A 49,511-nucleotide genomic window follows, 5' to 3' on the forward strand; every position below is an offset into this window, starting at 1 on the left:
AGAATGCTCGTGGTGCATCAGAATCACGAATCTTTCGGTTTTCGGAATATACAGCTTTCATAGAAAATGTGATGTCATTCAGGCTTAGCCCAAGATCTAAAGTTGCTTTCCGAAGGGCATCAGGATGAATACCACGATGTTCTAAGGATTGGAGGCTCCAAGTCCGGGGATCCCTCCAACCAGTATACTCACCGCTCAGTATTTTTCGTCTGGCTCTACTTTTGCTCAATGTGGCATCTTTGAATTTTAGGCGGCCATAGTAGATCAATTCCGGTTCGGCCCACCCATAAATCCGCCAGATGTGTTGCTCGATTTTTCCTTCTTTCACCAAGTCCTTCCCACGGATAATGTGGGAGATGCCAAGCTCATGGTCATCTATGCCCCACGAGTACTCCAGCATCGGCCATACCCGATAACGATCTCCAACTCGGGGGTGTTCAGCTTCGGAGATTCGCAAAATAACGTGGTCTCTCATTGCAGGATCCGGATCATCCATGCCTGTCTTGATACGGACGGCTGCTCCCTTCTCAGGGTAAGTTCCATCTAGCATTTTTTCCCATCGCGCTAGATTCTCATGAACCGACAAGTCTCGGCATGGACAAGGCCTGGACAATACCTTGTATTCATTCCTCCACAGCTCGGGGTCACAATCACAGACATAGGCTTCTTCCTTCTTGATTAAATCAACTGCGTATTCATAGAAAATCTCCAGCCTGTCAGATTTGTAGACCGTTTCATCCCAATCAACACCCAGATATTCCAGCCCCTCGGGGATTAAATCATATGCTTCAGGCTCGACTTTCTTCTCTTCGGAGCCAATAGTATCATCAAACACTAGGATGAGTTTGCCGCCATATCGTTTGACGTAGTAATCATTGAGAATGACCATTCGTGCATTTCCAACATGAAGTGTTCCCGACGGAAACGGTGCGAGCCGCATGACAATATCATCCCATTTGTCAGCATTTGGCAGCTCAGGAGGTTCTTCTTCCTCGGGCTCTTCTTCTTCCTCCTCAATAAGCTCTGGAGCTAGTTCCATCAACTCACTCCGCTGAGCTTCAAGAGATTCCTTCTCGATTTCATGTACTAGGCGCTCAGTAATTTCTTTTACTTCTCCTGCACGGGAACGAAGATCTGCTCTGGACCCAAGCAATGCAGACATCACAGACTTTACGCTTGGTTGACCATCGTATTTCACAGCGTTCTGCAGAACCAACTTGCGAATCTCAAGTTCAAGACCGTCCATATCACCAGCACCATACTTTCTTTCTTTGGACCTGCATATATGTTTCCGGTTACTGTTGGATTAGACTATGGCGAAAATACTGGCAAGTTGAAGAAGTACAGGGCAAGAAGAACTCCTGCAACCAGAACAAGTAAGAAACCGTTACCCACAAGCCAATGTTTCGCCTTGGATTTGCTAACCTTTAGAGGACCCACCGCTTTCAAACCAACAGGAGCCTCATCATAAGGGCTAACTACCCTCCAGATGATTTCGAATGGACTAGCATTACTTGGATAGATGTCTAGAAAAAGATGACTTGCATATCCGAGCAAGAAGAGTGCAGTAATATAATACTCAACTTCAGCTCCAATTCTGAATGTCTCAGCTGAAGCAATTTTCAATGCGACATTCGTGATGGTCGTCACGGTGATTAGGAGTGGGAGAATGGCAGAGTGAAAAACAACATTTCGGTGACGAGAAATGCCAAGCAGTGGTATGTCAAAATCGGGCATTTCTGCACCCACAACCATGATTAGAGCTCCAATGAGGATAGAGATATTGCCCACGATTGGGATAGCAGTTCGCCATTGATACACCAGAGAACCACCTAATGAGCCTATACCGAATGTAACAAATGATAGGGCAGAAATGGCACCAAGATTCCCGAATGAACGGCTGCTACTACCTCGATGCGGCGCTTTGTAGTAAAGAACTGGCACCGAAATAACGGTGAGGATTAGGCCGCCAGCAGCATAATAGATAAGCAAATCTCTAAGAACACCAAAGCTGGATTGCCAGACACTGAATGCGTGTATCAACGAGTAAAGTGAAACAAATAGGAAGAAAGCAAAGAGAATATGGGAAAATCGATTCATAGTTTATTCACCTTAGCAATGGAACATACTGTTTCAGAGTATCACAGGGTGTCTCATTGACTATGGGCAGATACTAGCTTGAGGGTATTAAATCCTAACGAGAGAGTAACAAAAGAAGAGCTATATGTCATAAATAGCCTGATCTCTGTGATTCAATGAAAACCTTTGTTCGGGGTCAAAAACAAGCTACTTGATTCTGTTCAGAATCTGGAGGACATTTCCGAAATTGTGTTGGATGTACCTACTTTTTTCGTTATAGGCTGTAACTTCTTTGAACATAGCATCTTTTCTGGCTTTCTCAAGGAACCTGCTTGATGTTATCTCTTTTCTCCCGAACATGGCGAACTATAGATGTCTGCGTTCAGATTCTGAAAAATGCCGACTAAATGTCATTCTAATCATATGCTACAACCAAATATGGAAATATGAAAAAATAAACGAGTCATCATCACAGCAGGGTTAAACATTTATGTCAAAAGCACAATCGCGTCTTGGAGCTTCAAATGCCTGAAGGAGTCTTTGTTGTCCGCTTGGATGATATGCGTGGTTTCCTTGTTGAGGAGAAACACCCCACCACGCTGAGATTGAGTGAAAAGCTTCTGAATGTAATCTTCTATGAACATGAGACAGGCAAGAAGGAGCAGATAAAATTCTTTGAATCAGAAGGAAAAAGAATTGGCTCCTTTACTCAAATAACCCATCCAGCGTGGTTTGTCTGTTTTATCCTCAGTCCTGATGAAGAACCGGAGATAATACGTGATCAGCTTATAGGTATGGGGAGACTGATTACCGAACTAGCCATCGAAACACCGGATAAGCTCGATTTGGGACAGATTCTCAAGGAAGGCAGTACACTTCCCAAACGATCACAGGAACAGCTTTTCACGGAGATATTTACCACACCATCCACTGCACTACTACTTGAAAGACTAGAAGATGAAAATGAAGGCGGATTGGAGAAGGCTGCTTCGCTTTCCATTTGGTTGAAAAACCAGGTCAAGAGTGAAGATATGGATTTGCGCGAAATCGTTAAACCCCTGATGAAATCTGGAGCAGTAGAAGTGAAAATGGTTGGCAAGGCTTCAGAAATGGTATTTCTCATCAAAGATGTATTTGCCTACAGAGCACCCCCAGTTCAAGCACTACTGAATGTTGAGAATCAGCAGATGAATTTCGCCGAAGAATACAGACAACAAGTCAAGGAATTCTTCTCCCCCGAGGGGGAGGGAGGCTATAATCCATCATTGCCAGTAACAGACCCGAATTCTCCCATTTTGGAAGATAGACAAAAAATTGCAGAGATTATGGATAACATCTTTCATTACAGGATTATTGAAGCACTTCGGGAGAAGCCATGTAATGTGGAAGAGATTGTCAGTGAAACTGCTTTGCCGAAGAGAATCGTCAGGGATTCCTTGAGAGTATTACGTAACAATCATATAGCAATTAATATTGGAAAAGAAGGTACATGGGCACTGCTCTCAAATCCTAGGATTGATTGTTTTATGCCGGAATTTGTCCTTCCAGCTGTAGCAAAAAAAGTTAGAAGCAAGAAAGTAAAAAGACAAGCTGCACAGGAGTACTTGGAGTTACTTATACAACAATGGGAGGGTGAAAACAGTTGATACGCGGAGTATACCTTCTTGGGCCCCATAACAGCTTGCTTCATTCTAAGGAATATGTGGAGCCGGCATCAAGAGAGGCTCTCATCGACTTCTTGCTGAATCTTACGGAGTTTCTTTCAACACAGGATTTGGGAGACCAAATCGAATTCATGAATCTAGCCACTTCACGACTCTATTACTCAGTAAATGGAGACTACACCTTTCTTCTTGTCGCAGACAAGGCAGACGATATGGAGCAAATAACCGAGAAGATTCAGCAACTGGAAACCGTCTTCATGGAGAAATTCGTGCCGGTATATGAAGCCGGAAAAGCAATTGAAGGACTTGACAATTTCATAGATAGTCTGGCTGTAACGATGGTAAAGGTAGCGATTCTTGGTTTTGCAGGGGTAGGGAAAACCACGACTTTGCATCTGCTACGCGGGGAAACATTACCGCTGAAACATGATCCCACAATTGGTGTTACCATCAAGAAGCTGCCATCAGAAGTTGAAAATGCCAACATAGTGTTGTGGGATCTTGCAGGTCAATCACGGTTCAAAATCCTATGGGGTAAGATGATTGCGAATGCTCAGGTTGTTGTTATTGTCACTGACAGCACCCTCGAAAATGTACTTAAAAGCAAGAAACTGGTTGGCCTTGTTAAAGAGAAAGTACCGAATGCGAAAATCATAGGTATCGCCAATAAGCAGGACCTTCCAACAGCATTAACGCCTGATAGAGTTGGTAAAATACTCGGTGTTAAAACCTATGAGCTAGTAGCAATCGACGTATCCTATCGGGATAGGCTTATTCAAATCATCCGGAGGGCCATTTTGGAAGGAAAAGCTGAAGATTCTGGTGACGGAAAGAAGGCTGACAATTAGATAAGACAAGATTAGCAAGACACTAGCAAAAATAATAAGAACAGTAAGACACGAGAAAACAGTAGAGACACTATCAACTGAAGGTGGATTATCCTATGGCGTTTGACATTGATGAAATTATGCAGAAACTAAAGGCAATTGAGGGGTTTGCCAAGAATGTATCTGAGACAAAAAAGCTTGCAGATGATTTAGCAAAGAATTTTGCCAGCATGAAAACAGCACTGACCAATACTATGAACGAGAGCTTCACAGAGATAGCTCAACAAATAGAGGAACTGCGCAAGAACATGGAGCGCATGGAGGAAATGGGAAGTGTTGAAGCTGCTACCTCATCGGCGGAACCCACACCTTCACCGACCCCGGAGCCAACTCCAAAACCACCTGAACCAGAACCAAAGGTTGAACCAGAGCCTGAACCAGAACCAAAGGTTGAACCCGAACCAACCCCTCAAGAGGTTGAAGAGGTATCTGAAGTCAAAAAAGAAGAGCCAGAGGCTCCTCCCAAAGAACCGACCACTGAACCAGCTCCAAAACCACCTCAACCAGAACCAGAAGTTGAACCAGAATCAGAGGAAGAAAGCGGCGAACTCGATCTGCTCCTTCAAGAACAAGATCAAGTCAAAGCAAAGCTCACAGATCTTCGATTTGATTATATGCGTGGATACATTCCAGAAGACGAATACAAGGAAAAGGAGAGCGAACTGGATAACAAGCTAGAGGAATTGGATAAGAAAATAGCAGATCTGAAGTAGATATTCCCAAGAAAAACAAGCAATGGAGAGCAGTTAGGGTGCTGCTCTCCCTATTCTCAGTTACTTCCTATCAACTTCTTTCGAGGCACTATGCTCATTTAAGAAGATCCTTTGCTTCCTTTATGATTCGCTTGGCACCATCAACGGTTATGCCTTCAACTTTCTGCGCCACTTCTTCTGATTCGGCATCAGCAAGCGCCTTCACTGAATCATAATGGGCAAGAATCAAGCGTTTTTCCAAGGTTGGGCCAATTCCCTTGATATCAGAAATCTCAGGTACTTCTTCTCCTTCGAGTTCCTGTATCATCTTCTTTGCTTCATAAACCATATCAGCCGCACCCTTTGAACCAACCCCATCTACTTTGTCGGCCAATTCATCAGGATCAGCTTCGGATATCGCTCTTACATTATCAAAGCCAGCATTTGTCAGACTATCAGCGGTCTTGGGACCAATACCAGATATTTCAGTTACTTTCAGATCAGGTCTCTCGGGAGCCTTCTTCTCTTTCTTCTTTGGTTTGGCCTTCTTTTCTGGTTTCTTCTTGGGTTCTTCTTCAACTTCTTCAACAGCTTCGGGTTTAGGTTTAGGCTTCTTCTTTGCTTTCTTCTCGCGTTCTTCACGCTTCTTTCGAGCAGCCCTACCCGGTTTCACTGGTACATCTTCTGTTGCAACATCAATGGCTGATTCCATTTCGTCGTTCATCAATGGTACATTCTTGATAGTGCTTGCCACGACCTCAATTTGCGGACTCGGTTCTTGACCCTGCTTTTCCATCTCTTCAGGCGTAGTATAGACACTAACACCTCCTTCATGAATAAAGGGTACAATTTCTCCATCATCCGCATACTCCTTGAGCATTTTCTTTGCAACACTCATGCGTATATTGAACTTAGATGCTAGATCGTACGGCGTCACGGATTTGGCATTGAGTACGTAACTCTTGATATCTGAAGCGGTGTCATCTTTGGGGATAGCATCTCTGACTACCCGCTCTTTCTTCGCAGTTGATCGGCCCCATTTCTTCTTACTAATTGTGAGCACTCTCCTAAGATATTTCTAGAGGCCCCAGTAGAATACTAGGTCCTCTCGTTGAGGTCATCGCGAACCGTCGTTTTCATTCTTAAAAACATGCGCATAAGGAAGAGACAATCTAACAGGGTTCCTCCTCACGCTCTGAAACTATGAGCTTCTGTTTCACGGAAACATTCTTGCGTGGAGGGATGTTTCTATCTATGACACATCCAGGCGAAATCATGCTCTCTTCCCCAATCTTCACAGCTGGGTAAAGAGAGGCGTTAACACCAATTACCACGTTATCTCCAATGATGCCACCAATCTTGCTCAAAGGCACCTCAATTTTCTCATCACCGTTTTCAAAGAAGAAAGGTTCTGAGCCAGGCCTCCAATTCCACAATTGAGCTCCCGCCTCTATGCAACTGTTGGTACCTACCATAGAGTCGGCCACATATGTCATTCTGCCAACATTGACCTTCTCGAAAATCATGGAGTTTCGAATTTCAACAGAATATCCGATGTGAACGTCATCACACAGACAAGAGTAGTCTCGTATCAAGGAATTGTTCCCAATGTGAACTCTCTTGCCAATATAGAGTGGACCTCTGAGTGTGGTACCAGGGCGGATAATTGCATTCTCATCTATGTATACTGGGCCTTCAATGACCACGTTCTTTCCGACCTCGACAGATTCGGCGATGAAACTGCCTCGTCCCTTTAATTTTCGATCCATTACGATTCTGTTTGCTTTCAGGATGTCCCATGGCCAAGTGAATTCAGCCCATTCTTTCTCCCAGACAGTACTAACGATTCGTCTTTCGCTCTTAATCATCTCTCCAATGGCCTTCTCCATCGTTTCATGTTCTCTTAGCATATCGAAGATTTCACTTGTGAACACAGAAACACCCGCAACGGCATAGTTGCTAACGTATCGCTCAGGACCACCTTTTTCGACCAGTTTTTCAACACGTCCATTCCGTCCCATTTTGACCGTGCCAAATTGTGCGGGATTCGATACCAGTGTCACTAACATCGTCACATCCGCATTCATGTTTTCGTGATTGTTGAGCGTTCGTGACACCATTTCATCTTCTACGAGAACATCTCCATTCACCAGCAGGAACTCGTCTTCATCCTCCAATTCAGGAGCAGCCGTTAGCATTGCATGTTCTACACCTTTCTGTTCGTGTTGCAAAACATATCCAATCTGGACTTCTTGATCCCCGCCGTGTTGAAAATGATCAACAATTTGTTCCCTGCCATGCCCAAGGACAATGATGATGTCCTTGATTCCATTAGCCTTGAGGCTATCAATGATATATTGCAACACAGGACGACCAGCAATCATCAGCATTGACTTAGATCTATTGGCGGTCAACGGCCTGAGTCTTTTTCCTCTCCCTGCTGTCAAGACAAGAGCCTTCATCACCGACACGCATTCCCAGCTGTCCGCATAACCAATATAACCTTTCGCAACACCCGCGAAGAAGAACAAGTGATTTCAGCTAGTATGTGTTGCATGCCAAAGCACGCATTAATCATCAAGATGGAAATAGATTCGCTGTTTCTCTGAGCCCATGTTCTTGTTTTTGGTGATTCGTATCCCACCAATTTCCTTTGTATTTGCAACATGAGTACCAGCACAGGAAGCAGCGTCGTAATCCCCTATGACAATAATGCGGAAAGTCTTCACGAAATCAGGTACCATTTCGATGTACCTTGTTTGATAACCCCGTGATTCTAAAAAGTCGACAGCTTCTTCGCGGGGCATAAAGCGCATCTCTACATCAATACCTTCTTCAACAACTGAATTGACAGCCTGCTCCGCGTCCCGCTTCATATCATCATCGAAATCATCAATGGGCTGATAGTCAGCACGACCATGGTCTGGCTTAATCATACTGCCAGCAGTCTCAAGTCCGTAGTTCTTCTGGAGGTATCTAGACAGGATATGTTGGGCGGTATGAAATCGCATACAGCGATATCTTCGTTCCCAGTCAATGACACCGTGAACTTCAGCACCAACTTCAATGCCCTCCAATAAATCAATCTTATGATAAACAGTCTGGCCTTTCTTAGTAGTCTGATCTACCCGAAACTCCTTGCCTCCAACCTCAAGTAATCCATGATCACCTACCTGCCCTCCACCGCGCGGATAAAAAGCAGTGCGATTGAGGACTACTGAATCATCCGTAACTTTCTCTACTTTTGCATCAAATGCCTTCACATAATTGTCCTTCATATGCAGCAATTCAGTCATTGATAGTAGCCTCTATTTGCGCTGCTGACGCTTCCACTCGTTGAGAGCTAGTTGCTTTGCCTTCTCTACTTCCCGAGTTGTGAAGTTTGCGTCTTGCATTTCAGCGGCTGCTTCAACAACATCGAACACTTCTTGTCTCTTAAGAGTTGGCAAGTCGTCAAGAATGGCCCTCATAGTCTCGGAATCTACGCCATGTTCAATCATATAATCTGCAAAATCACCAGTTGATACAGGAATGAAACCGGCTTCACTTGCTGGCTCTAGACCAATCTTGTTCATTTTGCTTTCGAACAATTCAGTAATGATATCCTGTCGAGAGCGGGTAACCGGAATATCTGGTTGATTTCCCTTTTTAATAACGGAATGCATATGCTTGACCTTCTGAATCGGTGATCGATCTGCAGGGCTAATCATCTTCTTCTTAGCAAAATAAAGAACAACAACTACTAGAACCAAAACAAGAGAGATGAGAAACATCGGTGAGCTCAAAAAATCTCCAAACGAATCAGGGAATTGCATTCCTGTTTGACCTCGCAAATAGCTATTTCTACTAGCAACAGCAGTAAAGGTCAACTTTAAGGTTTCTACGAGCTTCCATTGTACTTTATCTAAGAATACTAGTCATCTGAAAAATCAGGTGTTTTTCGAGCACAGTATAGGACAACAACTAGAAGAATCACACCAAACAGGACTATCAACATTGGCGGCTCCAATAAGTCAGCAATCGCTTCAGGAAACTGCATTATTCTCAACCCTCATAGGAACAAAGGTAAACATCCATAAACGAATATGGAACTTTAAGGTTTCTCACTTTATGCAGTGAGGATATCAATAGGAATGAGTAAGAGTGATGCACGAGGTTCGTGAAATTCTAGAGGCCCTATCAGCTGGCAAAATCAATGTGAATGAGGCGGAAGAAAAACTCAAGAGGCTAGAATTGCGAAAAATTGGGAGCCTAGCTGTCATCGACCCAGGTCGAGAGCATAGAAGCGGGATTCCTGAAGTTGTTATGGCAGAAACAAAAACGAGCGAACAACTCGCGAAAATTATTCAGGGTATGTTGGAAGCAAAGAAGTTCGTGCTCACAACGAGAGCCTCAGAAGCACAAGTCGAATACTTGGAGGATTATCTGAAAGATTTCGAATTCGATGTCAGAGGAGGAAACAACCACATAACTCTGCTAATTCATCATCCTGATTGGAAGCCCAAAAGGCGTGGCGGTACGATCGCAGTTATTACCGCAGGAACTTCGGATGAATTCTTCGCAGAAGAAGCAGAAGCCGTTGCAGAAGTAATGGGAGTCGAAGTACTGAGATTTCGTGATGTTGGCGTAGCTGGCATCCATCGGCTTATCGAACCTCTTGAACAGATAAGAGAGAAGGGCGTGGATGCAATCGTGGTATTTGCCGGAATGGAAGGGGCATTACCTACTGTTGTGGCTTCGTTAGTTGATATCCCAGTAATTGGTGTGCCTGTGCCCATTGGATACGGGCATGGCGGGAATGGTGAGACCGCTCTATCATCCATGCTTCAATCTTGCGCTCCGGGATTAGCAGTTGTGAATATCGGAAATGGTCTTGGCGGCGGTGGAATTGCGGCACTTATTGCTCTGAGAGCATCATATGAGTGACAAAGGCACTCCAATATGTGGCAGTCAGCGGTTTTCATCAAAATGGCGTGCAATCTTGAGATAGATATCAACCGAATCGAGCAATTGGTCAATTTCTATGTACTCGTCAGGTTGATGTGCCTGTTCTATCGATCCAGCTCCACAGATGATATTCATAATCCCCACCTCCGGCTGTAGGACTGAACAATCAGTTCCGTATGTAGCGGTAGCTATGTCAGGATGCCGTCCTGTAGTTTCAGATATAACCTTCTCTGCAATTTTCACTATTTCTGCATCATTTGGTGTAAGAACTGGTGGATGAGCATCAATGATTTCTATCTCGATGCTCTCCTCTAGACCTGCATCCTGTAATCGTTCTTTCATGGATTGCAATATAGATTCAGAAGTCTGACCTTCAACTGTCCGCATGTCGATTTGGGCTTCACAATGTTCTGGAACAACATTGATTTTTGTGCCGCCTTCGATTACACCTATGTTAACTGTAGGCTTGCCCAGTAGTGATTCATCATATGCAAATTCTTCACCAGCAACGCTTTCTAGAGCTTCCATACACAAGGAGATAGCATTGATTCCTTCTTGGGGCCTTGAACCATGAGCTGACTTTCCTTTTGCCATTATTCGGGTCCAGAAAGTCCCTTTTCCGCCCAAGAGAATACCTAGGCTCGTTGGTTCAGCACATATGCCCCATTCAATACCTTCCAGGATACCACTCTCTGCAACTTGTTGGGCACCCCCAAGTCCAGCCTCTTCATCCGATGTAGCAAGCATAACTAATGGTGTATCATGGTTCTCAGCTTTGTACTGAATCATTGTCTCAGCTAGGGCAGCTACTGGCCCCTTCATATCACACGCACCACGGCCATAGAGACGGCCATCAGAAATCTGAGCTCCAAATGGATCATAGGACCAGTTATCTTCCGATCCAACCGGGACAGTATCCATATGGCCATGTAGCAGGAGATTTCCAAATTCACCATCATGTGTGGAGAAAACAAGATTTGGACGATTCTTATCGTTTCCAACTTCTTTAGCGTGAATGTCATACTGAGCAAGGTGGTTGCAGAGCACATCAGCAACTGCGCGTTCATTACCAGGTGGATTTTCACTATTAGTCGCCACGAGTTTTTCCAGAAGAGCAAGAATCCTCGAACGATCAATCATCATCTATCATCCAATTAAAACTCACAACATCTGATTAGGATTGTGAAAAAGCGAGCAAGAGCACAAAGAATACAAGAAATAGTTCATAAAGCTTCTCTAAGAATACGAGATGTGGCGGTCTATGACGTTGCAATTACCCCTGTATGAGCCGAAAGGCAATGATTATCCAAGAGCAGGCTGAGGCTTGCCACACCTTCTCTCATCTTACTCTTTAGATCAGGCTAGAAGAAAAAATCATACAATCCCAAATCTCATTCGAATCTCAGTTTGGAATCTGTGGAATCAGAAAGAACTCCTTTATCAAGTCGATAGCTAACTTCACCCCCAATATCAGAAGTTGGTTTCGCTCGTACCTCATTACCGTTCCTTGTCAAAGAGACGCGGCCATAATCGCTCTCAAGTACAATGCTTTCGCCATCTTCTAAGAATCCGTCCAAGCTATCGGAGCTAACTGACCGAATTAAGCCATCAAGCCATTTCTTATATTCTTCATAGGTCATGCTGATGCACCAAGATTTCGAGTCATGCTTAAGTGCTAATTCGTGGAGGTATTGCCGGAATGGCACTCAGATTTGCTAACCTGTGGATAGGGTACTCCATTATAATTGTAGTGTTCTCTGGTTAGGGGCTATAGGCAAAAGGATGTCGTGATGAATCCTTCTGTGCTACGACCTTAGAGATCTCGGGTCTTTGTTCAATGGCTCTCCTCAGGGCATGCCTGACCGCACGGAAGTTGTTTATGTGTACTCTCCGACGATTATTGGCGGTTGGATGAACAAAAGCATTGACTGCAATAACAAGATCCGGAACCAATTCCTCAGGTATGATCTGGTCGGTCACGGTTCGGGTAACCGCATCAGCAACTGCCTTCTCGGCTACATTGTAGACCATATCCTTGTGCGATTCATCAGTGATATTTACTGTTGGGGCAAAGACCGTAGTGGGTTGCAAGTCTTTGATTGTATTTGACTGATGGAACCCTTTCATGATTTTGTCTGCTGTTTCTAAAGCTTGTTTCATCGGGCCTGTTTTGATGCCCATCAACAAGTCCACGTGAGCAACCTCATGACCGCCACCACACAAAGACTCGCCATGCAACAGAGTCAGGTCTTCAACAACATCAGGAACAATTCCGACAGCCTTTGGATACTGTTCCGCAACTATTTCTCTATCACCCATTCGAAAGGCTACAGGCCCCCTTGGAATTAGTTGCAGGTCCTCTAGGCAGGTCCTAAGCTCATCTAGGTCTTCGAAGCTGAATAGATCGCCCTCAAGAAGGGGTTTTCGAGCATCACCCACGGTGATACCCATCATATTCAGAGCAGCCTTGACTGCAATTCCGCCACCCTTATTGACAAGTAGTCGAACCGTCTTCTGAATTGTCCTTTGAACAACCTTTGCATCATTGAGATTACCACCCGACAAGGCATTTTGCATCTCAATGTAACGGTCGGGAAATATGTTGGCACTCATGAGTATAGCGCCATCACAACCTGCTGCAAGAGCTGGAAATGCAACTTGATCATGACCAACAACTACTTGAAAATCATGAGGTCGTCTGAGCAGAATGCTGGTAAGGTTGACCAAGTCACCACTGGAATCTTTCATTCCAGAAACCCCGTCTATTTCTCGCAACCCATCGACCAGCTTCCAGTCAAGCTTGACGCCAGTTACTTGTGGAATGTTGTACAAGAAGATGGGAATATCGCTGGCCTCTGCTATTTTCGAATAATGCTCGTAGATTTCCTTTGTGGAGGGTTTGAGGAAATAGGGGGTAACAACGAGGGCGGTGTCTGCACCCATTTCTGCCGCTCGTCTGGTGAGTCTTACTGCGTCAGCCGTATATGGGGCGCCAGTACCGGCCATAACACGAACTCTTCCGTTTGCTGTTTCACAAGCAATTCGAATAGCCTCCAGACGTTCATCGAAAGTCATGCTAGTGAATTCACCGGTAGTGCCGCAGGGGACAATTCCGGTAGCACCATGCCGAATAACATGTTCGATTAGATCTTGGTACTGTGACTCGTTCACGCCAGTCTCGTCAAATGGTGTAACGAGAGCCGGATAGACGCCTTCAAATTTGAATTCGTTACTCATTCTCTCAGCTCCAAATAGAATTCATTGCTTTGCCGACCACTTCTTCAGTAGTTGCAACTATTTTCCTACGATTACGAGAATCTAGGTCCACATCTAGCATCAGAATCATCAGAGTGTCACCAATTTGCTCTTCCTTTATGAAACCAGAATCTACAGCTGTTGCTATCGCCTTTGCAGCACCAGATTGAACAGGCCCGTAGAAGAGAGATGCTTGACGCATTGATTGGATTCCTCTTGCAGGGACCATCAATGAGCTTGGCCTAACTGCCAGATTTGGCTCTAGTATAACAGTAAGACCTTCATAACCCTGCTTGGGGGTAGTAAGTAGTCTGACGAATAGATCGCCAGCTATAGATTTTTTGTTCCCAGTTAGAACAGTAACCGATACTGTATCACTTGCCTCGGTTGTGAGGTTACATTCCTCAAAATTGGGGTTATCAAAGCCAAGTTCGGTAGCTAGTTGACGTATATCAGGTTCCTTCTTGACTGGTTCTCTGGAAGGAGTATCTATGAGTGCTAGCTTTTCAAGTTCCAATCTTATTTCTTCCTTAAGTTCCCGCGTAAGGGTTCCTCCCGAGTCTAGAGGCATTCGGGAATAACCAGCTTCAATCCCCATCATCTTAAGGGCAGCTTTAACAGGGGGAGCTCCACCGTTCCGTGTGACTATTCTGGAAAGCGTTTGAACGTCCAATTGCCTTTGCCGTGCTTCGTCCAAATTGCCATTTTTGATATTGTCCATTATTTCAAGCCAGATGTGTGGCATGATATTTGCTGAAGCCATAATGGCGGCACTTGCCCCTGCAGAAACAGCTGAAAGAAAGCACTCGTCGTGACCAATGAGCACTGGGATTTTATCACCAACTTTCTGTATTAGCTCCATCGTATGGCCAATATCACCACCGCTATCCTTTATGCCAACAATGTTGTCGAGGTCCGCCAGGTCTTGAACTATGTTGGATTGCAAAGTTCCAAGCGTACATTGCGGGATGTTGTACATGATAATGGGAAGATTTCCCTCTCTTGCGATTTCCGCATAGTGATCATAGTATCCCTTATCACTTGGTCGTAGAAAGAAAGGCGACACAACTAGAGCTGCATCACAGCCCACATCAGCAGCATATTTTGTAAGCCGAATTGTGGCCTCCGTGCTATTCTCTCCAGTTCCTGCCACAACAGGAACCCGACCATCTACATGCTCTACTGTTAGTTTGAGAAGCTTCTTTCTCTCTTCCGTCCGCATATAGACGAACTCGCCAGTAGTCCCAGCAGGAACTACCCCTGTAGCTCCTTTCTCAATAGTGTAATCGATTACCTGCTTGAGGCCTTCTTCATGTATATCGCCATGTCTAGTAAATGGCGTAACTAAGGCAGGCATCACTCCATGAGGAACGAATCGTTTAGTCACAGGAAATAGCCACCACGCTTCTCCCCCGAGCTAGTCCGTATATAGGTTTCCATCACAAAAATAACATAAAAACAGAAGTTATAGCTAGATTAGTGACTATTCACATACCAAATACTCTCTTCTTGATAAATCAATCCCGCCTTTTCTAGACTTCTAAGTCCTACGAGAACAGTTGTCGGTAATAGGGGTTTCATTTCCTTCGGGTATGGCACCGAGTTGGATTTGGTAATATCAAATACAAGCTGTTCAATGTCTGCTTCTCCTCGAATCTTGAGATGTTCTAGAAGACAGTTCTGGAACGCTATTACGCCTTCTAGGGTCTCTCCGATTTGTACGTTCACATCGTCGAAAAGATGTGGTATATCGTGAGTAGGAAGAAGAAAATCAATATCCAAATCCCTGATTTTCTCTAGAGCACTCCTCTTGGAAATCAGATTTCCAGATAAATCAACGTAGAACTTCCGGGGATTATGAGGGAAATTGTTTATCTCATCTCCACAGAACAGCGTTTTTCGATCGGGATCATAAAATACGCAGTGACCTGCAGAATGCCCACCAGTATGTAGTGTTTGGAGTTCGTGATTGCCAAAACGCACCAAATCTCCATCGGTGATGATTCTATCCGGTTCCAAACCATCGTAGTTGACTCGCAACGGTCCTTTTTCAAATTTCATGACAATTCGGTCTGAAAGAGTCATTTTCAAACGCGATTTGGTGAACATGGCGGGGTCTCGAAGGAGAGGAGCATCTTGTTCATGAATAATCACAGAGGCTCTAGTGCGTTTCTTGATGTTTTTCACTCCACCGACATGATCAGGATGAGCATGAGTACAAAGGATAGCTTTGACATCCTCAGAGGGTTGCAATCCAATATTTCTGATAGCCGCGAGTATTTTCTCACCAGGACTGCCAGCCGTGCCGGGATCAACTATCAAACACTCATCTTCAGCTGCAAGCAGATAAGCAGACAAGTAGCCATATTCCCCTACATAGTCGCCTTCTATTCTATAGACGTCAGGGAGTATCTCGGAAATCATTTTGCATTATGATACTCGACCTAGCAACTTAAGATGGTATCGACCCTGTTGCTATAATGGGTGGCCCGTTCAATGGATGCAGAGGAACTAACGAGACTGCTAGACGAGACACGTAGAAGACTGAATCTTACCCGAGGGGCTCCTCCGCAAGTACAACGGGTCTTAGAACACCCGGAAGGCCAGCTTCATGCGATTGTGCCAGATAGAGCCGAAAAGAGTCAGTGCATAGGGCGGGGAGGAAAGATAGTAGCCGAGTTAGCACAAAGAATCGGGAAGGATGTAGCATTCCATGGTTCTGACGAGTTGGCTCTCAGACAAGTAAGACTCCGAGCAAGCAAATCGAGGATACATGAAATTAAAGAAAGGGTTGAATCCGAAAATCAATCGCTCCTTACAGTTTTCGAAAGGCTCATCGACCTAGAAATTGCCTTTCCTGTTCAATCAGTACATGACTATGAGGCCTACCACAAAAATGGGGGAGTGGCGGCTTCTTATTCGGGAGGGGTAGACAGCTCTGCTGCCTTAGTCATTCTAGAACGAGCCCAAGTTGACTGTAACGCCTACACTGTATCTCCGGATCCCAGAATACTTCCCCCACCAGATATAGACGCTATTCAGGAATTCTGTAGAGAAATTCGGATAGACTGTCAAATCATTCATGCACCAAATCTGATCCAGGATATCATGAATAGGGCCAAAGAAGGGCTGATTCATCCCTGTGGTGAATGTCATGCCACAATAATGGGGAAAGTGATTGAAGAAGCGACATCAAATGGTCATCATATGATAGTAACTGGACAAAGCCTTCCAACAGGAAGGCAAGCCATTCAAGAGCTGGGTGGGATAATACAAATCCATTTGCCAGCACTTCTTTCCTTGACGAAATACCGCATGAAGGAAATATTGAAGAAAAGAGGGTTCCCACCGCATCGAGAAAGATTTGGATGTAATTTCCTCAGCAGGCTCCATAATGATGGGTGGAGTATGATTGGCCCGTCAGTCTATCGAATCCTGAGAGAACTCGAGGCAGGTATTCTAACAAGTGGGGAATCACTACGACTCATCAAGAGTGTAGCAAAACAATCTATGAAGAGCAAGAAATAGGAAATAGAAAACAAAGAGGACAATCAGGATGCAGGGCGTATACACTTTGATAGTCGATGTCACAAACCGACTGAATCTTGCAGCTGGAGGGTTGGGAGATTTGACTCTCGATAAGGGACCTTACGTTTATGTTGGTTCTGCGATGGGAACAGGTTCCACAAGCTTGGAGAATAGACTGGCTCGTCATTTCTCCGACGAAAAAACTGTTCATTGGCATATCGATTACCTTCTCAATAAGGACGCAGAAAAGAAAAGCGCGATATGGGCGGAGACTGAGAAATCAAGGGAATGCGATGTGGCACTAAGAATTAAGATGAGCAATCATTTCGTGAACGGACCCGCTGGATTCGGAGCATCGGATTGTAAGAAGAAATGCGGTACGCACCTGTTTCGGCAAATATCAGAGGTAAGCACATCCACAATCCTAGAGGATATTTTCGAGCAGTTAGGGCTTACACCTCACATCGGAACCAAAGATGATTTCCTGTAATTCAACATTCAGCAAGGGTTAAATTCCCTATCAGGATAAAGAGGGCACAGGACAGCGGAGGAAAAAAAGCTTGGCTGAAACAAATTGGAAGCGGATATTTGAGGATTTGAAGAATACCGAAACAACATTTACGGTTTATTTGCGCTATCAGCAAAAGGATACCTTAGCTAAAATCCCGAATGTGCAAGTTAACGAAATCAGTGACGATCATGTGAAATTAGAAAACCCATCTGGCTTCGGAATACTCGGCTATAATGATATTCTGTATCTATCGATTCCTCGCAAGTAACCATTTGCAGATATGAGAGGTAATAGATACGGTCAACCTTTTAATTGAAAAGAGAGGTACGTCCCACGATAGTCATAAGATGGTGTTTCCATATTGTCGTCTCTAGTCTACATCCCAATTGATGGTGAGCGAAAGCTCGCGCAGGGCAATGAATACATTGTGAGTAATTATCGTCTGATCCAATACGACCGCGGTTCAAAAACCAGTGTCAGTCTTCCACTTCACATAATCAAAGAATACAAACTGACATCGAACAAAGCAATGTTCAAGGTCGTCAACGGTATTGTCAACGTGATTGGCAAAATGCCGAAACGAGAAGAGCTACGTTCTGCACTAAGTATGAGAGAATTCGACAGCCTGAAGGTAGGTGATCAACGGAAACTTTGCGAAATGTCATCTGTACCCTTTGTACATGAGAGACACCCCTATAACCATTGGACGACTATCGGGTACCATCGAAAGTTCTCACTACACTTCTATCGCATATATGCATGGATAAAGGGCGAAGAAGTTTTTACATATTATCCGGATTCGTTCATTTTAACAAATTACCGTTTATATCAACGAGATTCTCGGGAGAATAAGTTGTACATTTTCCCGATGCACTGGGTTCACACCTTTGAAGCCAAGAAAAATGAACTCGAGATGGAATGCAAGACAGGTGAGTTCAAAATCCGGGGCAGGGTTCCAAGGCAGGACCATTTGTTGAGGGTCTGGCAAGCAAGAGCATGGGATACAGTCCCCGATGACCATCTAGATTGGTTGGTACGCCCGTACGACTACATCAAGGCTCGACATCCACTGTCACAGTATGATATTCAGGATTATGAGAAAACCTCACCCATGGCAAAAGCAACCGAAACGGAAGAAGAAATGCAAGTCACTTCGGGCAGTCAAGCCAGTGGTACAGTATTTGTAAAACCAGTAATCAAGGACAAGTGCAGTCACTGTGGAGCTCCATTGTCCTGGCAGGAAATAGATTGGGTTGGTCCAGACCAGTACGAGTGTCCCAACTGTGGTGCCACACATCGAGTGGACTATGTACGGATGTAGATATCCCGGCTGAAATCTAGTTCATGAAATCTCTCGTCCAGTCGAGCGAGAGATTTTTGATTATGTTATCAGTAGGTAAACCTGTTTCTTTGTCCCAGCCACGTCTTCGATAGTATGCATTGAGCATGGGATCCAAGTCAACTGTCTGACCCTTTCCAGGCCCCTCAGGCATGGGATCCTTTGTGAATCTACTTGGCAACGTATCATCAGCACGCGTAATGCCTTCCCGCGCGTTGAATAGACGTTTGAGGGTCACTTGTCGTTCTGCAATCAGATTCAGGTTATCAACACTACCGAATTCATCAATTCCTGTAACCAAAGGTAACAGTTCAGCGAAATCTTCCATCCAGAAGATTGGTGGCCACGAAACAGAATACCAACAAACAATCAGGGTATCACGAATGCAATATGCGTTCTCAGTTTCGACCACAGCCGCAGCCTTGTACTTCTCGGTATAAGGATCAATTATCTCAGGTAGTTTGTCTTTGCCCCATCGCTTCGCTGCAACATCTTCATATCCGAGCTGATCAACAGTCACCAGACTTCGCAAATGGTCTGCTCCACGGGCAGCAGTTGCATGGGCTAAGCCAATACTTCTGTGAGTGCGCCCATCCTGACCCGAGACTTCAAGACCCTTAACATGCATAGCAAATTTCTCAGCTTCAGGACCAATTGCTTCAGCTGCCTTTTTGCTTCCTTGTGATAACAGCTCACCCAAACCTTCACGTTCACCAATCATCTCAAGAAGCTGGATGGCGGCCTTCTTGCTTCCCCATTCTAGCTCTAATCCACCGGTATCTTCCGTTGTAAGAATACCTTCTTCGTACAATTCCATAGCAAATGCAATAGTCGTTCCTGCCGAGATTATATCCATTCCATACTTGTTGCAGATTTCGTTTGCTTTCAGTGTTGTTGGATAATCATCAATTCCTAGTGAACTTCCAAATGCCATAAGCCCCTCGTATTCAGGTCCTTCTTCCAATGTTCCAGCATATTCGCCTTCTTTGATGTAGTTGACCTTTTTACAGCCGATACTACAACCGAAGCAGGCTCTGTCTGATACCGTGTATCGTGGGCGAATATATCCAGCACTAAGCTTCTCCCAACCTGAAAAAACACCAGTGCGGTGATTGTAGGTCGGGAGTTCGCCAATTTCCTGCTTGGTTGCTGTTAGGGACCACGTACCCCACCTGCTCATCTCCTGAGCCTGCGGATTCTCACGAGTTCTCCTGTGAGCCCTTTTTGCCAAGTCGATGAAAGATTCGTGGTCGTGTACTTCGACGGCTCCTCGGCCGCGGATAGCGATGGCTTTCACGTTCTTCGAACCAAGGACGGCACCCATGCCAGTTCGACCAGCGGCTCGTGCATGATTAACAATTATTGAAGAGAACCGGACACCATGCTCACCGGCTGGGCCAATCGCAGCAACTTGTGTATCTGGATCGCCCTGGAGGCGACGAATCTGGGAAGTTGCAGTATCTGTCGTTTTGCCCCATAAATCACTAGCATCCTTGAGCTGTAAATCCGAATCTGTAATACTGATGTAAACAGGTTTCTCAGAACGACCTTCAACCACAAGAAGATCATAGCCTGCATACTTGAGTTCGGGCCCAATGAACCCACCAACATGACTTTCGCCCCATATGCCGGTTAGTGCGGCTTTTGAGAAGAAAGCAGACCGGCCGCTTGTGGGCCACAGAGTTCCCGTAACGGGTCCAGTTGCAAGAATCAGTTTATTCTCTTCATCTAATGGCCGACATTCAGGAGGCACCTCCTCAAACAGAATCTTAGCAGCGAATCCGTCACCACCTATGTAATCCTGTATCCATGCTTTGGGAAGGGATTCCTCTTTGAATCGATTATTGCTGAGGTCGGCACGTACTATTGTACCCTGATATCCTCCAAAACCCATTTACGATTCACCCTCGCTTGCTGTGCGGGCCATTTCTGCAAGATACGCTTCAGCCTTGTCATGTCTGTCAACTACTGTGGTTTTTGCAGGTGAACCAAACTGGATTGCTCCCGTTGGACATATCTTGACACATTCAGGATCGCCGCCACAATGGTCGCACTTGATGATTCTCATGTTGTCAGTATCAAGACGAATAACACCGTTAACGCATGCTCCAACACAGGACTTACAGAGGATGCACTTATCATGATCAACATAGGTCATTCCTGTAACTGGGTCCCTTCGCATGGCATAAGTTGGACAAACATCGACACATGGCGCTTCCTCACATGGGCCACAGACATTCGGCACGTCTACTCCTAAATCATCATAGCGAACAATCTTCAACCTAGCCAGGCTGGGCTGGAATTTGTTCTCATGATGGGCTGAACAGGCCAATTCGCAGAGCCTGCACCCAGTACACTTCGTATAGTCCACAGTTAGTTGTTGAGGCACCTTTGGGCCACCTCGGCCGAGGATTGTGGTGACATCAATTCGCTAAAAGCTTTGGCAAAGGTTGGTGTATAGATATGAATCCTTTATTAGCACAAAAGGAATGCAGTTCCTCGTGAAAATAATGGTTCGTAAAGAGTTCGAGAAGAAAAACGAGGAAAGCATCGAGTTTGAATTTGAACTTGGCGGATTGGAATTCGAGGCGCGGGGGAAAGCCAGTGTCATCGAACGGATGTTTAACCTGCTTCTTGAGAAAATTGAATCCGGGAAGATTCCCCTTGATGAAGAGCTCGAATTTGAAGAAGAGGGAGAGGAGTATGAAGACGAATACGAGGTCGAAGAAGAATCTGAAGAGGAGGAAGAACCCGAAGACTATTCATATGAAGAAGTAGAATCTGAGGAGGAATGGGAGAAAGAACGCGAACTCTACGAAGAAGAACATGAAGAAGACGAGTGGGAGGAGGAAAAAGAACTCTACGAGGGTGAAGTGCCTGAAGAGGAATGGGAGCAGGAAGAAGAAGTTTACGAAGATCAAGAAGTGGAATCATACGAAGTTGACGAAGAGTATGGAGAATACCCATACAGAGATGATGAGCCCGCAGAAGAATCATATGAGGGGCATGAGTATGAAGAGCAGCCAGAATCTGAATCCGTAAGCAAGCCTCCCGAGTGGGACAACTTGGACCCTGACGAAAGTCGTGCAAAGCTTGAGCGAGAACTCCGAGAGAAGGAAGAGGATGAAGAAGACCCAGATTGGGCCTGAGCCAAGAATCTTAGACCTCTCCTACACTTCGTAAATCCAATCATATGGATCATCGATTTCGCCGCACTGGATACCTGTGAGGGTGTCGAAAAGCCTCTGTGAGAGGTCTCCGACTTTTCCATTCGCTATCTGGTAGGACGAGTTGTTGAAATGAAGCTCACCCACAGGTGCGATAACAGCAGCGGTTCCTGTACCGAAAACCTCGAGCACCTTGCCATTTTCGATACCATCTATAGTTTCGTGAATCGAGATTTTTCGCTCGTTAACATCATAGCCCCAATCTCGCGCGAGTTGCAATACTGAATCCCGGGTGATACCAGGTAGAATCGTATCATTAAGCGGAGGAGTAGCAAGTTCGTCATCAAAACGGACAAATATGTTCATGGTGCCGCATTCTTCGATATACTTACGTTCTATAGCATCAAGCCACAACACCTGTGAATATCCCTTCTCACTTGCCTTCTTCGTAGCCAATAGACTGGCAGCATAATTGCTCATAGTTTTGGCTGCACCGACACCACCCTTGACCGCTCTCGTATATTCGTTCGAGACATATATGCGAACAGGGCTGAATCCTTCCTTGAAGTATGGTCCGACAGGGCTCAGGATAATGTAGAAGAGATACTCATCGGAAGGTTTCACTCCTAGCTTCGACTCTGTGGCAATCATTGTAGGTCGAATGTACAGGGATGTCCCATGCACCTGAGGAATCCAATCCCGTTCAATATCGATGAGCTTTGCTAGGGCATCTAATAGAAAACCCTTGTCTATTTGAGGCATGACCATGCGTTTGGCCGACCTATTCAATCGCTTGAAATTCTCACGGGGACGAAACAGTAGAACACAATCTCTCCGCCGATAGGCCTTCATTCCCTCAAAGATGCCCTGACCATAGTGGAGGACCAAAGCCGCAGGACTCAATTCCAGCTGGGCATATGGTTTGATCTTGGGAGTATGCCATTGCCCATCATGATACCGCATAATCAGCATGTGGTCAGTGTACACACTACCGAAGGTAAGATTCATGGGATCTGAAGGTTTTTGCTTTCGTTCATTTTCCGAAACCAAAGTGATATCGATTTTCAAATCCAGCCCAACCCGATTGATTCATTTCAGAAATGACTCTTAGGTCTTTCCTCAAGAAACGACACAACAAATATCTTAAGTTACTGAGTTAAAAACTGCAGTGATTTCAATGAGTCATAGCGAAGGAAAGGATGACGAAGATTTGTTCTTAAAACCAGAGGAGGTTCTAAGCCAGTACTCTGTGGAATGGGTTGCCCTTCGCAAATCCTATACTGAGGCCAAGAAGGAACTTGACCAGGTCAAGGAGAAACTAAACGAACTTGATGAGAAACTTGAGAATGGCCAAATAACCGAAGAAGAACATATGGAGCAGTATCGAGCCTACTGGAAGAAATCTACGCAGATGGTCGAAATAAAGCGAGAAGTTGAGTCAAGACTCTTTGAAATCCAACGGAAGATACGAAAAGCAAATCGAAAACTCAAGAAACTTGAAGAAGAGAAACGTAGACAGAAACGTATTGAAAAAGAACGTTCCAATGCAATGATTGAATGGATGAGCTTGAAGCAGGGATTCGATCTTGTTGGAGACAAACGTAGCGAGATTTCAGCACGAATGGATGAGTTAGAGCTGAAACGTCGCAATGGAGAAATCAGTGATGAGGATTACCGAAAACAACATGTCGAGAATCTGAAGGAACTAGCCAAGCTGCGTACACTTGAAGTGGATATTCAGAATAGACTCGGTGAACTACTGGAAATCATCAGGAAGTAGTCATTCCCCTCAAAGAAAATACTCGAAAAAATAAGGAGTGACCCCCGAAGGGGGTCTAAACTAATTTTACATCAAGTAGCCTTGTGCAATCATAGCATCTGCAACTTTCAGGAAACCAGCAATATTCGCACCAAGCATGAGATTACCTGGTTCACCGAACATTTCTGAAGTTTCGTAGGCGGTCTTGTGGATATTTATCATGATGTCATGGAGCTTACGATCCACTTCTTCTCTGCTCCAGAAGTATCTCTGACTGTTCTGGGCCATTTCCAGACCGGATACAGAAACACCACCTGCGTTTGCAGCTTTACCAGGGCCGTACAGTACATCAGCTTCCTGGATGATTTCAATTGCAGCAGGTGTTAGGGGCATATTTGCTCCTTCACCAACTGCTATGACACCATTATCAACTAGAGACTGTGCTTCTTTCTTGTCGACTTCGTTTTGGGTTGCACAGGGAAGAGCCACATCACAACCAAGATCCCATGGACTGCTTTCGGGATCGAAGTCAACATCATCGAACTCCTCTGCATATTCCTTAATCCGTCCACGGCGGACATTCTTCAGTTCGAGAATCCAGTCTAGTTTCTTCCTATCGATGCCATCAGGATCGTATACGGCGCCATCAGAGTCGCTCATTGAAATGACCTTAGCACCCATCTCGATGCACTTCTCAGCCGCGTACTGAGCGACATTTCCAGAACCGGAGATACAGACCTCCTTGCCCTTTATTGTGTCATCACGACTCTTCAGCATCTCTTCCGTGAAATAGACACATCCGTACCCTGTTGCTTCAGGGCGAATCAGAGAACCTCCATAGGTCTGACCTTTTCCAGTCAAAACACAGGTACCATGTTTGTTCGTGGCCTTACGATATGCCCCATAGAGATAACCGATTTCACGGGCACCTACACCGATGTCTCCAGCAGGTACATCAGTAAACTGACCAATGTGCTTGTAAAGTTCAAGCATGAAACTGGTGCAGAAATTCCGTACCTCTTCGTCGGTTTTTCCATGGGGATCAAAATCCGATCCTCCTTTTCCTCCGCCCATTGGTAATCCAGTTAGAGAGTTCTTGAAAATTTGTTCAAAACCAAGGAACTTGATTAAACCAAGCCTAACGGTGGGATGAAATCTGAGCCCACCTTTGTATGGTCCAATAGCAGAATTGAATTGAACTCTGAAACCACGATTGACTTTGGTTTTGTTATCCCTATCAACCCAAGGAACGCGGAATATGATTACGCGCTCGGGTTCAACTATGCGCTCGAGAATAGCGTGTTCCTTGTATTTAGGGAACTTCTCTAAAGCTGGCTCAAGGCTTTCTAGCACTTCATATACAGCCTGATGAAAAACATCTTGCCGGGGATCTTTTTCTTTACAGGCTTCATAAACTTCTTCGATGTAGCTACTCACCATAATGCCTCACTCACCATAATGCCTTTGGCATTTCGGGCCAGCCATGCCCCGTACATAAATGTGATGATTCAACTAGAAACGCCCAATCAAATGAAAAATGGCTTCTTTCATGGGGGAAGGCTATTTCAGAAGGTCCTCTCGCTTTGTTTTTCCATAACCTGTTCGTGTACGCTCAAATCGTTCGTCTTTCTCCATATTAGAATCCAAGAATGATTCTCCCAAGCCGGAACTACATTTCGAACACATGAGACCAGAAGTTTCACTGAAATCTACGATTTTGCCACAAGAGATGCATATCCACAAACCAGCCCGATAGAGACGATCTCTACGAAAGATAATCTTCGCGGTTTCCGTTAGGGATTCAGGGCATTCCTTGGAGACACCAGCAATCATGCCGTTAGACCAGCTGCATATAAGGGAGACAAGCGTGGTTGACAGCTCTATCAAGCGTGTTGTGTGTTCCTCAATCTCATTTGCTGATTCCTTTTTCTCATCCTCGGGTGGTTCTTCAATATCTGCTAAGAATTCCAGAAATGCAAAAAACGCTGGCATTGGGAAATTAGGCTCATCATCAGAAGCAGCCATTCTAGCAAGTACAGCCGAAATCATCACTGTCTGGCTGTAGTCTTGATTGAGAATAGAATCTATTTCCTGAGCAATGGCCTTTGGTCTTAAGCGATACTTGTTTACCGGTAATCCTTCGTCCTTCAGGACCAACTCAACAGATTCAACGAAGTCCCGTCCTTGGTGCATGGCAGTATTGACACGGTTTGCAAGCTCACCATATGATAGACCCGTCTCTTCTGCAATTTTCTGTAGCAAATCTCGCGCAGTATTAGGCAAGGTGAACACACAGGGATATGAATAATGGAACAGCAACCATTTTAGGTTGTCGTCTATGAATTCCAAATAACAGAAGCTAAAGAGAGGTAATACCCCTGCTTTCCGATCGTGATCTGAAAAAGGTAATAGAATCCAAAATAGTCAGAATCGAGCCCTATGACCCTGATTCCGTTGGTCCCTGTAGTATAGATTTACGGCTTGATTCGGTATTCCGTACGTTCAATCCTGGAACTCCAGTGGATATCAAGAAACCTCATGAAGCCGCAGAATATACAAGATTAGTTAACACAGAAGGTGACCCCTTCATGATTCTTCCTGGACAATTCGTGCTTGCCCAAACACAGGAGAGAATCGCTATATCAAGTGATTATGCAGGACTGTTGGAAGGACGATCAAGTGTTGCCCGTTTAGGAATAATTGTTCACGCCGCAGGATTGGTCAATCCCGGTACAGGAATGGAAGAGATGACCAAGTTGACACTGGAGGTGTATTGCTTCAATCTAAGCCCCGTGCTTTTGTATCCGGGCATGAGAATCGTTCAATTGATGTTGGTTCCTCTTAGTTCGGCTGCGGCTGTAGGTTATGATGAGCGGGCATCAAGCAGGTATATTGGCCAAGATTCTCCCGATATGAATTGACGCAAGGCTCATAAAGAAGCAAGAATGAAACCGGCATGGCGTATTGTTGATGAATCCACCAAGGAAGGACTATGATATAGTCTTAGCCAGCGGCGCTGAACATCTCAAATCCCGTTTCGAAGACAAGGGATTCCGGGTATACTGCTGTGCAAGGAATTATGATGATAAACGGATATTCCCTAATGGGGACATTTACGTCAGGATAGAGGACATAGAGGAACTCTCTGATAGAAGAGTCGTAGTTGTTCAGACCTGTACAGGAAAAATCCATGATGGTGCATTCTTCTCAACAGCAGATAGTGTGGTTGAACTCCTGCTCATGCTTGATGCACTTAAGAGACCTATAGACGTGGAACGAAAAGCAAGCAAGAACTATGAAACAACACCAATTCCGCCACCAGCTCATGTAGAAGTAGTTCTCACCTTTCAGCCATTTGGATTACAGGATAAAGCATTCGAAACTGGAGAAGCAGTATCTGCAAGATGGGCAACTGAAACAATAGCTCGTAATTGCAATAAGATATGGGTAGTGAATCCGCACGCTACGAGAAACCTCGAGTGGGTTCAGAACTTCATGGAGCGCGACTTACTCGAGTACATTGATGTCACACCGGAACTCATCAAATTCGGTGCCAAGAAGTTTGGATTCGAGGAATATGAAATTGTCACGCCGGATATAGGTGGACAACAGCGGTTCAATGTGAAGGGCTTCAGCAAAGAAAGGTCAAATTCATTTCATGTCCAACTTACTGGCGATTTGGATGTGAGGGGCAAGAACGTCATAGTCATTGACGATTTAACCAAAAGCGGGAGCACTCTCCTAAAAACGCAAGCAAGACTACGGGAACAGGGAGTGGCTGATGTTGGGCTTGCAGTGGTACATGTACTTCCCCTAATAGACAAGGGAGAGGAGCTATTGGAAAACCTGTTTCAGAATAGCAATGGAGAAATTGTTACCACCAATACAGTCCGTACTGCTCTCTTTTGTGAAGAGCATCCTGAACTCACATACAATATAGTTGATAGTCTAGTAGGGATTCTTTGATTACAGGGAGCTATCAAATCAGCCGCAGCAAGAGTTAATTGATTGGTTGTTCAGTCAGATACCGAGGAGAGTATGCCGTAGATGGTTAGGAGACTAAGGCTTCCGTTTGCATTGAAGACAACCGATTCCGGATTAGAACCGGCTTCCGAATCTGAATCTAGCGTTGTTGCTCTTGCAAGAACAGAACCGAGTATAGAAGAGAAGATGAGCTATGCTTTAGCAAGAGTTCCGATTCCATTCTGGTGCGTACAGATTTCGGAACATGAAGCTATCATTCTCTCTGCTATTAGAGATGAACCAACCGTTTTCGAATTCACCAACGACAAAGAACTAGGAGCAATCAAACGCATAGTAGGAAGTGAGATGGATAGCTGGAAAACAATTCCAAATGCGGCAGACCGGATCCTCCCACTACTCGGGAGTATAGAGAAAGAGGTGAAGTATCTAAAAGGGTTAATCAATCCTGCTGTGTTCTTGTCGGTCGGTAATCATTTCGTCCAGCAAGAAGGACAGACAGGAGATGAGGTTCTAAACGAAATCATCGACTCTCATGTCGCGTTGGATGCAAGCGAAGAATTCCAACAGATTCTAGATAGTAGAAGAACCAGATTGCAAAGCTTGCGTGAAATTCAGCAATTAGCAGAGAAGACACTTGAATCAGAGACGAAGAAGCTTAACAATCTGATCAAGAAGGAACAAGAGAGAACCGAAGAGCGAACTAGGAATCTCCGCGATATCGTAGATATGGAAATTTCGATGCTCAAAGAGAAGCAAAGTGACCAGCTCCAACAGTTAGAACAGGAAGAAACCATGGACCTTAGAGCTCTAATTGCAGATTTCGCACGCAGCACCAACGAGCTGGAGACCTTTTTCTCGCAGAAGATTCTTGAGACAATCAGGGATAGACGCAGCAAGATAGCACGTAGTAAGGAAGATGTAGAATCAGCAACCAGCCACTTCGAGGAACTTTCCAACTATTTAGAGGAGAATGTTCCAAAATACGAAGAAACCATTTCCAACCTTCACACAGAAGAAAAAGAAGTTCTTGCTCGCGAAAAAGAAATCAGAGAATCTTATGAAGAGAAACGTAGAAAGCTGGAAGAAGAAATCAACATGCAAATCAGAAATCACCAGCATCGCATTGTTGAATTTGAGCTTGAGCGGGATCAGACAGAAAATGAATTGCTTGAAGCGAAGAGTCGATTGAATCAAGCCAGTGAAAAGTTGAAAGAGAAAATCGAGGGGCGTGTGCAGCAACTCAAAGAAGAATTACAATCACTTGAGAAGTTCGCTCTCAAAAGTGTCAATATTCCAGGTCTTGCTCCTTTAACCAAGCTCAATGTAGAGGTCTTCGTGCATAATCAAGACGATCAGCTTGAAGTAATGACACCCTGTATAATACCGAAAGAAGGTATTGCATTTGGACTGGAGTGTGAGCATGCCGACCATCATCTTAGCACATTTCTCACAGAAATGATTACGGAAAGAATAGAGTCTAGCATGTCATTTGCCAATGAGATAAATCAAGCTTGTATTTCAGAAAATATGTTTATGGTGGAGATGATGAATCAAGATATTGAAGAAGGTACAGATCAATTGCATCATAGTGGCCTTCTAGAAAGTCACAAGAAATCCGCATTCACAAAGAGATTCAGCTTGAGAGCTGGAAGATGTCCATACTGTGGTGCTGAAATTGCTGACTCGGTGCGCTTTTGTGGTGAATGCGGAAAACCTCTTCAATAAGGCTACTCAAGGTAGTCTTCGGCGTCTCCGGTTGCTATCCAGCTCTTACTGCTGTATCGTTCAGCCAAGTCCTTCTCCTCAAGGGAGTTCAAGGCTGCAATAATATCATTCCGGGTATAGCGTTGTTCTTGACCGCTCAATGCTTTCTGAATCGCAGAAGCACGATGATTGTCCTCGAAAATGAAGCGAAGGATTTTCCGCTCGAGATCTGAGATGTCTTGGCTCATTGTAATCCTATGTCGAGCGAGAATCTGAATCTTAAAAACGCTGTCATTAGGAAAGGGGCAGGAAAATCCTTTTTACAACTTTGTCCTCCACCGCACAGGCCAGTGAAGAAATATGAGTGGAGCAGAATACCACATTGGAATAGCAAAAGGAGAAATGCCCCAACGGGTATTATTGCCTGGAGATCCAGGCAGAGCGAAAGCGATTGCAGAAACTTACTTTGAGAATCCTACACAGGTAGCCCAGAACCGTGAGTACTGGAGCTACAAAGGAACATATGACGGGGTAGATGTCGGTGTATGTTCCACAGGTATCGGTTGTCCATCTGCAGCCATCGCAATTGAGGAGCTTGTGAAGGTTGGCTGTAAATCGTTTATCCGTGTCGGATCAGCCGGTGCCATAGATAGAACACTATCATCTGGAGATTTGGTCATATTCACTGGGGCGGTACGAGATGATGGTACATCAGTGCAGAATGTGCCTATTGAATACCCTGCAGTTGCGGATCCGGTTCTGGTCCAGTCAATTGCAGAAGCAGCCGAACAAAGAGGGGCAACATACAGGATTGGCATTGGCCATAGCAAAGATGCATTCTATAGTGAACACCCAGATATGACAACAAATCCTGAGGCACTCGAGAAGAAATGGAAAGCGATGGAACGAGCTGGCGTCCTAGCTACTGAAATGGAGGCTGCCGTTCTGTTCGTTCTAGGACAGCTTCGAAATGTCAAAGTTGGGTCAGTATGCGTTGTGATTGGTGAACCAATCCAAAATGAAGCAAAGATTACTGATAAGCCAGAACTAGAAAAATTGGTTCCCGTAGCCCTGGACGCAATAACCAAGACAGGTGTTCATAAGAGCTGAATAGGGAGGAGAATCTCCCTTATCCAGCTTGTGCATTATTTTTCTTTCAACTACTATACTCGGGCGCCCCAGACTTGCTTCTGTAGCTTAACTAGCATTTCCTCAGCTTGTGATTCTTCTATGCCTACCGATCTTGCGATGGTCTTTGGGCTAGACGAGAGTAAATCTGTTACTCCTGTCAATCCAGCATCAATCACTGACTGAATAGCACTCTCAGACATACCAATTTGCTTTAGTGTGGTTCTCATTTCATCAAGAGACGCTTCATCAGGAGTCGGTTGGCTAACATCTGGCAAGTCATGCATTTCTTTTGATGGTTCCTTGTCAACCCCACGCACTACAATATCATCGTAGTCTGCCATCTCAGTTTCTGAAAATCTGTTAACGAAACTTGGTCGAAGCAAGAAAACTCCAAGCAGAAAGGAACCAATAAGTAAGGGAATGATTATGATTGGGCCCAGATTAAGGCCAACGATTTGACCCCCAAGTCCAACGATTGGCAAGGCATTCTGAAAACCAAGCAATAAGACTTCATATACTGGATCACCGGTTAACTCGATATCAAGCAGTAACCATAATGGTGAGAAGAAGGCCAATCCCCCTATTTCAAACACAATAACTTCCTTTAGTATCTCTCTCCGACGAAAATAGACAATAAGAATTGGCAATACTAGGATTACTAGCGAGATTACACTCCATATTGTATACATCAGCCAAATTCCTTGCAGCGCAGCAAAATCAGTAAGACCATATCCCATCATCTTAATGACAGCGGCGCCATTGAATATAATGCCTGAAAGGAGCGCTGAAAAGGCAATTCCATGGGCATATCTCAAAGAGCATCAACACCTCTAAAGCCTGCTATTCGGATAATGAGCTTCAACTCACTTAAAGTTATTCCGAGAGAATGCTACTGTTCAATGAGTCAAATAGGAAGCGACTGGTTCTTAGGTAGCGAAATATCCACCATCCTTATGTGTATATCCAATATACCGGCTATTTGTGAGTTGAAGTGGAACCGTTTTTAGTCGTCGGGACTCGCCCCGAAATAATAAAGATGACACCGATAATCCACGCTTGGGAGAGTGAAAAGAATAATCTCTTCCTGCTTCATACAGGTCAGCATTACTCAAGTTACATGAGCGATGCATTCTTTCAAGACATGGATTTGAGAGAACCAGACAAGAATTTGAATATTGGTTCGGGTTCACATTCTGAACAAACCGCGAAGGCACTATTGGGGATAGAGAAACAATTACAGAGAATCAAGCCCCCACTTGTTATTGTACAAGGGGATACAAACGCGGTGTTGTCCGCCGCATTAGCAGCAGTAAAATTGAATATACCCGTCGCCCACGTTGAGGCGGGCCTCAGAAGCTTTGATATCCGGATGCCCGAGGAACACAATCGTAGATTAACAGACCATGCTAGTACCCTTCTTTTTGCCCCAACAGTAGAAACGGCTCAAATACTGGAGAAAGAGAATGTATGGGGTGAAGTGCACATTACGGGAAACACAGTAATCGATGCGGTTGAGCGGTACATGCCCATAGCGCTGAAAAAAAGCAATGTCATAGATAGGCTCAATATCGATTTCGAGGATTATGCACTCCTTACGTTACATCGCGCTGAGAATGTTGACGATCCTAGTATCTTGAAGGGCCTAATAGAAGGTATTGTTCAACTCGAAACGAATATCGTCTTCTCTGCCCATCCTAGGACAATTGCTCGGCTCAAGGATTTTGACATGATGAAGAAAGTGGAGTCTAGCAAGCAAATGATACTGATTGAGCCAGTTCCTTATTTGGACTTCCTAAAACTGATGCACGGATCCTCATATATCCTTACAGATTCTGGAGGAATCCAAGAAGAGGCAACTGCACCATCTCTGAATAAGCGTGTTTTTGTACTCAGAACCTCAACAGAACGCCCTGAAGCGGTAGATTCTGGCTATGCACACGTTGTAGGGGTGAACCCTGCGGTTTTTCCAAATCGCATCAAGGCCATTTTACATGAGTCCTTTGAGCCGGCAGCATGCCCATATGGAAACGGAACTGCCGCTAAGAAAATTACAAAAATCATTACGGAATGGTTCAAAAAATAGGGATATTGTTCCATAAAATGGTTTTAATTTCGAAAAAACGAAAAGAGTATGCAAAATGGTCTTAGAGCGCGTCTAGTAGGCATCTGGCGAAGTCTTATAAGGCATCATTGTTCTCTTTCTGTGCATTCCTATATGAGGAGTGGAGAAAAACGGAGGAAAAACCATGGCAGACTATGTAGTTAAGAAAGCAATTCAAGACTTCGCAAGAGAAAACGATCTAATGGTAGCATCAGATTTCTACGATGAGCTGGACAAGCACGTCGAGAAGCTACTCAAGGCCGCAGCAAAGAGGACAACGGCCAATAGACGAAAGACACTAAGCCCCCACGATTTGTAGAACTACACGGGTTTAGGAACTGGAACTGGAATGCCTCCTGTTCCGGTTCACCCTATTTTTTTTTGAGTTACCAATCAGAGAACTCATTAGGAGCTCAGAGAACTCTCTGAAAAAGTAACGGTAGTGATCACGGTTGAAAATATGCCTAACCAATGACGACGGCGCAGATCACCCAGGATTACTCGAGTTGGCAAGCAGTCTCAGCAAACTTGGTAGTCTGACGGTTATCGTGCCAAGCAATCAGCGTAGTGCAACCGGCAAAGCGCTAACTCTCAACAGTCCAATCAGAATCAGCGAAGGGATTCTGAAAGACAATTACGAAATGATAAAGCACTCCGGTCTCCCAGCTGATTCCGTTGTTTTAGCAAAAGCTTTCATGACCGATATAGATTTGGTAGTAGCAGGAATAAATGGTGGCGCGAATCTGGGTTATCAGAGCATGCTAACAAGTGGAACGGTAGGAGCAGTATTCGAAGGGGCAATTATGGGGATTCCTGGAATTGCCTTTTCAATGGTGGTTGAACCACATGAATGGTTTAATTCTCAGGGTGTGCAGGAGGACTACCAAAAGGCCGCTAAAATTGCTACTGGAATTACTGAGAAGGTTTTGAGCACGGGTCTCCCAGGTGGAATTGACGCAATTAATGTAAATTTCCCATCAGAAATAGCTGATAACACCAAAACTGTTGTTACGAAGCCAGCAAAAGCACGCATTGAGAATGAACTAGATAGGCGTATAGATCCGAATGGAAGCCCATACTACTGGTTACGAGGTATACCGGCAGATGCTCCTGCTGGAACTGATGCTCATGAGGTCCTAGAAAACGGCAATATATCCATTGCGCCGATAGTAATTGACACGGTAGAAGATGAGCGGATTGAACAGCTTAAGACGCTTTTCTCTCATTGAGAGTCTTCAATGCGCCCCAAAGTGCATCGCTATCATACCGCTTAACATGGGTGTATTCACCATCTTCCACAAGTAATCTGGTTGTGCTGTCATCGACAATTTTCCCAATAATGGTCGCCTGAACCCCCTTCTTCTCGATTTCATGCACCACTTCTTCAGCATGAGCAGATGAGCACGTTATGAGCATACATCCACTACTTATCAGATTAAGCCAGTTCACTCCGAGTATATCACATATTTCAGTTGTTGAGGGATGTAAAGGAATGCTATCCAGATTCACTTTGAAACCAACACCACTCGCATCACACATTTCATGCAACCCGCCTGCAATGCCACCTTCAGTCGGATCGTGCATTGCAGTTACATGACCAGTTTGAAACGCGGTAATTCCTTCCTCAACAACACTTATGCTATCCCGAATTTGAATCGCATTTTCAACCAGGTCTTTACTTATTGCTTCTGAGAGATACTTGCGGCCTTCTGAGGCCAGAATGGCCGTTCCTTCGATGGCTGCAGTCTTTGTCATGATTATGGTATCTTCAGTTTCTGCACCACTCGAAGTAACGTATTTTCCAGGTTCCGTAAGACCTAACATGAAACCAGCAATAATCGGACGGTCAAGGCCTTGAGTTATTTCTGTATGTCCACCAGCCACGGAAATCCCAAGAGAATCTGCTGCTTGGTGAATTTGTTGCATAATCTTCGCTAAATCATCTTCGCCTGATGTCTCAGGCAGCATGATGGAGTTCAAGAACCATCTAGGAGACACTCCAAATGTCGCGATATCATTGGCATTCACATGCACAGATAGCCACCCTGCATCTTCAATGGAGCCAGTAATAGGATCAGTAGCCGCTACGAGTATCCTGTCACCAAATCTAATGAGACAGGCATCTTGACCTATACCGGGACCAAGAATTAAATCAGGATCTTTCTTGCCAAGATGTGTAAAAACAAGCTCCTTCAACATTTCAGGGGGTACTTTTCCTGGCAACAACTTCGCAACCTCCTTTCTAGGGTTCTAACGTATAGCACTACAGGAAAGAGAGAGGAAATATCCTGCGGCTTTCAATTGCATGGTTTCCTATAACTCATCCAAGTAATTCTGGAGCGGGTGGGGTTAATAACTCATTTGAGATAGGCATCAGCTTGCTTTAGGTTTTTTACTTGTATCGAGGGTGTATTCGCAGCAGCTTCAAGTAGAGTGTCTATTACGGAATCTGCTCGGGTTACTTCTGAACAAAGCAAAGCACGACTACCTGCTATTTTTGCTACAAGATAGGCACCAAATTCTTTCCGAAATGCTGGAACTGACAGAATCGTTTCAATGGCATTTGAGTATCCCTCTTTCTTCATCCGAAGATGTGTGGCGAGTTCCAAAGCTTGATGGTATGGGCGTTTCAAGATAGAACTCCATTTGGCTTGTCTTCTGTTCACGTTAATTGGTACAACAGGCACATCATTCTTCTTCAAAATCCGTGTGGATTTGATAATGTCGCGCACAGGAGTGTAGCGAGGATGTCCAGGACCAGCTGATTGTTCGAGAGGTATGTTGGGAGCGAAATCTGAGAGAAGAACCACAAGTGGTTGAATCCCACGGTTTCTCATCCGTTCTCTCTTCACAGTCTGAAGCGATTTCATAAGCCCTTCGGCCAAAGGAGTTAATCCTGAAATCCTGAGCTTCAAGAGAGCACGATAAAGGCGATTCCAGTTTGTTGTTGGAGCTTGAACTTCAATGGCCCCACTATCCTTGAAAGCGATAAGTCCAACACGGTCCTTAGAGCCACGAGTTTCATCCTCGATTCGCTGTATGATTTTGCGGATATGTTTCAAACTCCCTTTGATAGACATACTCACATCTATGACAAGCAGTATTGTCAAGGGCGTTTTGCCGGAGAATATTCGCTCCCTCAAGTCTGACTCCGTGATTTTCAAGTGATTTTCATCACTGAATTTCCCAGTTCGCGTAACAGCCGCCACCACCGATGCCGGGAGATCGATACTCTGAATTTCTCCCACAGGTATACGCGATCTCGTGGATCGACCATGCTGGGCAATTTCAGGGGATTGCAATGACCCAACAGAACGAGAGCTTCTGTTTTTTCTCGACCATGCACCAGACGTAACCCTGGACCGGACCATTGCTCTTCTTTTGAGTTCCTCCTCTTCGAAGATGGGTTCGCCAGCATCCAAGTCAGGAGTCTTAACAAAGAAAGTATCCTCGAGATCTAGAGGGGGGTGGCGAATGTCTGACTTGGAACCAATGACCTGAGATTTTTCACTATCGCTGTATTCTCTCTTTGCTATTCCCCACTCATCTCCCGGTTCGGGTTTTGCCTTTCCTGGCTCAACTACATCAATCCCCGCTGCAGGACCACTCTTTCGTTTCTGCATGGTGCGAAGCCATTTTCTAACCGTATAGGCGATAAGTGGGACATAGATTGCTGTATTGACAATCAGTAGTGGAACAGGGGGAAAAACGCCAAGCCAAGGTCCGAAAAAAAGGTTCAATGGACTCAAGTAAATCCAAGCAAAGAATCCAAAGAATGCCATCATGATAACCGCGATGAGAGTTCCCTTAATCGGGAGCCCCCTAGGATTCCTTATTTTCGACGGGGTTTTTTTTTACCGTCTTGTTTTCCCCAAATTGCAAAGGAAGATTGCCTTCCAAATTTGCCCCCGCTCTTTCTTTCTTCCGTCTCCTCCGAGGAAGCAGGAACTTCGGTTGGTGATTTACGCTTGTCACTAGTTTTGGTGATATTTGCAGCACGAGTAATAGCCTTGTCAATTTCATCTGGAGAGGGTGGCTCAAGTAGGCCGCCACGACGAGTCCTATGACTCAAAGCCAATTGAGCGCCCAGTTTCATATCTTCTAACGTGACATGTTTTCGTCCTTGAAAGGCTGCATGGGTTATCGCGGTTTTGCTAATTACGATATCAGGTCGGACCCCATCTACCTCCAAGGCATCACAAGCCATAGCAATAGCACGCAACTTCGATTCATCTAGCGCCACCTCATCGAGAATCTCGCGAGCCTTCACAATTCGCTCCCGTAACTCCTTTTGGGCTTCTAACCAATTCTCCCTAAACGTCTTAGGATTTTGTTCAAATTGGAGATTGCGTCTGACCAGCTGCATCCTTTCTTCGATTGAGTGATTCCCTCCTACTGATACGTGTAATGGGAAACGATCCAGTAGCTGAGGTCTAAGCTCCCCTTCCTCGGGGTTCATGGAGCCCATCAATACGAAATCAGCGGGATGAGAGACAGAAATACCTTCACGTTCTATCACATTAACTTCTGTTGCCGCAGCGTCAAGCAAATCATCAACAAGGTGATCAGGCAGTAGATTCACCTCGTCCACATACAATATATTCTGATTAGCTTCTGCGAGAATTCCTGGCTGTAAGACCCGAGTTCCTTCCTGCAAAATCTGTTCTATATCGAGGGATCCAACTAGCCGATCCTCTGTTGTAGAAAGTGGCAGATTAACAACGCGCATTTTTCTCATTTCAGTCTGAAGAGTTTCACCTGATTCAACACGCGCACGACAATCGGCACAGAGGATCTCTTCGTTTGAGGGGTCACAACTAAATGGGCAGTCCTGCACCACTTCCACTTTAGGTAATAAATCGGCTAGCGCTCGTACTATCGTTGTCTTGCCAGTTCCTTTAGCTCCAGAAACTAAAACACCGCCGATTCGGGGGTTCACGCCATTAAGAAGAAGTGCTAATTTGAGTCGCTTCAAGCCCACGATGGCAGTGAATGGTAGAACTGACCTTCGCGACTCGCTCAAAACGTTCATCCCTCTTTTTGGAGTAGATTGAAAAACAACCAAATAAGGGTGTGCTTCCCCGTAGTCTGTGTGTTGGCACCATGTGCTCACAGATGACTCATCTTGAATGTCCAAACTGCGGAAAGCAATATGAAGCCGAAAAAGGAATCACCTACTGCTCATGCGGGTCTGCCCTGTTCGCGAGATATGATATAGACAAGGTAAGGGAGGATATTGCAGAAGGAAGCTTTCCTGACCAAGTAAATTCGATGTGGCGATATGCCAGTTTACTACCTGTAGATTCTCACAGCGCGATTAGTTTGGGCGAAGGTTGGACGTCTTTGTTGCAAACAAAACGGATTCACGAACATATAGGGTTGGATTTGCTACGTATCAAGCAGGAACCACAGAATCCGACACTAAGCTTCAAAGACCGGGGATTAAGTGCAGCAATCTCGAAGCACAATCAGCTTGGAAGCAACCATTACGTTATTCCGTCTGCTGGCAATGCCGCGATATCCATGTCTGCATATGCTGCGGTTGCTGGGGGTCAAGCAACCGTCTATATGCCTCAGGATACGCACGATACATTCTTCCAAGCTTGCTATCAGTACGGCGCAGAGGTCATACCCGTAGAAGGAACCATTGCAGACTGCGGTATAGCAGTAAATGAGAGCGAGAAGAATTGGACGGATGTCTCAACAACAAAAGAACCGTTTCGAGTAGAGGGAAAGAAGACACTAGGATTTGAAATATGTGAGCAATTGAAATGGTCCCTACCTGATGTGATTGTATGTCCTACTGGGGGAGGAACCGCGCTTCTTGGCATATGGAAGAGCCTCAAAGAGCTCGAAGAGGTAGGCCTTATCGGAGATACCAGACCTCGGATGTTTGCCGCTCAAAGCGAGGGCTGTGCGCCAGTTGTTCGAGCGTTCAAGGAAGAAACTGTAGAAGTGGAGCCTTGGAGCAATAGTGAGACAAAAGCACTTGGGCTCCGGGTTCCCAAACCATTTGCAGATAGACTTGTTCTCGACGTGTTGAGAGAATCACAAGGAGGGGCTGTAGCTGCACACGAAGAATCAATCCAAGAAACAAGACAACTAGTAGCGGAGAAGGAAGGGCTTGATATGTGTCCAGAAGCCGCAATCGCTGTCGCTGGAACGAAAAAGCTGGTTGAACAAGGAAGCATAGACAAGAAGGAAGAGGTTGTGATTCTGAATACAGGCTCAGGCATTAGATATCCAAGGTAAAATAAGGCGCAAATCGTTCTCATGTATGACAAGATCAGCAGCCTCCGCTACTTCCTCATATTCCGGGCAGAAAGCTATGGAAAGCCCAACATGAGAAAAAGCACTCACATCATTCCGTCCATCCCCTATATACGCAGTATGTTCTAGGGAAACATCAAAGTGGTCAGCTATTGTTTGGATTACAGTGCCCTTCGCGCCCCATCCAACCTGAACATCTACTTCGCCGGTTATTTTTCCATTCTTATGGAGTAACCTATTTGTCACCACGCAGTCTATATCCAAAATACTTCCAATATAATTCGCCGCGATATCAAGTCCACCAGACACGATGGCTAACTTGACACCATCATTCCTTAGAGATTCGACCGTCTCTATTGCACCAGGAGTCAGATCAGATGATTTGATCAATTTTCTTGCATCACCAATCGCCTCCCCTTTCCACAAGGATGCATCGAGTTTAGCCCATTCGTTGTAATCAATTTCGCCAGCAAAATAGCGGTCAAAATACTCCTTGCCTTTATTCTCAGTCCCAAAGTGTTCATGCAGCCTCCACCAGATAGAGGAATGCGTTGTGAGGGTGCCATCAACATCGAATATGGCAAGCTCTATCATTGTTATCTAACCCCAAAGAATTCAGTTTAGGCCTAAGAGCTTCTCTCCTTCTCCATCCGGGCTTCCTCTTCAAGCTCCAGTAGAAGCTCTTCAACCCTATCAGATGCAGCCTCCTTCTTTCGTCTGGCTGCTATGTGTTGTTGTTCCACAGAAGGAACAGTAGATTGTTTCTCCATCAAAACTTCGGCTTCCATTTCGCTCAGCCGTTTTTCGATTTCTTTCTTCTCACTAACACTAGTTCCCGTTCCAACGAGATCCTCCGATAGAAGCTCGCTTGAAATGGAGATTCTTTCCAAAGAATCAGACAACCTGTCCATTTCCTCTTGTATCTCAGCTGGAGATAGATTCTCACGAGCCTGATTCAAAGCTCTATTTGCAATCCGAAGAGTCTTGAGAACATCAGTCTGATCCGTGGATTCCTCGATGCTCATAAGTGCAGATTGGAGTGTTTGGAACTGCTGTTGGTATCTCCCTAAACGTTTCTCAAGATCTACCGCAACGCCCAGATGAGATTTGGCCAAACTCCTGTTTCCTTGTTTTATGGCCTTTTTTGCCGCATTATGCTTCTGTGAAATACGGGTTTCAAGCTGTCTTATTCTGAGCGTAATCGCATTCATAGTGCTCTTTATTTCTAGAATTCCTCTTTCGGCATCAACTTCTTTCTTGCCGCCCAGGAAATCCATGATGTGCACCATTCCGGTTCTAGGATGTGTCCTGAGCGAGAGCATTTAAACGGTTGGAATATCAGCGCTATAATGGAAACCTCATTATGACACTCATCGATCTTATCCAAAAAGCCGCAGAATCAGCTCGTGAATTAGTACTTAGGAATATAGACAAGGCAGCCGAGAAAACAGGAAAGAGAAATCCATTTGGAGACCAGACCCTAGCTCTTGATAAGGAAGCAGAAGATATAATTATCGAAATCTTGCAACAATCTGGCACCAGCTTTTCGATTATGACAGAGGAACAGGGCATAATCAAGAATGAAAGCCAACCAGAGTATCTTGCTATCATCGATCCGATTGATGGCTCCGCCAACCTAGAACGTGGTATACCAATCTGCTCAATCGGTATCTCTGTCTTGCCCTATGACGAAAAGATGACAACGGATGATATTGAGGCAAGTGTTATTCGTTCATTCTTCACCGATGAGACGTATATGGCAATCAAAAACCAAGGGGTTACCCTCAATGGTGAACTTGTGGACCCTGCTCAGCCCAAGCCCATGGAAGAGATAATTGTTTCTTATGATACCAAGAAGAAATGGGATAAAGAGTTTACAGCTGCCTCGGTACGCGTATTAGAAAATGTGTTTGATATGCGCCGCAGTGCAAGCAATCTACTAGATCTATGCTGGACTGCTGCAGGCGGGCTTGACGCAATGCTGGATCTCCGCGGTGTGCTACCGATTGTGCATGTGTCAGGCACACATATGGTTACCGAGGCTGGCGGATATGTGGTTGATTCCACAGGTTCTCGACTTAACCTGCCAATAGAATACGAACAAAGGATGAGCTTCGCCGCTGCATCCACCGAAACGCTGGCTAGAAAGCTGCTATCGCTGTGGAGGGGCACAAGTTAGCACTCAAAATGTTTAGTCGTATCTAAATTCTTTTTTGATAGGAACGAGCTAGGCAATACAGCACAGAGGATTGTTGAAATGTCCAAATCAAAATCGATGGTACCTCCCGAAGTAGAGAAGGCTATGAAAAACGTCAAACACAAAATTGTGATACTTAGTGGGAAAGGCGGTGTAGGTAAGACTACTGTTGCAACCAATCTGGCCATGTCTTTTGCTAAGAAAGGAAAACAGGCCGGAATACTGGATGTAGACATATACGGGCCTAATGTTCCAAAGCTTCTTGGCTTAGAGGGACAACATCCAACGGCCGAGGAGAAGATGATTCAACCGGTTAGGGGACCGCTGAATACAAAGGTAATGAGCATGGCTTTTCTGCTACGGAACAAAGACGACGCTGTAGCTTGGAGAGGACCGCTGGTAGCGAAGACAATCAGTCAGTTCCTAGGTAATGTCACGTGGGGAGAACTAGATGTACTGGTTGTTGACCTTCCACCTGGTACAGGTGATGAGATTCTCAGTATTCTTCAATCAATTCCAGACATCGATGGAGTCGTCGTTGTGAGTACTCCTCAGGAAGTCGCAGTACTCGATGCTAGACGTGCTGTTCGTCTTGTTAAGAAGATGGGAGTACCGGTACTAGGCATAATTGAAAACATGAGCGAGTTTGTTTGCCCGAATTGCGGTGAATCGTACAAGCTCTACGGTGAAGGGGCAGCAAAAGAAGCAACAGAAGATTTTCAAATAGATTTGTTGGGCTCGCTTCCTCTTGATCCAAGGGTGATTCAGCGTAGTGACGAAGGGAAGCCATTTGTGATTTCCGAACCCGATACTGAAGTCTCAAAGGCATTCGAATCTGTTGTGGAGAAGCTAACCTCCAAAATCACCATGAAAGAATAATTATACTGTGTAATGCCCAACATACTCCTAGCAATGTACAGGACTACATGAGCCTGTACATTGCGGGATTAATCAAAACATGATTACCTGAGCACAGGTGTTTCACTACAGTTCGATGATGTGCCCACTATTCATTACTTGCTTCTTCTGTATCAATTCGAACCAGATATGCCTGTAATAGTAGGAAGCTGAAAAGTGCCAAACCCACCTCAATCCAGAAAGTAAGGTGTGCACCGAACCACTGCACCGGATTGATTGCAAGATCACCGATTGGAGTTCCAAGTACAACCGACTCAATCCACATTGGAACAACAAAGACCAAGGGAAGTGAAACTAGCACTAGCAAAATTATTGAGGCTATTATCTCGGCCGTATACATGAGAATCCGCTTGACTGATTCTTTGACTCTTGAAAGAGTGTCTGACATCTTGGTTCCCTTTCCTGGGATTTCACTTTGTGTCATCCTTTTAACGCTTGCTAGAGCATCAACAATCTTCGGAAAAAAGAATAGGGGTGACCCCCGAGAGATGGTCAACAATTGAGTGTGGATGTCTTTCCGAGAGGGAGAGAGGTGGGTCACCCGTTGAACATGGATATGTAATAATATATAATAAGTGTATATAGTATGAATATGGTGGTCATATAATCAGGGAGGATCAGGGAAAGCACAAAGAGAATAGATAGCCAAAAAAAGAAGGGTGGCAGGGGGCACATTCAGAACGCGGAAGGAGGAGAGAGAACGTCGTTCGCGAAAGAGTAGCCCCCAGTCGCCTTCAGGCATATTATTGAGAAAATGTATATAATTTATGCTATGATGTAATGCTTGTATAGAATCAGTATGAATATTGAGAAATTCACAAAATGAGAATCCGCGGTCGCGAATATCACAATTCTTATTAGTTCGCTTGTATATACCTCAATCGAACGTGTCGAGGAGCGCCGGAACAAAACTCCTACATCCTGGCAAGCCGATTCGGCTTGCACACACTCCTCTCCTCCTCAAGCGCGGGCGTAAAGCCTGCAAACCAAGCAATCTTTTTCTCAGGCGCTCCTCGCACCTTCACATTCTTCACCCCATCAGGACATAATGCCCTTCTGCATAGATACGATTCAGTGTACAAAAGCCAACAAGTTATCTCGACAGTAGTACGCAATCCAGTTTGAGTTGTTTGAGAATCAATGGTACAGCTTCTTCTCGCAAGTTCAACTAGCTCGAGGTTTACGAAGCGAAGTTCACCTAAAGAATCTAATTCGAAAAGAGAGTATCTAGGTGAACATTTCTCTGAGATATGGCTCTCTACTACTTTGCAGACGCATTCGAATTGGGGCAGATCCATGTGAAAAGACTTCAACAAAAAACGGGTTAGATGATTCCGCAACTTTCAACCAGTAACCGTTTTCACACCTATAGTAGCTATAGTTGAGGTTGTTTTCCTTAACCTCGATGATAGAGCCTTCACCAAGTTTGTCAAGTTTCTCAACAACAAGCTTCGAATGTTTAGATCCGTCTTCAACAGGATGCGAAAGGTAGAATTTTTGAATTCTACCTGATTCCCTGCAGAGAACTGCGACATGGGGACGTTTGCAGGAATCCCACTTAGTGGGTATAGGGGGATTTCGACAGAGATACGCACCTGTTGCTGACGCAAGAACTGAATATGCACCCTCATCGATCATCATTGACTCAATACCTTTTGCTGCTGTTTCTTGTACCATGGACGAGGGACTGCCCAGTAGCATGATTCAATTACTCCGATATAATATAATAAGCTGTTAGAAGCTCATATCCTCAGGAGTTGTTTTCTATACTGCATTCTATTCCACTTAGAGGGGTTCTAACAGCCATTCTGCAAAAGTCATTTTGAAGATGTCATTGCATGTCATAAACATGAAAGGCAAATCGGAAAGAGTGACATAATTCATGGTCTTTATCTTAACAATCGGACAACTGTGGGGGTATTAACAGTTCAGTCGTTTTCGTAGTGCAGGCAAAATCCCTTTGAGCTCGTCAAATACTTCTTCAGCCCCCGCCTCAAGAAGCTCTTCTTTCTTGACTTCGCCAGTTGCAACACCCCAAAAAGCAATGTCAGCTCTCCTTGCAGCTTCAGCATCTATGCTTGCATCTCCAACATATATTGCCTCACTCGGCTTCACATCGAGTCGTTTAAGAACACGAATCAAACCATCGGGAAAAGGTTTCGGATTGGGGGATTCGTTGCGAGTCTGAATAACATCAAAAAGATGATCTACGTTGATTTGATCCAATATCTTGTCAACCGCTTCCCGGCCATTATTGGTCAATATTGCTGTTTTCAATCCCAGGTCGGATACGGATTTTACAACGGACTTAGCCTTGTCAACCAGTCGTACTTCGTTGGCCGCATCCGATTCATGTTTGTTTAGGACAACATCAACCTCTCTCTGAAGCTGGTCCCATTCTTCCTCGGACATTCCCCGTTCCATGAAGTATTGCTTTGCCTTCTTGGTCGAACTGGATATACCATCCGTAGAATCAAGAAGACGGGGTGGAAGACCCTTTTTCAGATAGAACTCTTTTGTATCATCCCGCATTTTGTTTAGCGGTAACGTTAGGGCTATTATTGTTCCGTCGAGATCGAAAACCACAGCTTCTAGCATTCAGGGCGTCACCCGTTTAGCCTACACGAAAAACGAGAGGGTTTGGATGATTACTAAAACCTATCGGATTCACGAAAGAATCAAATGATTCATTCAGAAGAACCTCTGACGACAAGTGATTTTACACACGTCTTATCTTCACTTGCTGGTTCTACGACTTCCATCTTAACTGATGGTGCAATCCCCTCAGCGATGGCCCGTACATATGGTAAGCAAACGGATTCGCAGTATAACCTTCCCCGTTGTTTGAACTTCTCGTGCTGGGGGCAATATGGATGTTCAGTATTGACTCGATTAGAAGATATTTCGACAACCTTCATTTTTGCGCCCATGACATGCCCTACAACTCTCCACGCATCAACAGCGTCCTCTAGTGTCTCGCCCAAACCAAGTCGGTTTTTCATTTGTTTAGCATCAACATCGCCGAGCCTCCGAAATACCTCTGAAAGGGCTTCAAGACCTTCATCGCCAAAGCGATCATGAAGGACAATAGCAGATTCCACCATTAACCTAGCCAAATTGTCCCGAAGCTCTGAGACCTTCTGACCGGAGGGGATAAGTCCCCGTTTTGCAAAGGCTCTTGTCAATCCCATAATCAAAACCGAATCAAATGATAACTCCGCATCTAATGAAGCTTGTTGATGATGTTGAAAAGAATCTCGGAATTGTGAACTAATGACATATGATGGAGATTAATATATGGCTAATGAAGAGAGAGGAATCAGGGATAAGGATTGCAGGAAACGTTAGACATTGTAGGAAACTCAATGAGCAGTTTAGTTGATGCGTTCTTCGATTTGCTATCTAAGAAAACGCTAGCAGAAAGCACCCAGGAAAATGCCAGAAGCTTGGCGGCTCCTAGCAGCAAAGGTATCTGCACAGTTGGTATGGGAGGGAGCTCAATAGTCGGCCAGATTGCTATTGCATTACTTAGAGAATCCTCCCCCGTACCTTTGTTGTTTGTACGGGATTACCAACTTCCGGGCTTCATTGATGATGAATGGGTCACAATTGCTGTTAGCTATTCTGGGAATACTGAAGAAACACTATCTGCCTACAAAGATGCAGATTCTAGAGGCTGCGAACTCTTTGCAGTAACAACTGGAGGGCAACTAGAAGCAATGTCTGAACCAAAAAGAACACATCTTTTGCCAAAAGGCGTTCAGCCCAGAGCTGCCCTTCCCATGATGCTGGCGGCAGTTCTCCCACTCATGGAATGCTTGATTGGACAACCTTCTACTGATTTTGAGATGCTTTCAAAACGACTGACTAGTAATCAGCAGAAAAAGGAGGGTTCAACCAAGGAACCACAAGACCTAGCTAACGAGATTCAAAATCACATTCCTGCTTTTATCGGATGGCGACATCTTTCACCTGTTGCATATAGAGCAAAAACACAAATCAATGAAAACGCGAAATGGCCCGCTTACAGCCTAGAATTACCAGAAGCCAATCATAACGAGATAGAAGCCATAGGAGCATACAGAGGACAATCAGTGTTTCCGATTCTACTAAGAAGTGCATACGAAAATACACAGACACGCAAACGATTCGAAGCAACATCAAAGATTCTTCAACAAGAAGGAATAGAAGTCGAAAGCATATCCTTCTCCTGTGAATCCAAAATCGAAGAGGTAATCATAGCTACCCAATACCTTGACGACGTATCAGTCAGACTAGCCAATATTCGTGGTGTGAATCCTGAAGACGTGCCCCAAATATCATTATTGAAGGCCATTCTTGCAGGACAAACTGAACTGTAGAGGTTCTATGATATCCACACCTACCTGACTAAATGATACAACACGAACTTGGGAAGCATCAGAATCGAAAGTGTGATAGAAAACAGTCAGTAGGATTGAAAATGTCCAATTTGATTCATCGTATGCAGCATAAAGGATTTCTTTGTCGGACATAACGTCAATTGTCGATCCAATCGTGTAGTTTCTGTTGTATCCCGGGTTCAACTGCCTGTTCTCAGCCCGGAGAAGTTTAGTAAAAGAAGCATAATCAAAGGATTCACCGTTGAGATAGATATTCGCTCGAAGAAAGGTAACTGATGCGTCGCCAGAAAGGGTTTCGGGAACTTGAAGATTAAAGGATACGGACAAGCTTGGATTTACCGTCTCATTATCAGGCTGGAGATTGCTTACCCTCACACCGAGTAAGTCAACTTCGAGATATTGGATCATCAAATAGCTACCTGAGTAATAGGCGGAGCTACCCGCCAAACTAACCCCACTTAGTATGCCAATGGCCAGGGTTATTACCATGATTACATTCTGTGAGCGTTCACTCGATATCAATTCAATTTCTCCTTCGACTTTTTCATTGCTCTGCAAATAGTCAGCACATGATTGTTTGTCATACTAAGTATATCAATGTGGCCAAATGAGCAGCCCATGGAAACATACCTAGAATTGCAGGAATAGGAATGGCTGGAAGAATCTTCCCCTTCTCAGCTACGACTGTCAGATTGATCACAATTCCTAGAAATGATAGTGCCATTGAACTTAGCCAAACGAAAGACGGAAAGAAAAGGAATGCATGAGAGGAAATCAATGAGTAAGCAATGAAATCACCCACACCTACCACAATGTTTTCTGATTCAATTCTTGTGTAGTCGAAAGGATCCTCACCGATTTTCCCGGCCATTTGGGCAGACTTGACAGCAGGAGAATATCGGGTAAGCAAATAGTCCTCTGCTACTATGGTAAATACAAGAACAAACATCGTAGAAGTGACCAATGTCGCCGCAAGGAAGGTTCCAAACACAGCGCCATAGAACGCGACATATACGTTCCTTATTGCAGTAGGAATCGCATCAATTAGAACAAGAATGATGGACATCATCGAAACCCCAATTGAAACCACCATTACGAAACCTTCCAAAGGGGTTTGCGCACCCTTGAACAGCACTAGAAGGAAAGCTTGACCTAAGAAAAGGGAAACGAAGAAAATGATAGGAGATACAACAAAAGCCACAACTAGTTTCTTTGCACCCCTACCACGCCTATGCAGTATCCAGAACAGCGAGATTACAACAAGTGAACCAACAACTGTTGATACTACTGCCTGCAGGACCAGCTCTAGAGGAGTGAAAGAATCTCCGTTTCCTATCGTCTCTCCAATTAAGGAAGTACCGCCCACCACATGAGCTAACCCAGAGCCAACAAGTAGAGGAAGAGACGAAATTACTATTCCGATTAGATGTGACTTCTCAAGCTTCATTCTTGCCAGCTGAGAAGTTAGTGAAACAACAAGATAAAGCACCTGAGGTCAGGGCAATCTGACGTAAATAATGAAAAAAATAGGAAAAGGGGGAACAGAAGTCCCCCGTCATTAAACTATCGCTGTCTCATCAAGACATATCCGCCAACTAGGATGACAACTGCTGCTCCGACTGCACCGGCAACGAGAGCCAATGTAAGATCCGGAGCTGTGGGTTCAGGTGTACCTGGACCACCGGTTGGTTCAGGAGCGTAGAAGTAGTTCGGATTTCTGCTAATCTCGCAGAATTCTCCTGCAACATACTCCGACACGTTGAACGGACCGGAAGTCACCATCTCTTCAGCTGGTGGATTGGGATCCCAAGTGTTCCAGCCATTAAGGCCGATTTCGGTGAAGATGTGCTTGGGTATGACAGGCTTGTACGAGACCGTGTGTAGGTGCCAGTATGACTCCGAGTTGAATTCCACCTCAAGTGTGTAAGGTGTCTTCGCGTAAGCCGCAGTCATGTCTGTTAGATCAGCACCATACGGATTACCGGGTGAATCACGGAAGTAGTTCAGCGAGAATGCAACGTCCTCGGCCGTTAGCGGTTCGCCGTCAGTCCAGGTTGCGTTCTGGAGCATATTGAAGGTAAACCGTGTGTGACCTTCTGGAACTTCTGCATTATCGTCATGGGTCTCTGCCGTGTAGTCGGTAATGAGCCAGTTGACGTCTTTGCCTTCCCAGTCCTGAGTAATCAGGCTGTCGTAGAGCATCATTAGGATGTTATTGGTGTATGCAGAGGAGCTAACCATAGTATTGAAGGTATCAATGTCAAGTGGATTGCTCCACGTGAAAGTACCTCCGAATGGGCCACCCTCTGAGTCCTTCAGGTGAACCTTGTAGTTGGTCCAGTATCCTGGGACACCACCGCTGACATCGTTCTTGAAGCCTTCGAATCTGTCGGTCCTATAGGCCGAAATCTCGAAGTTCTCGTACGCGATGATCATCGGAGACTGGTAAACCCAAATCTTCTGCATCTCGATTGCTGCTTCACGCACAGATTCATAGTCAGTTGAGTAGAGCAGGTCTTCTCGGTAAGAGTCATAGGTATCATTGGCGAAGTTCGGGAAGTTCCAGTATGGCTCATCAACGTACTCAGACCAGTACTCGTAGGCAAGCCAGTCAACATCAAAGGTGCTGAATGACGAACCTAGGAACACCATGTCGTAGTCACCGTGGAAGTACAACCGGTTCAGGTATTCGTAGAAGTCGGTTGGTTCCGAGGTAGCATCAACGCTGAGTGCCTGTAGAGCATCGGCGAAAACGGCACCGACCTCAATGGCGATTTCGGATGAATCAGCACACTCGATGAGAATGTCAAAGTCCTCACCGTTTGGTGCTTCTCTCAGACCGTCATCGTCAACATCTTCAAACCCGGCATCGTCAAGCATCTGATTACCAAGTTCGACGTTGGCCTCGTAGTAGTGGTATGTCAACTCATCTTCAACAGAGAATGGGTTAACTTGCGGTACACAGCTGTCCTGTGGATAGGACAGACCATCCCAAA

At 44.9% G+C, this 49,511-nt stretch carries 51 protein-coding genes; 21 read left to right on the forward strand and 30 right to left on the reverse strand.

Going from position 1 to position 49,511, the window contains the following annotated elements:
- Both gltX and GF309_05545 read right to left on the reverse strand, forming a co-directional pair.
- On the reverse strand, positions 1-1,246 hold a 1,246-nt coding region (gene gltX / locus GF309_05540; GenBank protein ID MBD3158235.1), incomplete at its 3' end, for a glutamate--tRNA ligase.
- A 65-nt stretch (positions 1,247-1,311) separates the two neighbouring features.
- Positions 1,312-2,100, reverse strand: coding sequence for a hypothetical protein (locus tag GF309_05545; GenBank protein MBD3158236.1), 789 nt, complete (start codon positions 2,098-2,100; stop codon positions 1,312-1,314).
- 503 nt (positions 2,101-2,603) lie between these two features.
- Between GF309_05545 and GF309_05550 the strand changes: the two genes are divergently transcribed.
- From GF309_05550 to GF309_05560, 3 genes are all read left to right on the forward strand, one after another.
- On the forward strand, positions 2,604-3,725 hold the full coding sequence (locus GF309_05550; GenBank protein MBD3158237.1) for a hypothetical protein: 1,122 nt from the start codon (positions 2,604-2,606) through the stop codon (positions 3,723-3,725).
- The gene (locus GF309_05555; protein MBD3158238.1) at positions 3,722-4,591 is read left to right on the forward strand and encodes a GTP-binding protein; all 870 of its coding nucleotides are present in this window, start codon (positions 3,722-3,724) and stop codon (positions 4,589-4,591) included. Before GF309_05550 ends, GF309_05555 begins: the two co-directional genes overlap by 4 nt.
- Positions 4,592-4,686: 95 nt before the next feature.
- A complete protein-coding gene (locus tag GF309_05560) occupies positions 4,687-5,343 on the forward strand; it encodes a hypothetical protein (GenBank protein ID MBD3158239.1) in 657 nt (218 codons plus the stop codon).
- 94 nt (positions 5,344-5,437) lie between these two features.
- Here GF309_05560 and GF309_05565 read toward each other — a convergent pair whose 3' ends face one another.
- The 4 genes from GF309_05565 to GF309_05580 all read right to left on the reverse strand — a co-directional run bounded on the left by GF309_05565 (position 5,438) and on the right by GF309_05580 (position 9,137).
- On the reverse strand, positions 5,438-6,385 hold the full coding sequence (locus tag GF309_05565; protein ID MBD3158240.1) for a hypothetical protein: 948 nt from the start codon (positions 6,383-6,385) through the stop codon (positions 5,438-5,440).
- Between the two features lie 109 nt (positions 6,386-6,494).
- Entirely contained in the window at positions 6,495-7,784 is a 1,290-nt protein-coding gene (locus tag GF309_05570; protein MBD3158241.1) for an NTP transferase domain-containing protein, read from the reverse strand.
- A 108-nt stretch (positions 7,785-7,892) separates the two neighbouring features.
- Positions 7,893-8,618: an alanyl-tRNA editing protein AlaX gene (locus GF309_05575; protein MBD3158242.1), complete on the reverse strand. Its 726-nt coding sequence runs from the start codon at positions 8,616-8,618 to the stop codon at positions 7,893-7,895.
- 12 nt (positions 8,619-8,630) lie between these two features.
- Positions 8,631-9,137: a hypothetical protein gene (locus GF309_05580; protein MBD3158243.1), complete on the reverse strand. Its 507-nt coding sequence runs from the start codon at positions 9,135-9,137 to the stop codon at positions 8,631-8,633.
- Between the two features lie 331 nt (positions 9,138-9,468).
- Here GF309_05580 and larB point away from each other — a divergent pair, with 331 nt between their 5' ends.
- Positions 9,469-10,248 carry a nickel pincer cofactor biosynthesis protein LarB gene (larB, locus tag GF309_05585; protein MBD3158244.1) on the forward strand — a complete coding sequence of 260 codons (780 nt, stop codon included), beginning with the start codon at positions 9,469-9,471 and terminating at the stop codon, positions 10,246-10,248.
- 24 nt (positions 10,249-10,272) lie between these two features.
- Here the strand turns inward: larB and GF309_05590 are convergent, their stop codons facing one another.
- The 5 genes from GF309_05590 to GF309_05610 all read right to left on the reverse strand — a co-directional run bounded on the left by GF309_05590 (position 10,273) and on the right by GF309_05610 (position 15,948).
- Entirely contained in the window at positions 10,273-11,412 is a 1,140-nt protein-coding gene (locus GF309_05590; protein ID MBD3158245.1) for an ArgE/DapE family deacylase, read from the reverse strand.
- Between the two features lie 248 nt (positions 11,413-11,660).
- Positions 11,661-11,909: a hypothetical protein gene (locus GF309_05595; protein ID MBD3158246.1), complete on the reverse strand. Its 249-nt coding sequence runs from the start codon at positions 11,907-11,909 to the stop codon at positions 11,661-11,663.
- A 121-nt stretch (positions 11,910-12,030) separates the two neighbouring features.
- The gene (gene dapA, locus GF309_05600) at positions 12,031-13,506 is read right to left on the reverse strand and encodes a 4-hydroxy-tetrahydrodipicolinate synthase (protein ID MBD3158247.1); all 1,476 of its coding nucleotides are present in this window, start codon (positions 13,504-13,506) and stop codon (positions 12,031-12,033) included.
- 4 nt (positions 13,507-13,510) lie between these two features.
- Positions 13,511-14,911, reverse strand: a complete 1,401-nt coding sequence (gene dapA / locus GF309_05605; GenBank protein ID MBD3158248.1) for a 4-hydroxy-tetrahydrodipicolinate synthase — start codon at positions 14,909-14,911, stop codon at positions 13,511-13,513.
- A gap of 89 nt (positions 14,912-15,000) precedes the next feature.
- Positions 15,001-15,948, reverse strand: coding sequence for an MBL fold metallo-hydrolase (locus tag GF309_05610; protein MBD3158249.1), 948 nt, complete (start codon positions 15,946-15,948; stop codon positions 15,001-15,003).
- Positions 15,949-16,020: 72 nt separating this feature from the next.
- Between GF309_05610 and GF309_05615 the strand changes: the two genes are divergently transcribed.
- The 4 genes from GF309_05615 to GF309_05630 all read left to right on the forward strand — a co-directional run bounded on the left by GF309_05615 (position 16,021) and on the right by GF309_05630 (position 18,884).
- A complete protein-coding gene (locus GF309_05615; protein ID MBD3158250.1) occupies positions 16,021-17,052 on the forward strand; it encodes a hypothetical protein in 1,032 nt (343 codons plus the stop codon).
- Between the two features lie 28 nt (positions 17,053-17,080).
- Positions 17,081-17,542 carry a DUF123 domain-containing protein gene (locus GF309_05620; GenBank protein MBD3158251.1) on the forward strand — a complete coding sequence of 154 codons (462 nt, stop codon included), beginning with the start codon at positions 17,081-17,083 and terminating at the stop codon, positions 17,540-17,542.
- A 70-nt stretch (positions 17,543-17,612) separates the two neighbouring features.
- Entirely contained in the window at positions 17,613-17,831 is a 219-nt protein-coding gene (locus tag GF309_05625) for a hypothetical protein (protein MBD3158252.1), read from the forward strand.
- 93 nt (positions 17,832-17,924) lie between these two features.
- On the forward strand, positions 17,925-18,884 hold the full coding sequence (locus GF309_05630) for a hypothetical protein (GenBank protein ID MBD3158253.1): 960 nt from the start codon (positions 17,925-17,927) through the stop codon (positions 18,882-18,884).
- 16 nt (positions 18,885-18,900) lie between these two features.
- On the opposite strand, the gene GF309_05635 is transcribed toward GF309_05630, so the two are convergent.
- Both GF309_05635 and GF309_05640 read right to left on the reverse strand, forming a co-directional pair.
- Positions 18,901-20,796, reverse strand: a complete 1,896-nt coding sequence (locus tag GF309_05635; protein MBD3158254.1) for an aldehyde ferredoxin oxidoreductase — start codon at positions 20,794-20,796, stop codon at positions 18,901-18,903.
- A complete protein-coding gene (locus GF309_05640; GenBank protein MBD3158255.1) occupies positions 20,797-21,330 on the reverse strand; it encodes a hypothetical protein in 534 nt (177 codons plus the stop codon).
- A gap of 82 nt (positions 21,331-21,412) precedes the next feature.
- Between GF309_05640 and GF309_05645 the strand changes: the two genes are divergently transcribed.
- Entirely contained in the window at positions 21,413-22,051 is a 639-nt protein-coding gene (locus tag GF309_05645) for an AAA family ATPase (GenBank protein MBD3158256.1), read from the forward strand.
- A gap of 21 nt (positions 22,052-22,072) precedes the next feature.
- On the opposite strand, the gene GF309_05650 is transcribed toward GF309_05645, so the two are convergent.
- Positions 22,073-23,143 (reverse strand): branched-chain amino acid aminotransferase, encoded by a 1,071-nt coding sequence (locus GF309_05650; protein ID MBD3158257.1) that lies wholly within the window; start codon positions 23,141-23,143, stop codon positions 22,073-22,075.
- 103 nt (positions 23,144-23,246) lie between these two features.
- Here GF309_05650 and GF309_05655 point away from each other — a divergent pair, with 103 nt between their 5' ends.
- Positions 23,247-23,849 carry a hypothetical protein gene (locus GF309_05655; protein MBD3158258.1) on the forward strand — a complete coding sequence of 201 codons (603 nt, stop codon included), beginning with the start codon at positions 23,247-23,249 and terminating at the stop codon, positions 23,847-23,849.
- Positions 23,850-23,915: 66 nt separating this feature from the next.
- Here the strand turns inward: GF309_05655 and GF309_05660 are convergent, their stop codons facing one another.
- Positions 23,916-25,268 (reverse strand): NADP-specific glutamate dehydrogenase, encoded by a 1,353-nt coding sequence (locus tag GF309_05660; GenBank protein ID MBD3158259.1) that lies wholly within the window; start codon positions 25,266-25,268, stop codon positions 23,916-23,918.
- A gap of 120 nt (positions 25,269-25,388) precedes the next feature.
- Positions 25,389-26,111 (reverse strand): hypothetical protein, encoded by a 723-nt coding sequence (locus GF309_05665; GenBank protein MBD3158260.1) that lies wholly within the window; start codon positions 26,109-26,111, stop codon positions 25,389-25,391.
- A gap of 89 nt (positions 26,112-26,200) precedes the next feature.
- Here GF309_05665 and dcd point away from each other — a divergent pair, with 89 nt between their 5' ends.
- The 3 genes from dcd (at position 26,201) to GF309_05680 (ending at position 29,537) form a co-directional block, all read left to right on the forward strand.
- Entirely contained in the window at positions 26,201-26,749 is a 549-nt protein-coding gene (gene dcd / locus GF309_05670) for a dCTP deaminase (GenBank protein ID MBD3158261.1), read from the forward strand.
- 49 nt (positions 26,750-26,798) lie between these two features.
- Complete coding sequence (locus tag GF309_05675) at positions 26,799-27,794, forward strand: hypothetical protein (GenBank protein ID MBD3158262.1); 996 nt, start codon at positions 26,799-26,801, stop codon at positions 27,792-27,794.
- Between the two features lie 81 nt (positions 27,795-27,875).
- Positions 27,876-29,537: a zinc-ribbon domain-containing protein gene (locus GF309_05680; GenBank protein MBD3158263.1), complete on the forward strand. Its 1,662-nt coding sequence runs from the start codon at positions 27,876-27,878 to the stop codon at positions 29,535-29,537.
- Between the two features lie 2 nt (positions 29,538-29,539).
- Here GF309_05680 and GF309_05685 read toward each other — a convergent pair whose 3' ends face one another.
- The gene (locus GF309_05685; GenBank protein ID MBD3158264.1) at positions 29,540-29,764 is read right to left on the reverse strand and encodes a hypothetical protein; all 225 of its coding nucleotides are present in this window, start codon (positions 29,762-29,764) and stop codon (positions 29,540-29,542) included.
- 112 nt (positions 29,765-29,876) lie between these two features.
- On the opposite strand from GF309_05685, the gene GF309_05690 reads away from it, so the two are divergent.
- On the forward strand, positions 29,877-30,626 hold the full coding sequence (locus GF309_05690; GenBank protein ID MBD3158265.1) for a uridine phosphorylase: 750 nt from the start codon (positions 29,877-29,879) through the stop codon (positions 30,624-30,626).
- A 53-nt stretch (positions 30,627-30,679) separates the two neighbouring features.
- Here GF309_05690 and GF309_05695 read toward each other — a convergent pair whose 3' ends face one another.
- The gene (locus GF309_05695; protein MBD3158266.1) at positions 30,680-31,462 is read right to left on the reverse strand and encodes a hypothetical protein; all 783 of its coding nucleotides are present in this window, start codon (positions 31,460-31,462) and stop codon (positions 30,680-30,682) included.
- Positions 31,463-31,638: 176 nt separating this feature from the next.
- On the opposite strand from GF309_05695, the gene GF309_05700 reads away from it, so the two are divergent.
- From GF309_05700 to surE, 3 genes are all read left to right on the forward strand, one after another.
- A complete protein-coding gene (locus GF309_05700; protein ID MBD3158267.1) occupies positions 31,639-32,730 on the forward strand; it encodes a UDP-N-acetylglucosamine 2-epimerase (non-hydrolyzing) in 1,092 nt (363 codons plus the stop codon).
- Positions 32,731-32,893: 163 nt separating this feature from the next.
- A complete protein-coding gene (locus tag GF309_05705; protein MBD3158268.1) occupies positions 32,894-33,067 on the forward strand; it encodes a DUF1931 domain-containing protein in 174 nt (57 codons plus the stop codon).
- A gap of 133 nt (positions 33,068-33,200) precedes the next feature.
- A complete protein-coding gene (gene surE / locus GF309_05710; protein MBD3158269.1) occupies positions 33,201-33,977 on the forward strand; it encodes a 5'/3'-nucleotidase SurE in 777 nt (258 codons plus the stop codon).
- On the opposite strand, the gene GF309_05715 is transcribed toward surE, so the two are convergent.
- From GF309_05715 to GF309_05725, 3 genes are all read right to left on the reverse strand, one after another.
- Positions 33,955-34,947 carry a hydrogenase gene (locus GF309_05715; protein MBD3158270.1) on the reverse strand — a complete coding sequence of 331 codons (993 nt, stop codon included), beginning with the start codon at positions 34,945-34,947 and terminating at the stop codon, positions 33,955-33,957. The genes surE and GF309_05715 overlap by 23 nt on opposite strands.
- A 158-nt stretch (positions 34,948-35,105) precedes the next feature.
- Entirely contained in the window at positions 35,106-36,533 is a 1,428-nt protein-coding gene (locus tag GF309_05720; GenBank protein ID MBD3158271.1) for a VWA domain-containing protein, read from the reverse strand.
- Between the two features lie 47 nt (positions 36,534-36,580).
- Complete coding sequence (locus GF309_05725) at positions 36,581-37,861, reverse strand: AAA domain-containing protein (GenBank protein ID MBD3158272.1); 1,281 nt, start codon at positions 37,859-37,861, stop codon at positions 36,581-36,583.
- On the opposite strand from GF309_05725, the gene GF309_05730 reads away from it, so the two are divergent.
- On the forward strand, positions 37,852-39,000 hold the full coding sequence (locus GF309_05730) for a threonine synthase (GenBank protein MBD3158273.1): 1,149 nt from the start codon (positions 37,852-37,854) through the stop codon (positions 38,998-39,000). The genes GF309_05725 and GF309_05730 overlap by 10 nt on opposite strands.
- Here GF309_05730 and GF309_05735 read toward each other — a convergent pair.
- Positions 38,977-39,612, reverse strand: a complete 636-nt coding sequence (locus GF309_05735) for an HAD-IB family phosphatase (protein MBD3158274.1) — start codon at positions 39,610-39,612, stop codon at positions 38,977-38,979. The genes GF309_05730 and GF309_05735 overlap by 24 nt on opposite strands.
- 32 nt (positions 39,613-39,644) lie before the next feature.
- Positions 39,645-40,340, reverse strand: a complete 696-nt coding sequence (locus GF309_05740) for a hypothetical protein (GenBank protein ID MBD3158275.1) — start codon at positions 40,338-40,340, stop codon at positions 39,645-39,647.
- Positions 40,341-40,381: 41 nt separating this feature from the next.
- On the opposite strand from GF309_05740, the gene GF309_05745 reads away from it, so the two are divergent.
- Positions 40,382-41,197 carry a hypothetical protein gene (locus tag GF309_05745; protein MBD3158276.1) on the forward strand — a complete coding sequence of 272 codons (816 nt, stop codon included), beginning with the start codon at positions 40,382-40,384 and terminating at the stop codon, positions 41,195-41,197.
- Positions 41,198-41,275: 78 nt separating this feature from the next.
- The gene (locus GF309_05750; protein MBD3158277.1) at positions 41,276-42,094 is read left to right on the forward strand and encodes a P-loop NTPase; all 819 of its coding nucleotides are present in this window, start codon (positions 41,276-41,278) and stop codon (positions 42,092-42,094) included.
- 127 nt (positions 42,095-42,221) lie between these two features.
- On the opposite strand, the gene GF309_05755 is transcribed toward GF309_05750, so the two are convergent.
- The 4 genes from GF309_05755 to GF309_05770 form a co-directional block, all read right to left on the reverse strand.
- Positions 42,222-42,557, reverse strand: a complete 336-nt coding sequence (locus tag GF309_05755) for a hypothetical protein (GenBank protein ID MBD3158278.1) — start codon at positions 42,555-42,557, stop codon at positions 42,222-42,224.
- A gap of 803 nt (positions 42,558-43,360) precedes the next feature.
- Entirely contained in the window at positions 43,361-43,834 is a 474-nt protein-coding gene (locus GF309_05760) for a hypothetical protein (GenBank protein MBD3158279.1), read from the reverse strand.
- 219 nt (positions 43,835-44,053) lie between these two features.
- The gene (locus GF309_05765; protein MBD3158280.1) at positions 44,054-44,731 is read right to left on the reverse strand and encodes an HAD-IA family hydrolase; all 678 of its coding nucleotides are present in this window, start codon (positions 44,729-44,731) and stop codon (positions 44,054-44,056) included.
- Positions 44,732-44,820: 89 nt separating this feature from the next.
- Positions 44,821-45,324 (reverse strand): hypothetical protein, encoded by a 504-nt coding sequence (locus GF309_05770; GenBank protein ID MBD3158281.1) that lies wholly within the window; start codon positions 45,322-45,324, stop codon positions 44,821-44,823.
- 174 nt (positions 45,325-45,498) lie between these two features.
- Between GF309_05770 and GF309_05775 the strand changes: the two genes are divergently transcribed.
- Positions 45,499-46,494, forward strand: coding sequence for a bifunctional phosphoglucose/phosphomannose isomerase (locus GF309_05775; GenBank protein MBD3158282.1), 996 nt, complete (start codon positions 45,499-45,501; stop codon positions 46,492-46,494).
- On the opposite strand, the gene GF309_05780 is transcribed toward GF309_05775, so the two are convergent.
- From GF309_05780 to GF309_05790, 3 genes are all read right to left on the reverse strand, one after another.
- A complete protein-coding gene (locus GF309_05780) occupies positions 46,456-47,037 on the reverse strand; it encodes a hypothetical protein (GenBank protein MBD3158283.1) in 582 nt (193 codons plus the stop codon). The genes GF309_05775 and GF309_05780 overlap by 39 nt on opposite strands.
- Before the next feature lie 58 nt (positions 47,038-47,095).
- On the reverse strand, positions 47,096-47,962 hold the full coding sequence (locus tag GF309_05785) for a hypothetical protein (protein ID MBD3158284.1): 867 nt from the start codon (positions 47,960-47,962) through the stop codon (positions 47,096-47,098).
- 116 nt (positions 47,963-48,078) lie between these two features.
- The coding region (locus tag GF309_05790) for a hypothetical protein (protein MBD3158285.1) at positions 48,079-49,511 on the reverse strand (1,433 nt) is incomplete at its 5' end.

The sequence above is a fragment of the Candidatus Lokiarchaeota archaeon genome (assembly GCA_014730275.1).
GTDB lineage: Archaea > Asgardarchaeota > Thorarchaeia > Thorarchaeales > Thorarchaeaceae > WJIL01.

Excerpts from the sequence above, each read along its gene's own strand:
- GF309_05590 (MBD3158245.1), bottom strand. The coding sequence starts at position 11,412 with ATGATGATTGATCGTTCGAGGATTCTTGCTCTTCTGGAAAAACTCGTG.
- GF309_05705 (MBD3158268.1), top strand. The coding sequence starts at position 32,894 with ATGGCAGACTATGTAGTTAAGAAAGCAATTCAAGACTTCGCAAGAGAA.
- GF309_05750 (MBD3158277.1), top strand. The coding sequence starts at position 41,276 with ATGTCCAAATCAAAATCGATGGTACCTCCCGAAGTAGAGAAGGCTATG.
- GF309_05730 (MBD3158273.1), top strand. The coding sequence starts at position 37,852 with ATGTGCTCACAGATGACTCATCTTGAATGTCCAAACTGCGGAAAGCAA.
- GF309_05660 (MBD3158259.1), bottom strand. The coding sequence starts at position 25,268 with ATGGTGAGTAGCTACATCGAAGAAGTTTATGAAGCCTGTAAAGAAAAA.
- GF309_05755 (MBD3158278.1), bottom strand. The coding sequence starts at position 42,557 with ATGACACAAAGTGAAATCCCAGGAAAGGGAACCAAGATGTCAGACACT.
- GF309_05610 (MBD3158249.1), bottom strand. The coding sequence starts at position 15,948 with ATGATTTCCGAGATACTCCCTGACGTCTATAGAATAGAAGGCGACTAT.
- GF309_05785 (MBD3158284.1), bottom strand. The coding sequence starts at position 47,962 with ATGAAGCTTGAGAAGTCACATCTAATCGGAATAGTAATTTCGTCTCTT.
- GF309_05680 (MBD3158263.1), top strand. The coding sequence starts at position 27,876 with ATGGTTAGGAGACTAAGGCTTCCGTTTGCATTGAAGACAACCGATTCC.
- GF309_05690 (MBD3158265.1), top strand. The coding sequence starts at position 29,877 with ATGAGTGGAGCAGAATACCACATTGGAATAGCAAAAGGAGAAATGCCC.
- GF309_05655 (MBD3158258.1), top strand. The coding sequence starts at position 23,247 with ATGAGTCATAGCGAAGGAAAGGATGACGAAGATTTGTTCTTAAAACCA.
- larB (MBD3158244.1), top strand. The coding sequence starts at position 9,469 with ATGCACGAGGTTCGTGAAATTCTAGAGGCCCTATCAGCTGGCAAAATC.
- GF309_05560 (MBD3158239.1), top strand. The coding sequence starts at position 4,687 with ATGGCGTTTGACATTGATGAAATTATGCAGAAACTAAAGGCAATTGAG.
- dapA (MBD3158247.1), bottom strand. The coding sequence starts at position 13,506 with ATGAGTAACGAATTCAAATTTGAAGGCGTCTATCCGGCTCTCGTTACA.
- GF309_05595 (MBD3158246.1), bottom strand. The coding sequence starts at position 11,909 with ATGACCTATGAAGAATATAAGAAATGGCTTGATGGCTTAATTCGGTCA.
- GF309_05615 (MBD3158250.1), top strand. The coding sequence starts at position 16,021 with ATGGATGCAGAGGAACTAACGAGACTGCTAGACGAGACACGTAGAAGA.
- GF309_05770 (MBD3158281.1), bottom strand. The coding sequence starts at position 45,324 with ATGGGATTGACAAGAGCCTTTGCAAAACGGGGACTTATCCCCTCCGGT.
- GF309_05575 (MBD3158242.1), bottom strand. The coding sequence starts at position 8,618 with ATGACTGAATTGCTGCATATGAAGGACAATTATGTGAAGGCATTTGAT.
- GF309_05675 (MBD3158262.1), top strand. The coding sequence starts at position 26,799 with ATGAATCCACCAAGGAAGGACTATGATATAGTCTTAGCCAGCGGCGCT.
- GF309_05775 (MBD3158282.1), top strand. The coding sequence starts at position 45,499 with ATGAGCAGTTTAGTTGATGCGTTCTTCGATTTGCTATCTAAGAAAACG.
- GF309_05645 (MBD3158256.1), top strand. The coding sequence starts at position 21,413 with ATGGTTCGTAAAGAGTTCGAGAAGAAAAACGAGGAAAGCATCGAGTTT.
- GF309_05545 (MBD3158236.1), bottom strand. The coding sequence starts at position 2,100 with ATGAATCGATTTTCCCATATTCTCTTTGCTTTCTTCCTATTTGTTTCA.
- GF309_05735 (MBD3158274.1), bottom strand. The coding sequence starts at position 39,612 with ATGATAGAGCTTGCCATATTCGATGTTGATGGCACCCTCACAACGCAT.
- GF309_05550 (MBD3158237.1), top strand. The coding sequence starts at position 2,604 with ATGCCTGAAGGAGTCTTTGTTGTCCGCTTGGATGATATGCGTGGTTTC.
- GF309_05720 (MBD3158271.1), bottom strand. The coding sequence starts at position 36,533 with ATGATGGCATTCTTTGGATTCTTTGCTTGGATTTACTTGAGTCCATTG.
- GF309_05620 (MBD3158251.1), top strand. The coding sequence starts at position 17,081 with ATGCAGGGCGTATACACTTTGATAGTCGATGTCACAAACCGACTGAAT.
- GF309_05740 (MBD3158275.1), bottom strand. The coding sequence starts at position 40,340 with ATGCTCTCGCTCAGGACACATCCTAGAACCGGAATGGTGCACATCATG.
- GF309_05635 (MBD3158254.1), bottom strand. The coding sequence starts at position 20,796 with ATGGGTTTTGGAGGATATCAGGGTACAATAGTACGTGCCGACCTCAGC.
- GF309_05745 (MBD3158276.1), top strand. The coding sequence starts at position 40,382 with ATGACACTCATCGATCTTATCCAAAAAGCCGCAGAATCAGCTCGTGAA.
- GF309_05570 (MBD3158241.1), bottom strand. The coding sequence starts at position 7,784 with ATGAAGGCTCTTGTCTTGACAGCAGGGAGAGGAAAAAGACTCAGGCCG.
- GF309_05715 (MBD3158270.1), bottom strand. The coding sequence starts at position 34,947 with ATGTTGAAGGAGCTTGTTTTTACACATCTTGGCAAGAAAGATCCTGAT.
- GF309_05580 (MBD3158243.1), bottom strand. The coding sequence starts at position 9,137 with ATGCAATTCCCTGATTCGTTTGGAGATTTTTTGAGCTCACCGATGTTT.
- GF309_05765 (MBD3158280.1), bottom strand. The coding sequence starts at position 44,731 with ATGCTAGAAGCTGTGGTTTTCGATCTCGACGGAACAATAATAGCCCTA.
- GF309_05685 (MBD3158264.1), bottom strand. The coding sequence starts at position 29,764 with ATGAGCCAAGACATCTCAGATCTCGAGCGGAAAATCCTTCGCTTCATT.
- GF309_05760 (MBD3158279.1), bottom strand. The coding sequence starts at position 43,834 with ATGCTACTGGGCAGTCCCTCGTCCATGGTACAAGAAACAGCAGCAAAA.